The following is a 57,671-nucleotide window of genomic DNA, read 5'->3' on the forward strand; positions in this document are numbered from 1 at the left end:
TGTGCGGAAGCGCCATAGAATGCCATTGAGTACCATGCGATCATCGACGCGGGGTACACCACGCGGTTTGCATGGCAACAGCGGCGCAATAATCGACCATTCGCGTTCTGTCAGTTCATAGCGGCGACGTGACATCAAAGACCTCCAAATCCGAGACCTTTGAAACACTAATCCATTCAAATAGCTAGACTATTTATGAGTGCACGACCTAGCGTGTCGTATCAAAGTTCGTTAGAAGTCGGCTCTCGAACTGGCGCCTTTGAGATGTCAGCTTGCGATAGCGGTGCATATTGCTTTGTGATAAGCAAAGGGTGCGAGATGGTTGATTTTTCAAATATCGATCAGCGAAGAGACGCATCCCAAGCGATACCTCCGTCTTCGTGACCTACAAAGATCGCATTCTTGCGATTATGCAAATTTTGCCTAATTGCAAAAGTAGGCTTTTTGCGAAAATCCCAGGGGTAGAAGGACGTAGGCGCCGGCTCTTCACGTCGATTCAAACCGACAAGATTAAAGAGATCGTTCTACTGTCGCGGCTGAGGCAGGGGATCAGACGCATCGCCGAACGTCGACCTGCTAGCGATCTGGATGTACTGCCGCCCTGAATCTTCAAGAATTAACGGCCTTAAGACACCCGAGGTGGCCAGTTTTTGGCAGATATTTCCATAAGATTTTGTGGTGGAAAACGGGCCCCGTCCGAATGACCAGTCAATAGATCGGCAGCGTATTATAACTCAGCTGGCGCTGCCCAGGTGAAGCAGAATTGCAAAATACAACCATATTTTATCAAAGCTTAGGCCTGTCAAAATTCTTACTAATTGCATAATATAGGAGGAGCACCAGAGGTAGTATCCTATGGATTGTTATAAAGGATTTTTATTCACATGCATCATATTAAATATTGAAGGAGGAATACATTGAATATTATTATAGCTCTGGCGATTTATAATTAAAAAAGAATGAAGAAATTGATATGGGCGAATATTACTTAAATCAAGCAGTGAAAGCGATAGAGGAGAAGCGAGTTTTCTTAGGTGTCCAAACCGCGCATGCAATCTCTGACCCCACAAACGTGCTTTACGCAGAATGTCTGTCTCGCTTGAGGGATGAGCGAGGAAATCAGATAGCGGCTATGCAATTTGTTCCGGCCTTAGAAAAAGCTGGAAGAATTTTTTCACTGGATCTCATAGTGCTTTCCAAAGTTTTGGAATTTTTAGATTGTCATGAATCTGCAGTATTGGGCTGCAATATATCTACATTTACTATGAATAGCAGAGCTAGCTGGGATATGATCCTTTACCAGCTTAAAAAGCGGGAACACGTCTTATCAAGATTAGTGTTAGAGATAACGGAAACTATCTCAATAAACGATTTAGCGCTTTTCAACACGTTTTTAAATGATGCTCGTAAATTGGGTTGCCGAGTAGCCTTGGATGACTTCGGGAGCGGTTTGCTTCAACCAGTACACCTTTACTCTATCAAAGTTGATATCATAAAGATTGATGCGGGCATCCTTCACGGTAGCAGGGATAAAAAATACTCCGAAAGCTTACGCCACTTCATTCGATTCACAGAAAGTTTCGTTTCAACTATCGTTATCGAAGGAGTTGAGACAGAGGAGGATTACTGGCGACTAAATGAGTTCAAAAACGTTTATTTACAAGGGAGGTTTATGTCTGATGTAGTTCCGATAAATACATACAAGGCTTAAAGATCGGCTTTTCGGGATTTTTGTATAATTATAAATAACACATTTTTGATGAAGAATAATATAATCATTTTTGGTTTTCATTTTGTTGAAAATTTATTCGGGATGTAGATATCAGGTAAAATTAATACGGCCTCATTGCAAAATGTTCGACTGTAGCGACCCATTGTGTCTTGTTGACATAGAGGATTCCCAGATCAGCTATAGCGTGATTCAAGACTGCTTTTTAGGAGGCAGGTTATGGCGCGCGGCGATCTAAGCGGACAGAAATGTATTCTGATTGAGAGTTTGTTGACTGCTGGGCAGGGAGGAAAGTCCCGGTCTTCTTTGTATAACCGCCAGTACCTTAACGGTATGCTTCATGTTCTACGGGTTGACTGTCCGTGGTGCGACATGCATGAACGCTGCGGCAAATGGAAGTTGATTGATGTGCGGTTTCGACGCTGGGCAGAACAAGGCATATGGTATGCGCTTTAGGAAACCCTTGTCGGACTCGGCTTAACTGACAACTGGCACATATGATCGATGGTACGACTGCTCGCGGTCATTCTCAGGTAGCCGGCGCGGAAGGGCGGGGGCTTATAAGGAGGCTTTTGGTCGATCACGCTGCGGCTTTACGACAAAAGTCCACGCCCTTACAGACGGTCAGGAACACCCTCTTGGCTTCGTCTTCACAGGTACGGAGGCTTGGGATTACAATGCGGTTGAAGACTTGATGTCCATTCGCGTGAAAAAGCCCAGACTGTTGCTCGCTGATAAGTGTTATGATGGCGACAACGTTCGGGACGCTCTTTTGTGCAGTGGCATAAAGCCCGTTATTGCGCCCAAAGAAAACCGAAAAAACCTCCAGCCTGCAACTCCAAGCCCTACAAGGGTCGAAACTGCATCGAGCGGATGTTAAATAGTTTAAAGCAATTGCGTCGCATTGCCACTCGATATGACAAAGCCAGAAATCTTTCAAGACATTCCTAGCCATCGCTGCCGTCAAAATACGACTGTCGCATTTTGTCATTATTGCCTAGTATTTTTTGGTTGTGGAATCTCATTGTTGATGTATTCGTTTACAATTACATTCTCAGCAGCATGCGCAGCCAAGGCTAACATACTAATAATCATTGATCTTGCTAAATATTTCATCTCTGGATATATAAGTAATTCTTTTCCTCCTGGTTGTATATTCTTGAGAAATCTCGCTTCTTCTGCACTCTTAAAAAGCTTTTGCACGTGCGATCGCGACACCATGACATCTTTTGCAATGCGGGAGAATGGGTAGAATATAATTTCTTCTTCATCTGAATAAGGGAAATTAGTCTTAGTAAGAACATGTAGCAAAATTTCGAATCCTCCGTCTCTCCGTGAAAACAAGTCTGATCCTTTTATTTCATCTACAAATCTAAAATTATTAACGTAGTATTAGACACCGATCTCCGCCATTTTTCCTATTATATATAGGTCATCATCGCCCAAATTTTCAAATTTATCGGGATAAATAAGGGTAAGAGGTTCTTTGTAATACTTAAAAGAATTACGAACTAGTTTTATAGCTTTCTCTGTGGGTGATATAATATATTCTCTTCTATCATTAATGTTAACCTTTTTAGTTATTATTCCCAGAAGGCAGCAAATATTTATTATAGTGCCGACCCTGGTTCCGCTTGCTAATGCATACTGTTTGGCAAAATCCTTAATTTTGCCGACTGTTACGCAAGAATCTTGCCCCCATGCCAAACTCGTTAGCTTTAACATAATTAAGTATCTAGACTCATCAGAAAGTATTTTTGAGAAAAATGGCGTTTCGTTGAATACTTCTAAGTATAGATTAACGAACATATCTAATGCGTCGTCGACCTGACTATGGTTAGCAATCCCATTTCTTTTCATTAAAACCATAACTTACCCCATGTCATGAGTTTTAAATGTTAGGGAATATTAACTTAGGATTGTTGATAAAAATTGGTTGCATCGCGAATCATATCTGATGCCCGCCCAAGTCCCTCCCGTTCAGTTGTAGTTGGTTCGAGTATGGAATTTGGCTTCTCCTGAGGCGCCGGAGAAAACTATGCACTGGGATCTTTGCACGGTAACGCTGTGCTCAAAGCGCATAATACTGAATGTCTGTCACTGTAAGGACTTAACACATTCAACGGCGGCATATCATACGCGCAGAAACCAAAAATGGCTCCGCAGATTCGTAGGCTTAGGATGATCCCGGCCTCTCAATTAAGGTTCTAATTGCCTCATTAGTCTTTCGGGATGATCAGGGCGGAGTTTGTCTATGAATACCACATTGGGCATTTTACCAATTGGTGGCGGAAGCTGCGCGAACCGAAAATGGCTAGATGAGGTGAAGACATGAATAGTTTCAGATACGTTGCTGCTTGGCGCTTCGGTGAATTCTGTTCAACGTTGGTACGGTTTGCTTTCAAGTCATTTATGGAAATGAGGGACTCTTGCGAGAAAGTGGTAGCTTGTCTTCTCCGCTCCAGAGAATCCGTTGGAGTTTGCAGCGTCATTCCTTTGAAAAAAAATATATAATACGACCAATTTTTATCAGTTTCCGCAGCTTGATAAGTGCATCTTTTTCGTTTTACCTCGTATTTATTCTTAACGCGCGAGGTTTTCCGTGTATAATTCAACCTTTAGCTTTGATATTTTCTGCTCAAAGCGACGTTTTTTCTTGGCTACTGCATCGGCCGCCGCGATTATTCTGGCATCTGCCATAAGTGCTTCAGCCAATGAATGGACAGGCGCTGCAGGAAATGACGATTTCTTTAATCCGTTGAATTGGAGTGATGGCAACGGCCCCCAAGGTCAAGATTCTACCGTAAGTAGCGGTGCGCCGGTCGGTGTGATCGATCTTGGCAGTGGCAGCAGTGGTAGTAATGCAGCGGCGAACATCGGAACTGCGGTCGGTGCTGACGCATCTGTTAGAATCAACATTCTAACGATACCGGATTATGAGTATAATAGTACCTATCTCACATTCGGCGAAGACGTTCGTGTGGGTAGTGGGGGTGGAAACGGATCACTTACAATTTCAACTGATGGCAATGTCAATTCTTCTCTGTATTTACAGCGGCTACTGATTGGCGATGGCGCAGATTCTGTTGGTACAGTAAATCTCTTGGGCACGGGAAAAGACATCGCTGTATCGCCTGAGGGGCCTTATTTCCTGGACTCTCAGTGTTACGCCTGCGCCCCAATTTTTGTTACTCCTGGTATCAGCGGTGGTTTGCATATCGGCACAGGCGGCGGTACCGGCACTCTTAATATTGATGGCTCAGTCTACACCTATCTTTCGCGTGGCGATTTTATTGTTGGCAACGGTATCGGTTCGAGAGGAACGCTAAATGTTCTCGCTGGTGGTAAGCTTGGTGATAGTCAGCCATATGGGTTTAATCCTAATCCACCCACAACTGTCACAGGTGGGCAGATAACCGTCGGACTGAATGGTGGCTCGGGAATTGTAAATATTGATGGATCTCTAGCTTCCACGCGCGATGATGCACCTATTGCGCTGTTGTCTCATGGGCTCGTGGTGGGGCAAGGCCAGAATAGTACCGGTGAATTCAATATTCTATCCAAAGGCAAAGTCCATAGCTATCTCCCTCAAAGCTTTCTTGATGATAGCTCGATCTCTTCACGTGAGGAGTTTGAGACGCGGTTGGGCGTTGACGGCGGCACGGGATTGATTTCCGTTTCTGGGGCTGGATCCGTCTGGTACCAGTCGGGTGTTTTTCAGCAGTGGTATAATGAAGAACTGTTGACTACGGATAGCGGAACCATACGGGTCGGGGAAACCGGGATAGGTGAACTTAATCTATTTGATTCAGGTATTATCCGGGTCGGAAGCGCCACGGTGAGTCACAAAGCCGATCCTGACACCGGTAAAGCGCCGTATGAATTGATAGACTATGCGGCGGACGGTACGCTCGTACTGGGTGATAAGAGCTCGGGTAAAGGTACTTTAAGCATTGGCGGTAAGGAGGGCTCAGAGGCTGCTTCTCCAGGTCGCTTAATGGCAAAAATAATAGAGTTTGGTGAAGGTGAAGGAAAAATTCTATTTAATCACACTCAGAATGGCTATGTTTTTGATAAATTTGAAGACCAGTTCATGTCTGGACCTACACGATCCGGCGGCATCCAGTTCGAGGGAACCGGGGCTATTGAAGCGATTTCAGGTCGAACTTTACTTGTGAATGATCACCTAGATTTTCAGGGAGAACTCATCGCGCGTGGCGAGGGAATTCTGCAAGTTAATGGCGACATGCACTCAACCACAGCTACGGTTTTTCCAGGTGGCACTCTGGAAGGTTCTGGTATTGTTGGTTCGACAATAAATTCCGGTATAATTGCACCGGGTGAGACGCCGGAGGGCAATCAGGGTAAGCTGAGCTCAATTGGTACACTTACAATCTCTGGAAATTATGTCGGGCAGAATGGTTTACTATCACTCGATACACAGCTTGGCGATGATACATCTTTGACGGATAAGCTTGTTATTTCAGGCGATACTTCAGGTAAGACGAGCGTCGTTGTTACGAATATCGGTGGCGCGGGCGCACAGACAGTTGAGGGTATTCGGGTGGTAGAGGTGGGTGGAACATCCGCTGGCACGTTCGACCTCTTGGGTAATTATGTGCATGATGGGCAGCAGGCTGTTGTTGCTGGTGCCTATGCTTACAAGCTTTATCAAGGCGGCGTAAGTACACCGACAGATGGCGATTGGTATTTGCGGTCTCAACTAAAGTCAGTCGTTCCTATTGATCCAATTGATCCGGTTGATCCGGTTGATCCAATTGATCCGGTTGATCCGAACCCTCTTTATCAGGCAGGCGTTCCGCTTTACGAGGCCTATCCGCAGGCGTTACTTGGTCTCAACGGAGTTTCAACGCTTCAGCAGCGTGTCGGTAATCGGTACTGGACGGGTAATGGTAATCGTGTGATTGCACAAGGAGCTGATCCCATCGGTTCTGCTTATGCACCGACGCAGGAAGCGGGAGGCGCTGTTGATGGCAATGGCGTCTGGGGTCGTATAGAGGGTTCACACAACCGTATGGAGCCAGGCGTTTCCACATCTGGCACTGATTACAATCAGAATGTTTTTAAAATGCAGGCTGGCCTTGATGGCGTACTGAGTGAAAGCGGAGCCGGTAAGTTGATTGGCGGTGTTACGGTGCACTACGCTCATGGCAAAACAAATGTCGGTTCGGCGCATGGTGACGGCAACATCAGCACAGATGGCTATGGTTTTGGTAGTACTTTGACGTGGTATGGTGAGAACGGCCTCTATCTGGATGGTCAGGGTCAGCTAACTTGGTATCGCAGTGATCTCTATTCGGACACTGCACGAAGAGGCATGACCGACAATAACCATGGCTTTGGCTATGCGCTATCGCTCGAAGGTGGCAAGCGAATTGGGATCAATGATGGGTGGGCAATCACACCACAAGCACAGCTCGTATATTCTAATGTCGACTTTGATAGTTTCTTGGATGTGTTTGGAAGTGACATAAGTCTTGACCGAGGTCGAAGCTTGCAAGGACGCCTTGGTGTGACACTTGAACACGAGAACTCCTGGCAGAATGCCAATGGCATGCTTGATCGCGCTCGTGTTTATGGAATAGCGAACATCTATCACGAGTTTCTCAATGGCACACGCATCAATGTTGTCGAAACCCATTTTACGAGCCGCAATGACAGAACATGGGGTGGCTTGGGGTTCGGTGGGACCTATAGCTGGAACGATGACAAATACTCAATCTACGGAGAAGGCCTCGTGAAGACGAGCCTGAACAGCTTCGCAGATAGTTACTCGGTGAACGGGAATGTCGGCTTTCGGGTGAAGTGGTAAAATTATTCATAGAATAAACATGGAAAATTTCAGTTTCATGCCTGTTAATACAGGCATGAAACGAATATAATAAAGTAAGTTCCGTTATATACTGTTTAAGATAACAGAGAGCGTTTGCCTTTGGAGGTATGTAGTATTTGCAATATAGAGATGGATCATCAACTCCGCGTTCTTTGACTGCGCTATGTGCTGAAACACATAGACATTATGGAATAATACCGGACTTATCACTTGCAGAGAGACAATTGCCAACTTACGTCCCTATTTCTCTTTCCGAGTTCGCAGTAGTCGGTAGGAAATATCCAATTCTTTTTCTAAGGGACGAGGTTACATATCCCGTTGCCGTTACAGGATCAATTAGTCTGGGTGGTGCGGCTTTCAACGTTAGCAGAGACCTTAGTGCTTCCGATCTACCCGGAGTTCTTCAAATGGACCCATTTATGTTCGAAAAACTATCCGATCAGGATAATGGGATATTAATATTTGATGAAAATAATGGAAGAGTCGTACCTTTATCGGATAGTTCACAAGCCAAGCCGATATTTGATAAGTCTGGCAACCCTACCGAACTTCTAAAACGGATCGCTTTGTTGGGAGCGCAGCTTTATGAAGGACGACAGAGTGCCATTGAATTATCCTGTGATCTACTAAGATACAATCTACTGATCCAGAGCCCAGTCGAGATCAACGATTATGGACCGCACGGACAAAGGCGGCGCCGTTTGTACGCAATTGATGAGCGCGCATACAGGGCGCTGCCAAGTAACGTTATATACGATTGGTTTATTAAAGGGTGGATTGAAATGATTTCTATCATCACTCTTACTCAACGGCATTGGATGAGTTACGGCAGGATTGTGAATATAAATCAAGAACATATCAATTCATGACATATAGTTTACATTAGAAGATTTTGTTTCTCACGCGAACGGGAGCTATAAGATAGGCTATGGCTGTAGTTAAAATTCCACCAAGGCCGGTCTTGGTGTCCCTCACTCCGCGCGATGAACCCGTTTTTCAGCATCCTCATAGATCAGATTTGGTGTTTGTCGAGAGTGGTAATTATATTGTTAGAACACTCATTGGGGCAGACGTGACTGATGAAATGGTTTCATGGTTTAATCGTGATGATATGTTGCGAGGCCTTAATATAGGTCGCCTAAATTTTAGTTTAGATAGCCTAAAAAGATTTGTTTCTGGATTTGATAACTTCAACAATTACATACTTGGCATATTCGAAAAAGGCGTGGATTCGCCTGTCGGATTTTATACGATTGATGTCAACCGAATGCATAAGACTGGCAGCTTTACAGCAGGTATTGGTGAAGCGAGCCAAAAAGGAAAAAAGACATTATGGGCGACCATCGATGCTGTTCTCGATCATTTCTATGCAGAGCGTGATATTGATAAATTCACGGCAAAAATTCTATCGAGAAATTTTGCAATGCTTTTCAATTTCAGGAACAACGGCAGGTTTTTTCTCGAAGCACATCTGAAAAAGGAATGCCTCGCTCCTAACGGAAAGCGTGTAGATTTACTTGTGTTTGCTTCATACAAGCCTGCTCATCTATCATAACTAGCGACTTGAAAGATTTGGAAGTCACTGCGATATGCCTGAAAAGAATTTACCTTCGACGAAAATTGACGATGCAATGCTGCAAGCCAAGAATATACTTGCTGGATGCCTCTTTATTCCCGTCAACAAAATTTCTGATACAGCAGATATAGCATCTCTAGGTGAGCTTGATAGTCTTACATTTGAATTAATTGTGATGGAAGTTGAAAATCAGATTGGTCGCGAAGTCGATCCAATAGCCTTGCTTGAGATGCAGTCCGTGAAGGATTTGGCTGAATTGTTGGGCAAAGAGAGCGCATGACGCTTTCATCGAACGTTTGTGATCAACTCTATGAAATCGCTCGTAATCACAACGGAGCGAATGTTCGTGTCTGTTTTAACGGTGTTGAAACACTGATTGTACAACGTATTGAAGATGCCGATTATATTTTACGGCTGAACGCGTCTAACTACCGTAAAAATATGAATTGGTTTCAGCAAACTCTTGGTCGGTCCCGATTTTCTGAAGATGGGAGAGATTGGGAGATACGGCGAAACCTCACACAAACTTATTTCAATCGCTTCGACCGAGAAAAGGCTTTCCAGTTGGCTACCAACTACGGCGAAATCGGAGTTGAACGCTTGATCACGCACAGCTTAGATGCGTCGGTTATTGACGATAATATTTTGCGCGATATGACCGCCAGCGTCGTTATCGATAATTTCTTTGGTGTGCAGTTGGGCGATACCAAAATCGATCTGGCTTCTCTTGCGGAATTAATGGCAATATCGTCTGACTATTCGTTTGTTCCTAAAGGTAAGACCAATGCACTATACAGGAACAGGTTGGCTATTATACCAAATTTGAGACGGCGTATTCTTGATCAGCTTTCTTATTTCCGGATGCCAGAGATTACTCGAACCCCTCTTTTAAAAGATTTGCTTCAAGCGGATGCACGAGAGGAAGATCGTGTTATTTTCGAGCATGAGATGCTCACTTTCATCGCTGCGGGATCTGAAACAACGGCGGCGACAATGAGTTGGGTATGCTATTTGTTGGCACTATATCCTGAAATTCAGGACCGACTTCGTGTAGATGTAATACAATATTGGAATGAACATTCAAAGAATTGGAACAGCCTTTCCCAGTTAAAGGCTTTGGCGCGCTTTATCTCCGAGGCTTTGCGCCTTTTTCCTCCAACACCTATTGTTGCGCGCTATGCAATTGATGATGATTTGATTGGAGATATGGTTGTAAGTCCGGGTCAAAACATTATGGTTTCGTTCATCGGGATTCATCATGATGCGCGCTTCAGGAGGGATCCTTGGCGTCTTAATATTGACGACAGAGCTGAAACCAAGCCTTCCGGCGACACTATGGCTTTCAGTATTGGTCCACGTGTTTGCGGTGGGAAGCAGTTTGCACTACTAGAGATGGTCACTTTTTTAAGTGTCTTTTTAAGGAAAGCACATTTTACGCTGACCTCTGCTGAGCCGCCAACTTTTTTTTGGAAGTCGCAAATGCTGCGTGAAGGCGGGCAGCCTGTACGCGTGGAGGCATTGCTTTGACTGGAAGCGCCAGCGCCCCAGGCGATCAAATATGGCTTGTTGCAAGTGCAAGATCCGGTACCTGCTTTGATCACACTAATTGAGCCAAGAGGTGTCCAAACCGATTTTGACAAGAATACGATCATTGTAAGTCCAACAATTATGGATTGTCGAAGAACAGGATGGATCACTATTTCCAGATATTGTCGATCGGACAATTTCTGACGATTGGAGATGCCGGAAAAGTTACTAAATCTTTTCTCGCGTTGCTGGCATGTCGGCTCGACGTTAAGGCTAATATTATGGAGCCGTGCCTTTAGAAAAGTAGGCCCTGGAATTTAACGGTGGTTGAAAGAACTCCCTGCTCAGAAAAATAGCATTTCTCGCACGGATATTTGATGATTGCTTTTGTGAAAAGAGCGTGAATTCAGACAAGCAAACGACCTGAATAATTCGAAAAATGCAACTTGACGCTGCGGCTTAAGAAGGGCGAAAATCGGTCTTCAAGAAATCATAATGAAGGAAGTCTCCTTGATGCCAATCCCTTCGGTTAATCGAAAAATTTCACAAAAAATCGGAGGATTTTGCACCATTGCGGAGGCTTTAGACTATGCAGCGGAAGGCGAAACCGGACTGTGTTTCCATGATCACCTAGGTAGACTCACAGATTCAGTCACTTATCGAGAATTGCGCGTCAGAGCTCTTAAAATGGCCGGGCATTTACACTCCTTTCGCTTTAATCGCGGGCATGCTGTTGCGATTGTTGCGGAAACGAGCGTGGATTTTTTAAGTGTTTTTTACGGTTGCCAATATGCAGGAGTGGTCGCCTGTCCTTTGCCGTTCGCAGTTTATCCAGGTGGAAAAACGAGTTATATAGACAGGCTTGCAGCGTTCGTGAAAGCAGCCAATGCCCGTCTTCTAATTCTGCCTGATGCACTTTCGAACTTCACAGAAGAGCTCGAAAAGAAAACCCGGATTATAGTCACATCTGTTTGCGCTCTAGAGCGAATGGATTTTACGCCCTCCTTCACGCCACTTATGGAGAATGAGTTAGCCTACATCCAGTTTTCATCAGGGTCGACGTTTGAGCCCAAGGGAATCCAGATTCCTCAATTTGCCGTCGCAGCCAATGTCAACGGTATCTTGCGTGAATGCATATCAATAGGCCCAGAGGATCGAGCTTTCTCGTGGCTTCCATTCTATCATGATATGGGGCTGGTTGGGTTCTCCATCGCTCCTCTGTTCTCCCAAACAACCGTAGACTATATCTCTCCAACTACTTTCGCGCGCCGTCCGATTTTATGGCTAGAACTGATTTCTAAAAAGCGATGCACAATCACTTATGCACCAGTATTCGGCTATCGGCTGGCTGCAAAAAGATTGAAAATAGCTACTGGAGATCTCGATTTGTCCTGTCTCCGTTTGGCGGGTGTAGGCGGCGATATGATTGATATCGACCAGCTTCAGGAGTTTCAAAACGCTGCATCTCTTTACGGCTTTGATGCGAACGCGTTTACACCAAGCTATGGTCTCGCCGAATCTACTCTTCTGGTTGCTTTCAAAAAAGGACTGACTGTAGAAAGACTGAATCGCCGTAAGCTTGGAGAGGGAATAGCCGAGCACTTAGGCGAAAACGGGAGCGGCGGTCGTTCATTCGTGGTTTGCGGTCGTCCATTAGATGGCCACAAGTTCGCCGTTTTGGGCACAGACGGTAGTGAACTTGGCGAAAGAAGGGTGGGCCGAATCTGCATCAAGGGTCCGAGCTTGATGTTAGGCTATTGTAATCCGAAGATGCAGTTGGATTGGGCAACCGACGATGGTCATCTTGATACTGGTGATATGGGCTATCTTAGTGATGGTGAACTGGTCATCACGGGACGATACAAAGAGATGATGATTATTAATGGCCGTAATATCTGGCCTCAGGATATTGAAAATGTTGTAGCTTCCGCAATCCCAGAACGCCCGTCAACACGTATGGCTGCTTTCTCTTACAAAACGGGAAATTCCGACGAGGTTATCGTATTGTTGGAGTTCGTGTCACTCAATAATGATGAACTGGAGGCTTACAGAACGGAGATTGCTCGTGCGTTAAGCGCTAGCATGGGGCTAGGGGCGAAAGTGATTTTTGTCCGACCTGGTACCATTCCGTTGACTTCCTCTGGAAAAATTAGTCGGCTGGGGGCAAAGAACACATATTTATCCGAGCAGTGTTAATTTGGAAAAAATCTGAACTGGAATTGTTCCGCTTTTGTTGATTGCCGCTGAGAAGTGACCCGGTGGGGGTGCGGATAAAAACCTGGACTGGTTTTACGTCACAGTTCCAAGAGTGTTTCGATATTCGATATTCGATATTCGATATTCGATATTCGATTGGGCTGCGTGCGCTAGGTGGTATCTTGATCCGCTTCTCGTTGTACCACCGAATCTAGCCGTCAACTTCATTGATAAACTGCTCGAGTGTGGTGCTCTTCCAATCGCTGGGATAAAAGAACTCTGTTTTCAGTCTTCCGAAGAAGCCTTCGCATGTAGCGTTATCTGGGGAACATGTGACGGTGCCCCCAAGTTTTATCCAGTTCTGAGTTCGCTCCAGCGGTTTTGGGTTGCTGTCTTCGGGGCGGCAACAGATTTTCGATTGAATCAAATCAGGCAACATCAACAGCCATGGCGCAAAGATTGTTGCGGGCTTTTGTGAAAAAGGTCTGCTTACTGGTAGTGCTGTTGATAACAGTCTGCAACCGGGCAAAAGACACACAAGGCGATTTGCCTTTTTCACAGACTCGGTCCGAGCATTGCGACGCTGCAGGGGTGATCGCGCTAAGTTCTTGATTTGGAAACATATGGCAAAAGTGGGGTTTTGCCATATGTTGCTTCGATTGCGGAATGTCGGCTTTGCGCGCAAAAACGGTCGTTCACACCGCACGATTGAGTTCTCTAAAGCTGTCGGTCTGCTCCGGAGGTCGCTGGGTGCCGAACGCGCCACCCCCCACTATATTCTGAGAGTCTGGGCGTTCTCGACCCTGTTTGGACGGAACTGAGGCAATTCTTTCAGGAGAGTAGGGATAACGTAAAATGCAGGCCTACAGGAGACCGGTGCCCAGTCTTTACTGCCTAGCTAATTTCATCAGTTGATTAAAGGAGAAACCAGGTGATTTCTGGTTGCAAAGTCGAGGGCGACCTACCACTTTGTTAGCGAAGACTTAACTATACGATGGGCTGCGCATGGCAACGTTTTTCAATGAGTTCTTCGGTGTCACCACCGATCAACTGGACGCTCACGGCGCTTTCAACATCTCAGTCATCAACGATATGCCACTCTTCATTGATCCCTTTCTGCTCTTTAACAGTAAGAAACCCGAGTATCGACAGCTGCACGACGATATCCTCAGGTACATGATGTTTCTTCGAGACGCTGTGATGGCCGGGAGGATCACGCCCGATCTTGAGAAGGCATGGTTTCTCTTCCCCGAGGTAAAGCAGAACTGGCTTGGTTTCTCGCTGCACGGCAACGGCGGTAGCGGACTGGGTCACAACTTCGCTTCTGTATTAAAGCAGAACCTTGAGAAGTTGTTTTCGGACTTCGGCGCGGAGAAGGTGACGAAAGGCAGCCACCTGGAGAAGGTATGCCTCGTGCAGAGCGGCGTCGGCCGAGACATGATCAGCGACTTCACGACCAATCTCATCAAGCACTGGCTTTGCAAATACACCGAGCAGTTTGCGCTTGCTCATATCGAGCCGGCAGTTCGAAAGAAGGTCTGGATCGCAAAGTCCCGTTTCAACTACGAACTCGAGGTGTGGGAGCGGGAGCAGTTCGAGCTTCCTTACCTCGATGGCGACTTTGTTCTGCTCACGCCGAAGGATCTGCTGACCAAGGACGAGAACTGGATCAACAAGCCGGACTTGATCCACGACTTCGAGAGCATTCCCGCAAGCATTCCCGATGCCGAGCTTCGCGGACAGGTCTTCAACTACTTTGAGCGGGTGCTCGCGCGCAAGGACGACAAAAAGCCTACGGCCCGTGATCGTGCGGAGGCGGCCGTGAAGACAATCATCAACTTCCCGCAGCTTATCGACTACTATATCCGTCTCAAGGAGCAGACCGGCGACAAGGCGACCGACATCAGCACACAGAAGGTTCTCGAGACGAAGGAGTTCTTTGAAACGCAGGTGCGCACCCTGCAGGCCGCGCTTCTCGGCGACACGGAGTTCTACGACGTTAAAGGACTAACATACGCGGAGGCGCATCGTCGGCTCGCCTACCTGAAGGACGTCATCGAGAACAAGGGTGGCCACAAGCTCTTCTACCACAAGGGAGTCGCCATCCAGAGGGAGAGCGACCTTCAGATCCTGTTTCGGTTCGTATGGTTCGGATCACCGCTCGATGTCGGAGCCGAGGTCAACGACGGCCGCGGGCCGGTCGACTACAAGATTTCCTTCGGTGCGAAAGACAAGACATTAGTGGAGATGAAGCTTGCCAAGAACACGGCTCTTGAGCGGAATCTCGAAAAGCAGCTTCCGATCTATCAGGCGGCCAGCGACGCCAAGCACGGGATCAAGGCGATCATGTTTTTCTCCGCGCAGGAGAAGCAGCGTCTCGATGGCATCTTGAACAAGCTTGGTATCCTCGGACACAAGGATGTCGTAATGATCGACGCTAGGAACGACAACAAACCGTCCGGCTCGAAGGCGGCATAGGAGTGACCGAGAAGAGCTATCCGACTGCGCTAGTCCGAGATCTTCGACAGGAGCTCGCATCGGCCATTTCCGACTTCAGCGCCAATGACGTCCCATCGCTGTGCGGCCGCCTCGGCCTTGCTGAAGGCGACCGCGAGGAGTCCTTCAAGAGCAAGTTCAAGTATGCCCACCGACGTCTTCTAGACGTGCCGGCTTCCGATTTGATCGGGATTGCCGAAAGGCTTCTCGAAGAGGTAGATTCCTTCGCCCTATCGGAAACTACCGGCCGCCTTCGTGACACCGTGGCCTCTGCCATCACCGAACTGACGCGGCGACGAATCCTGGCACTGTTTGATAGCGGGCCCCTCGCGACAGAACTCGAGCATATGGAATTTCTGAACCGTGTGTTCCCACTGAAGCAGATGCGCTCGTTGCATGGCTTCGCCGATCGCTCGCTAGAGGACGACGTCTTCCAGGCCACCGTTCGGAACGATGACTGGACGAACCGGGAGCTGTTAACCAATGTCGGACTACTTGCCTGCTCCCAGTCACGCTTTTTTCGATTTATCGAGGAGGTAACAAGCCCACTCGCCCAGACCTCCGGAGTGCAAGCCCGACTGGTCAAGGAAATCAACGAGCAGCTTCGTCATGACGGCTACAGGCTCGATGTCGTTCGTCTTCTCTCGGGTAGTCCGGTGTACTTGGTGCGGGCATCGGGGATCGGATCGCCGTCCGATGTCGGCATCAATGCAGCGCTGGCCCAATTCGATCCAGAAACTATCCAACCCCGATGGGCGCAGGCTCTGGAACGCAGAGATACGGATGCTGAGGGGGCGATCACACTCTCCCGCACCCTACTGGAAGACGTTTGCAAATGGATATTGCACGAGGCGCAAGAGACCTGGCAAGAGAAGGACGATCTTCCGGTACTCTATCGAAAGCTTGCGAAGGTTTTGAAGCTGGCCCCCGATGATCACACTGAAGCGGTCTTTAAGGCTATCCTTGGGAGCTGTCAAAACATCGTCGAGTCCCTCGGTTCTCTGAGGAACAGGATCTCCGATGCTCACAGCCCAGGGCCGAAGCGCGTTAAACCTGCTGCTCGACATGCCCAGTTCGCTGTCAATCTTTCAGGGACGATGGCGACCTTCCTGGTTTCGACTTGGCAGGCTCGCAAAGAAAACGTCGAGTGAACTGCTGTCGTCATTTCGTTGAGGTACTATGCCGAAGTTCCTTTTGCCGCTCACTGAGTACAATCGAATCCATCAAGTCGCCCATGGCGTGCTCAAAGGCGTCCCCAATGCGACGCCGGAGAAGGCGTGCCTGTTCTTCGCTTCCTTCGGCGGCTTCGTCCTGAATCAGAAGTACAAAATCAAGGCGCGTGTCGTAGGGGGCGCATTCAGTTTCTGCGTTGGTGAGAACGACATCGCGGTGTTCGGCAGGCTCGAGGACTATCAACTGATGTCCCGGCACGACGCCTTCCATATGTGGCTGCAGACCGAAACGCATATAATCGACTTCATGGCGCCCATCTATCGAGAAGCTTTCTCGGGGCATCCAAGTGCGGCCATACTACCGCGCAAGATGATGCAGCGCCCGCTAACGGACGAAGCCGAAAGTCCGGATGCATTGAAACAGCCCGGCGATTTTCGCTATTATCCTGACGCTGAGTTGACCGATCAACTGCTCGACAGCTTCCTTGGCAAGCGGGCCAACGCCGACCTGCTTCAGATCGCTATAGCGTGGTATGGAAATCGTTGCGGCAAACAGTTGCCGTCATTCGCGATGACCGACGAAAAGGGACGCACGACGCGGCTATCACTAGCAGATACGGTCGCTACTGGTTCTTGGTAGGCTGGCCGCTCAAATGGGGAGGGCTCAACGGCCATTCTGATGTCGATTTGTTGGATTCGACGATCTTCGTTTAAGGCCGCCGCGGATGGTGACGAAATTGTGTAACAGCTTACGGACCGGACGGTTCGCTTCCGGCCTCGAGACGGAAATAATTTCCTCTTTGCGCTTCATTCCAGACGTGAGCAGCATGCGGGCCAATCTCCCAAAGTGGCCGTTGCATAGCCGCGAGCGCTGTCCACCCGATCTGGCGAAGATTTGTATGCAAATCGTACGGCACTTCAAATATTATGCTGTATCGTTGGCGCAACGACTGTCGGGAATCAGTGATGCGACGGGATGGGGGACTATAAAATGGAATATTCCGATGCCTATCTGCGTGAATACCTGCCGCGCGCGAACCCACCGATGGAGTTGGTCCCCGGCGATGTCATCGACGAAGTCAAGCGCTGGGGTGATTTTATCAGCGAGGATCGCGAACTGATCGCGCGGTCGACCTTCTGGACCTATGCGATCTTCTCAGAACTGGGCCTCGGTCGCTATCGATCCGAGCGTTTCTATGGCCGCTTCTGGCGGGACAGGCCGTGGTTCATGCTCGCCGGGCTGGACTTCAATATCAAACAGATTTCCTTCGGCCTTTTCGATAAGGACCGAGAAGAGGCTGCGATCGGGTTCACCATCGACGTTCCCCAGTGGGACGGGCCAGAATTTACGATCATCGACAGGCTCAGCTTTCCGCTCCTCGGCGGTGTAACCTTCCCCTTCGCGATCCGACAGACTGAGATTGAGCATCATGTGGCGAATCCCTACGGCGCGACCAGCGCCTGCTGGGCACAGTGCAGAACGACATCGCTTTGGGGCGTGCTCACTGCAGGCCATGCGATTAACGGCAACCGGCCGGGCCGGGCCGTGCCGATGGCGTCGGGTAACACCGCGTCGCTCGGCCGCTCCTACTTCCAGCCAGTCGATGCAGCCTTCGTACTGACGCCAGCACCGGACCACAAGCCGACTCCGCTTTCAGTCCTGAGCTTTGCCTCGATGGGACTGCCGGTCACCGTCGACTGTCAGTCTGGTTCTGTCCCGCGCACGGTCGTCGACGTGCAGAACAATTGCGGAGTCCTCAACACACGCGAGGTCGGCGTCACCCTCTGCATCGACCAACCAGTCTCCAAGGGCGATTCCGGGGCGCTTATTCGCGTCGCGAATGGCGACGCTGTCGGCCTCTATCGCGGCTCGATGAAAGCACCGAACTCGCCGACCGGCTTTCGCGGCCTCGCCCAGAATTTCGAGCAGGCGATCCTCGCCCTCGATGTCCTTCCCTATCTGTAAAGGAGTACCCCATGACCGAGCCTGTGCAGGATGAATTTGAGATCTCGATCTTCGTTCCCGAGGGCGACACAGTCGTGCCGCTGCCGCCCGATCCATCGGTCGAGCATCATTCGATGCGCGACTGGGTGCCGGGTCTCGGTCGGGTAGCCAAGGTCGCCGCAGGGCAAGTTCAGGAGCAATGGACCCGCACCGTCGACACACTCATGAATTTGAGCTCGACTGCCGCCGCCTGCTCGAAGGAATGGTCGATCGAGGAGATCGAGGTCGGCCTTACTTTGAGCGCCAAGGGCGAGTTGTTGTTCATCGCCGAGGCGGGCGCGGAGGCGAGCATCAAGTTTAAGCTGACCCGCAAGGGCGAGTCCGCACCCGAGGTGCCAACGCTCTTGCCGTCATGAAATTGACGCCGATGACAACGATGACCGATCCGGGCAATGCGCTAGCGCTTTACCAGCAGGCGTTCGCGGCGGGCGCGATCCCGCTGCAACCCTGCCGGCTCGACCCGAGCCTGTTCTTGGCGGTCGATCACCCCAACGGTAAGACGCGCTTCTCCTATATGCGGGTCGCGGGGGCGAAGATAATCGCGCTGGTCATGTTCGCGCAGCAGGACGGCCCGATCTTTAACATCGGTTATGCCGTCGACGATGGCGCGCGCGGGCGCGGTCTTGCCCGATCGACGCTGGTTACAGCCCTTGCCGAATTCGAAGAGGGGCTTAAAGGTGCGAACGTGCCGGTGATTCATGTTGAGGCCGTGATCGACGTCGATCACACCATCTCGCAGCGCGTCGCCGCAGCGATCTTCCCCAATGCACCCAAGCCCATAACCGACAGCGGATCGGGCCTGCCAGCGCTCCATTATTACCGAACGATTCTTCTCAACGCGCCGCGCACGTGAGGAAGGCTGTCAGTTGCACGCTCAGCCCGAAGGCTAAGGCGCGGCGATAGAGAACCATGAGGCATAGCTAGCAAGACATCTTCGCCAGTCACAGCGGCGCTACTGTCCTGAAAGTGCTAGGACGGCAGTTGATCACATATCCGGGCATTCACGTCTGGGCCGGCGAGTGTCATGATCTGGTCGAAAGCTTCCGCACTGCTCACCCGGACAAGCAAGTATCGGATAATAGTGTAAAAACGGTAGTTCGCGATACAGCATGGTGGTGTGCGGTGGTCGGCGGCAATATCGGGTCATAGAGGGATATCGGCGGGGTTACCCCTTCTGGCTCAAAGCATCGGAAGTTGCGGATAGTCAGCTGCTCAATATTACTTCACATAGGTGTGGATACGCTTAGTGAGCGGCTATGCGCAATCTCGGTCATTCGGACGGTAGAAACCTTCTACCGAAAGCGGACATGCGAAAGAAGGGAGCTTGGTTTCTCTTCCTGCCACCCAATTTCGCCGGATTTAATCCCATCGAGATGGCGTTCTCAAAACTCAAGGTGCTTCTGCGAAAGCGAACGGCCAGAAACTTCGAAGCAATTACCAAAGCCCTCGGCGACATCATAAGCCTCTTCTCTGCGGCCGAATGCCGAAACTTCTTCAAAGCCGATTGACGGGATGCACATCAATGTGGGCTTTTTGATCCTAGACGGAACGATAGCTTGGAAGCAGGAGCTTGGCCTATTCTTGAGAGTCCTCATCTCGTTCTATCGTAGCTGAATCCCGCCGACGCGTGATGGGGTTGACCTTTCGAAGCTCCGCTAAGCCCTCTACAGCGATTTCCTCAAGCATCGCCAAAAGCTCTCGATACCCGGTTTCACTTTTGATTACGTCGGGGACAAGGTAGCCTTCAGCCTCAAGCTTCTCCACTGGGATAGGTAAAGGAGGAGGAACTAGCTCATGTCCTGCTATACCCATCCATGGTGAGAAATACGTCATCAGGACGCCCGCAAACGCGTAGACATTCCATACCTCGACGTAGGCATCTCTTTCTTCATCTGTCTCGAGAAGATGGAAACCAGGACGCCCAAGAGGTTCGTAATAGGCGTTGAAGTTGCGGATCTTGCTCTCAATCTGCCAAAGCCGAGCTTTGTACCATTTGGTGAAATACAGCTCTTGGAATTCATTGAAGGTGACCAAATTGATGTTCGTCGCCTCGGCTGCTTCGTAAGCCCCGACCTGAAACCCAACCCGCGAGATAATGTAACCTCGGTTGGCCCCGATTTCCTGCATCACCGTTCGAAAAGCATGGACGATCTCACGCGGAATGTTGGTCTTCCAGTTCTTGCATTCGCAGATGATCAGATTCTGGATGCCATCGTTGGTTTCTTTTGCGACGACATCAATATTGACCGATCCGCGGGGCAGTTTCAGGTTGACCGTCCGTGTGGAGTCCATACCTGTTTCTCGCAGGATATCATCAACGATCTCCTCCAGCTCTTCCCAGCTATCCGGCATTTTGCTCGTAATCAGCGGCATCAATTCCCCAGTGTTGAGGGTCAGTTCACGGTGAAAATCAATAGAGTGGTATGTCGGGCCAATCGTCTGGCACCAATGCAGGCGGCTTCGTCCAAGGTTCTTCAACCAGTGCGTTCTGGAACCAGCCATCTCGCAGATTGGCATGCTCGGTTACGATCAACTGAAATCCCGGTACATCCTCGGTCGCATATTTGTAAAGCACCTCAAAAAGGCGACGCACAGCGTTGAGGTCTGCATCCTGCTGCTGCTCGGTCTGTTCAATAGAGCCGCCCGCTTCCTTGTATGCCGTTTCGGACGGGAAGTAGACCTGTGTTGGTTGGTCAATCACCAAAAACCGAGGTAGCGGTTGTTTATAGTCGGCGGCAAACCGATGAAGCGAAAGCAAAGCGGCCAAATGATACGCAAGGTGGCTGGCGCCGCCGCCGGACTTATTCATGTAGACAGGTCGTCCAGGTCGGTCGATCACCACAGTCAAGTTATGGAGGTCCAGCCTAGCGGGGAACTCGTTGAATTCGCCATTCAAGTCCTTGATGTAGGATGACATATGCATGGCGATGTTGGACAGCGTCGCGACGAGACGCGACTCGCTATCATCAGCCCCGAGACGGCCTTCAAGATCAGCGATAACCGCTTTTAGTCGACGCTCTTCAGCCATTAGACGATTGAGCTCCTCATCAGTCAGAAGGTTCTCAAGAAAAAGGCTGATACGCCCGACAACGCGGGCAGCGGCATTGTTTCGGCTGCCCATCTGGGCAATAGTTTCGTTGCTGGCGATTGCTGAGGATAGCTCGAGCTCTTTGCCGCGAATCTGCTCCGAAAGCGCAATGACTTCCTTTTGCTGCGCCGACAGATAGGCTTGAAGGGCTGGTCTTTCTCCGGTAACAGCCTCCAATTCACGATCGAGATTCTCGAGTTCGCCCAGCATCGCCGTGGCGATGGGGGTTTCAAGCGCAAGGTTGGAGGGCGCGAATGGCCATTGCCAATCGCCGGTAGCTTTGTTGAACGGCAGGGCTTTTATCGAAGCTAAGCGATCGCGTTGTTCGATAACCTCCCCCTCGAACCCGCTTGCTTGTCGGGTGAAGAGCTGAGCGCTTTCGATCTGTCGCTGCACCTCGCGACGGCGTTCTCGAATATCCGATAGCTCGCTCTCAATGATTGAGACGCGAATGCCGTCTTCGTCAGGAACCGACTGCGGCTGCCAATCCATGGCCTGCCGCAACAGGTCAACAACATCCACCCCACTGTCGGCTCGGATTGATATGCCAACTGCACGGGCTTCAGATAATAAACCGATTGCTCTCTGTTCGGAAATGTCGATAGCGTCTTGCGCTTGCGTCAAGAGCTTAGAGTTGAGGCGCAGATCGCGATTCGCCGTGCGCAATCTACTTTGCAGGGTGAACTTGTCGCGACCAGACACACCGAGAAGGATAGGCAAGGTGTCCTTTATGGCTTGTGGCTGGTGATCCTCGTTCTGACGGTAGAACAACTGATCCTTGTTTGCGACGATGGTCTGCTTTTGAAACAGGTAATAATAGGTATGCTTGATGTTTGCGTTGTAGCTAATGCGGCTGCTTTCGAGAGGGACGTCGGTTGCGTTCTCGGGAATACCAAGAAGTGACGATAGCAGCGCGACAACGCCATCATCGTTGTCATTGACGATGAGCTCGGCGAAAACGGGCGGGTTCACTTTGGCGCCACGCCATACCATGACCGAGCTAGAAGACAGCGCCCCGGGCGCGGGCGCGGGCTTGGCGATTAGAATTTCCTCACCGAGGAAGCGATAAATCACGGCGTACCACCGCACTCTGTCCCTAATCACGCCCTCAGGGACATTGAAAGTGGATCTCCCCATGCAGAACTCGATGATTTCCGACAGGGCAGACTTGCCGGTAGAAGAACGTCCTGTCACGATGTTTAGCCCATCATGAAAGGTGACATCGCGCCGACGGCCATCTTCGCTGTAAATATGAAGCGACTTTATCTTCAAGGACGTATCCCCATCGTTGTGTAAACTGTACTGCTGCGGCCTATGCTTGCGAATTCCTTGCCGATGAAGGCGGCAACACGCTGGGCTTGCTTGGATTCTTCTGTGCCACTCACCGTTTTTCTGACACCTTCCGGTGTGGTGGTCAGTCTACCGTCATCTGACACGTTCAAAGTGCCAACGCTGTGTAAGAAACCAAGTGCTTCAAGCGTAAAGGGCAGCATCTCGGTGCATCGTTGGGCGAAACCAACTTGAAGCTCGGGGTGATCCGCTATCACGCGAAGCAAATAATTTCGGTTGCCGCGCTGGAGCACTTCACGGGAATGGCGTTGTAGTGCCAGCGGCAAGATCAGCAGCGACATCGAGAAGGGCATCCCCCGGGCGTCGGCGTTTTGAAAAGCCAGCAGTGCCCGGTACAAGATCAATCCACAGAACGCGGGGTTGAAGAGGTTTCGGACCTCAATTGGTCTGGTTCCCCAATCCTTCATGCTGCCGTTCCCAAAATTCCAGCGAGCCTTTCGAGGAACCGCGGGTGCCAGTAAACCCGGGGCGAGGGCCGATCATTGGCCAGAATCTGGAAAGCGCCACGCACAACATACGGCTCGGTCACCCGCTCACGAATGCGCAAGTGGCCAGTATTATCCAGCGCCCAGCGATAGAGTGCTTCGCCGGCGGTAATGCAGGCATCATCGTGGCTGGCATCGCTTATCTTCTCACACAGTATGGCTTTGTGCCTGTCCCATTCCTCTATGAGCAAATCCTCGTATTGTTCTAGTTCACTGGCGATTACCAACCGCTCGCGGGCCCACAAAGACCTTTGTTCATAGGCTCTATAGTAATCTATGATGGCGTGCTGGATACGCTGCTCTGACAGCCTTAAGGCCCGGAGTTGGGCGACGAACAGTCGAGGGTCTTTTGAGGTGTCGATCTCCTCGGGTTTCTTCCCACGAAAGTCGATCGGCAAGTTGTCAGCTTTGAATTGATCACTGAGGAGTGCCAGCTTGTCGCTGACGTCCTGGACCTTAATGGCGGGTCCCGCTTTGCCGGTTAGGACACGGATTACTAGATCCGTCCACCAACCTTCGAGTCGATTGAATAAAGCCTCACGATCCTCTTTTCTCGTAGTCCTGAGCCGTTGATCGATCAGGTTGGGGATATCATCAATGCGAGAGGTTTGGGCCGAAATCGTGATCCGGGAATAGAAATCCTGGGTCTCGGTTTCGGTCAAGTCAGCCAAATCAGCTTTAACCTTGCCGATTTCCTTAGATGTACTGTTTGCAAGGGCGTCTGCAGCCTTACTCATACGTTGTTCTGCTGAACCGCCAGCACCAACGAAAAGCTCAAGGAAAGAGCCAGAGGACACACTTGCGGTGGTGAAAAGGATGAATCTTGCGGTTGAGCTTACCCGATCCGAACCTTTGTAGTGAGCAACCCAAATTCGGACGGACTTCCAGAAATCCACCGAAAGATCTGACAGGCGGTCGCCAGCAGCTTTGTGCTTTAACGATGCCAGTGTGATGCTGCCGTCCAACTGCACAAACTCAACATCGTCGTTTCGTTCGATGAAGACCTCTCCGTCCTCCGGCAAGTCAAACATGCGCAGCAAAGCGTACCTAGCTTGGAAAATATAGCCTAGTCCCGGCTCGGCAGCGGAAAACAAAGATGCACCTTTGGTCATGCTTCGACAGCAGGGCTATTTTGCGCAAAGAATTTATTTAACTTCATCAGCCTCCCCCCCCCATTATCCCTTTATCATGGCTGTGTTGGATCGGAATATCAATAGTAGGTCATTCGCCCCCACTGCTAAACGCTGCCTTGCTTAGCTAGTACCGCCTTGTCTCAATTTGTTCCTGACGTCTGCTATCCAATACCTGCATCAAAAAGCTGTCTTTCTCCTAGCGGCCCAATTGCGGCCGTTCAAAATGATTAGTCATTGCGTTTTCAGATAATAGAATCTGCTTCACTTCTGACTAGTGTTTTCTCTCTTTTGTAAATCAATAAAAGCTAATAGATCGCCGTATTTATAACGGATAGCTTTGCCCACTTTTCGATAAGGTAAGTTCTCAATGCCCTGGACCCGCCAGTTAGCAAGAGTCTTTGGACTTAAACCTAAAACACCAGCGGCTTGCTCAGACGTCAGCAGATGGTCAAGCTCATAGTTTGTTGAGGGCAGGGGATGCTCTCTAACGCTGTCAGTCTGCGTCGTGAGAAAGCTTAATGACATATTGTATTTTCGAACAAGGTGCTCGGTGAGGCTGAGATAAAGCTGCTCAAGGCTGGGCTGCTCATTTTTGTTATCAGGCTTTTTCGCCATTTATATGAGCTCACCTAACATGGATGGTGTCCGATTACGAAACGCGATGAAAGTTGTTGTTAACATAACAACAAGAATAGTCGAGTTCGACAATACAGAAATTGAGAAGCTTTAATTTTGACGACGTGCGGCTCAGGCGTGGTCTGCATGTTCCCGAACGTTTTTCCACAGGGATTTTATGCTGCTTCAAAAGGCACTTTTGCAGTGGAAATTACAAGTAACGAAGGTGATTGCTATTTGATTGCTAGCACCAATATGGTGAAAATGTAAACTAGCTAAGTCATTGATTTTATGGTGCCGCTTAGCAGACTCGAACTGCTGACCCCATCATTACGAATGATGTGCTCTACCAACTGAGCTAAAGCGGCAAGGAACAAGAGTTCCTAACTCCGGCGGGAGTATCGATTGTTTTCAAATCGAACGCTGCGCTGATAACCAAAACCGTAAAGGAAAGCAAGGCCCAAAACGTGCAATCTTGATGTTTGTCTCAGACCTTGCCTTATAACGTTAAAATGAGTGCTATTATCCGTTCGTGCAAATGCGAGCACGCGCTGCAATATATTCATGTTCAAGTTTGTCAACGAGCTTACCTGCAGGCGTAATCTCTTTCACAGCACCAATTCCCTGTCCGCACCCCCAGATATCTTTCCACGCTTTTGCGCCTTCCTGCTGGGCCTTTTCGAAGTCCATTTTCGATGGATCTGCTTCGGGAAGATGATCCGGATCAAGGCCGGAGCCCGCTATGGATGGTTTAAGATAATTGCCTGAAATACCTGTGAAATAGTTCGAATAAACGATGTCTGAAGAGTTTGAATCGACAATCATCTGTTTATAGCCATCAGAAGCGCGGGACTCTGTGGTCGCAATAAAGGGAGAGCCGATATAGGCAAGGTCTGCGCCCATGGCCTGTGCAGCGAGAATTGCGCCACCATTGGCGATTGCGCCGGAAAGCAGCAGCGGTCCGTCAAACCATTCGCGGATTTCCTGGATGAGTGCGAAAGGCGAGAGCGCCCCTGCGTGGCCGCCAGCACCTGCTGCAACAGCTATAAGGCCATCTGCACCCTTGCGGATGGCGGAATTGGCATGACGATTGTTGATAACGTCATGGAGAACGATGCCGCCATAGGAGTGAATTGCATCATTTACTTCCGGCACAGCACCCAGTGATGAAATAACGATGGGGACTTTGTATTTCACGCAGAGGCCAATGTCGTGTTCAAGCCGTTTGTTGGAGCGGTGGACAATTTGGTTAACCGCAAAAGGTGCGGCAGGGCGATGCGGGGTTGCCGCATCATGAGCGGCAAGATTTTCGGTAATCTCGGCCAGCCAATCATCAAGCTGGGCTTCGGGCCGTGCATTGAGCGCGGGAAAAGAACCGACAATGCCTGCCTTGCATTGCGCCAGCACCAAAGCCGGATTTGAGATGATAAACAGTGGCGCTCCGACCACGGGAATGCGCAGCCTGTTTTTCAAAATATCCGGCAATGCCATTTTATCCTCCAAAAATTGACGTTTGCGTAAACGTAATAGTTTTAACATGGCTTTCGCCAACCACAACATGAAAATTTGAATGGATATAAAGGGCTGCATAAGGCGTGAAATGGTGGTTTTTCCACCAAAGGTTGGGGGAAATACGTCTTAAAGTTAAGAATTGGTATCTTTGACAGGTGTTGCGGGTAGCCAAAATGGGTTCAGAACAGGTAAATGCCTTGATTCAGACGTTAATTTCGCTGAGGCTTATCTAATATTACCGTATCTAAGGACTCAGGTAGAATACGCAAACTCGGAATATGAGAACCCAGGAAGAACGGCCCTTTGGAAAGTATCGAACGCGCAATCAGAAATGCATTCGCAAAGTCGGATGCACATAATCCTGCCACCCGTCAGCGTATCTACGAAGCGGCCTGGGGCGCGCATGAGCGCGCGCTGGTGTCCAATTCAGCGCTTAGCGAAGAGCAGAGGCAGCAGCGTCGTCAGAAGGTGAAAAATGCGATCTCGGAAATAGAAGCCGAGTTTAAGTCTTCTCAGGCCGCCAGTGCTATGCGCGAGCCAACGCTGGAATCGCCTTATTCCGCCGACCCTGTGTTGGATGGAGGCGCTTTTGACGCTGGTCCCGCGCTCGATACTGCGGACATTCGTTCGGCATCCAAAAAGAACAAGCGTGCATCGGCCGATCTTGGTTATGAAGCGGGTGTTTCGCGCAAAGACCGCAAGAAAAAGCGGCGTTCGCCGTTTTTGAGTTTCGGTGTTCCAGTGCTGGTCATCGTTGTGCTGGGACTGATCGGCTTTTCGCTCTATAACAGCTTTGCCGATTTCACACGCGGCGGCAGTTCAAGCCCCCTTCTGACAGACAATCGTATGGCTCCGATCAAGGAAGGTGAAGATCCGGAAGGACGCACCTGGATCAATATTTTTACACCCGCCGATGCAACGCGGATGTCAGTGCAGGGCGGTGCCACGGCTGAAATCATGCGCGAAGGCACGAACAGCTTTGTGCGGCTTCAGTCGAAGGGCCCAAATGACAGCGTGACGTTTGATGTGGGCGAGGGCGTGCTCAGCCAGCTAGCAGGCAAGAAGGCAACGTTTGACATTGTTGCCCGCAGTGAAGATGGCAAGCCAACACAAATGTCGGTCAATTGTGATTTCGCGGGTCTCGGCGATTGCGGACGCCGGCGCTATGACGTTCGGGATTCTGTGAGCGACTTTCTGTTCGACCAGGATTTTGCGAAGGCTGAGGCCGGTGGTCGCGCAGGCAAGATTACCATCAATTCCGATCTCAGTGGCGCAGGCAAGCCTGTTGATATTTTTGCTATCCGCGTCACAACGGCTGTTGAGTAATCAGCTTAACAGTTTTTCCAGCGTTTCAAGCCGATCCGCTTCGCGCGGCGGCTTGTCGCAGCGCAGCCGAGAAAAGCGCGGAAAGCGCATTGCGACACCAGACTTGTGACGGCTGGAGCGGTTGAGGCCTTCAAAGGCAACTTCCACCACCAATCCATGATCGGGCTCGGCCCGAACGGACCGCACCGGACCAAAGCGCTCAAGCGTGTTTTCGCGCACAAATTTGTCGAGAAGTTTTAGCTCCTCATCGGTGAAACCGAAATAGGCTTTTCCGACCGGGACGAGAGCGGGATTTTCTTCCGGTCCTGTCCACACGGCGAAGGTGAAATCTGAATAATAGCTTGAGCGCTTGCCATGCCCACGCTGTGCATAGACCACAACAGCATCGACTGTGAATGGATCGCGCTTCCATTTGAACCATGGGCCCTTTGGGCGTCCCGGCACATAGGCGCTGTCATGCCGTTTGAGCATAAGCCCTTCGATCACCGGATGCGGTGGATTAAGACGCAATTTCGCGAGTTCATCAAAGTTCGAAAATTGAAGGACCGGCGACAGATCAAAGCGTCGTTTATCAAGCTTTTCAACGAATTGAGTGAGCCGCGCGCGTCGTTCTGAGAAGGGCAGTGCGCGCAGATCTTCACCAGATTGCTGCGTGCCCTCGTGCAAAAGATCATAGGCACGGATGAAGGCCGGATATTCGCGCAATTGTTTGGCTGTCACCGTTTTGCGATTAAGCCGCTGCTGTAAATCGGAAAATGTCGCAGTTTCTAGACCCGTTTCGCCATGGTGGCCAACAAGCAATTCGCCATCAATAGAGCCTTCGAAATCCATGGCCTCCAGCACATCGGGAAAGGCGGAAGAAATATCGTCGCCGGTGCGCGAATAAAGCCGCCGCACACCGTTTTCTGCAACGGCCTGCACGCGAATTCCATCCCATTTCCATTCGGCGCTATAGGCAGATGGATCAAGCGAGGGAATTTCGACCTCATCCAGCGCCGTTGCCAGCATGACGGGTCGGAATGGTGCGTCGGCAGTGGCGGCAGGCTTTGGGCCATGACCCTCAAGCCATGCAAAAAGTGCCGTGAAGGGCGGCGTCTGTCCGTGCCAGAGTTCTTCGATTTCCACCACATCCACACCGCCAAAATCTGCCAGTGCCTGCTTGGCAAGACGGGCGGAAACGCCGATGCGCAAGCCCCCGGTCACAAGCTTCAAAAGCGCATAACGCTCTGATATGCCAAGCAGATCGAGCCAGCCAGCCACAAGCTGCGGCCCCTCACGGCGTGAGGCGTTTTGCAACTCATGCACGACAACGCTGAGCGGCAGGTTGGCACCCGCAGGCGTTTCTCGCGGACCGGGCCAGATCAGCGAAATCGTTTCGGCAAGATCGCCGACATAATCATAGGAATAAGCAAAAAGCGTAGGGTCCGTGCGCTCGGTAATCAGTGCGCGCAGCATAGCAGGCTTGACGCTTTGCAATTCCAGATCGCGGGTGATGGCTGAAAGTGCAAGGCCACGATCAGGATCAGGTGTGGTGCGGAAATAATCGATCAGCAGTCGCAATTTGCCATTGCGCTGGGGTGTGAGGACAAGGCGGTCGAGAAGTTCAGCGAAAGCACGCATCAATCGCCCTCATCTTCGTAGCCGATAAGATGGAGCGGGCGCGCTGGGATATTTTGCAGCTCGCACCAGCGCACCAGCGCTTCTTCACGCCCATGTGTCACCCAGACTTCCGCAGGTTTTATCTCGCTGATGGTGGCGATCAGCTCGTCCCAATCACAGTGATCAGATATGATGAGTGGCAGTTCGACACCGCGTTGCTTTGCGCGCTGGCGGATACGCATCCAGCCCGATGCAAAGGCGGGTAGTGGATCGGGGAAGCGTCGTGCCCAGCGATCGGCAAATGCGGAGGGTGGGCCGACGACGATCTTGCCAGCAAAATCGGGCGCAGCTTCACCACGTTCGAGCGTTGCAGGTTCCAACCGACCAAGATCGATCTCTTGTGTGCGATAATAATCGCAGAGCTTTTGCAGGCTGCCGTGAATATAGATTGGCTCGTCATAACCCGCATCGCGAATGAGTTTTATAACGCGCTGCGCTTTGCCAAGCGAATATGCCCCCACCAGATGCGCGCGTTCAGGAAATTGTGTGAGTGATTTCAGCAAAGTTGCAATTTCATGCGCCGCTTCGGGATGACGAAATACGGGCAGCGCAAAGGTCGCTTCGGTGATAAAAACATCACAGGCAACAGGCTCAAAGGGCGCGCAGGTTGGATCGGCAGCACGTTTATAATCGCCTGAAGCGACAATGCGCGTGCCATCTTTTTCGACTGCAATTTGTGCGGAGCCAAGCACATGGCCTGCCGGATGAAAGCTGACGGTGACGCCGTTTACATTTAGCACTGCGCCTAAATCGGCCGATTGTGTGCTGCCTGCAAAATCTGCACCATAGCGGATTGCCATGATGTCGAGCGTCTGTTGCGTCGCAAGCACATGAGCATGTCCGGCACGCGCATGATCGGAATGTCCGTGGGTGATCAGCGCGCGATCAACAGGCCGTACCGGATCAATGTAAAAATCGCCGGTCGGGCAATAGAGACCTTTGGGTGTGGAACGCAGCAACTGATCATAGCGCATGATTTATTAGATAGGTCAGTAACTTCCCGCTGAAAAGAGCGCGCAAAACGAACTTCTCACAAAATGAGAACAAAAGTGAACAAATCTCTTGGCGAGACGCCTCGTGAGCACTAGATTGAGTGCGTGACACTGAACCTGACACCCACTTCTAAGGCCGCTGTCTTTCACTTGCCAGACCGTTTTATAAAATGGTTTGCGCAAAAGGGCTGGTCGCCGCGCACGCATCAGCTTGAATTACTATCGCGCGCCGAGCAGGGGCAATCGACACTGCTGATTGCGCCAACGGGGGCGGGCAAGACGCTTGCAGGTTTTCTGCCTGCGCTGGTCGATCTGGAGCGGAGTGGCAGCAAAAGGCCTGGTATGGCAAAGCGCGGTGTGCATACGTTGTATATCTCGCCTCTAAAGGCGCTTGCGGTCGATATTCATCGAAATCTGACCATACCTGTCGAGGAAATGGGACTCGACATCACGATTGAGACCCGGACGGGTGATACACCCGCACATAAGCGTCAGCGTCAGAAACTCGCACCGCCTGATATTTTGCTCACTACGCCGGAGCAACTGGCTTTGCTTATTGCCTCTAAAGGGGCTGAGCAGTTTTTCAAAGGCCTGCGTTATGTGGTGCTGGATGAACTGCACTCGCTGGTTATCTCAAAACGCGGTCATCTGCTTGCGCTGGGGCTTGCGCGTCTGCGCCTTCTGCAACCGCAAATGCAGACAATCGGTTTGTCGGCGACTGTGGCGCAACCTGACGAGTTGCGTCGCTGGCTGGTCGAGCAGGATGATACAGAGCCGAAATCCGGTCTGGTTACGGTTGATGGCGGGGCCAAACCCGAAATTACTATTCTCGATTCAGAGGAACGGGTGCCGTGGGCGGGGCATTCGTCGCGCTATGCGATCCCGGATATTTATGAGGCTGTCCGCACGCATCGCACGACGCTGCTGTTCGTTAACACGCGCAGTCAGGCGGAGATGCTGTTTCAGGAGCTTTGGCGCGTCAACGAGGACACGCTGCCGATTGCCCTACATCACGGCTCACTCGATGCCAGCCAGCGCCGCAAGGTGGAACAGGCGATGGCTGCCAACACATTGCGCGCTGTCGTTGCCACCTCAACGCTCGATCTTGGGATCGACTGGGGCGATGTCGATCTGGTCATTCATGTCGGCGCACCAAAGGGCGCAAGTCGACTTGCGCAGCGGATCGGTCGCGCCAATCACCGTATGGATGAGCCGAGCCGTGCCATTCTGGTGCCTGCCAATCGCTTCGAGGTGCTGGAGTGCCGTGCGGCGCTCGACGCAAATTATCTTGGCGCGCAGGATACGCCGCCGCTGATTGATGGCGCGCTGGATGTTCTGGCGCAGCATGTTCTGGGTATGGCCTGTGCCGAGCCCTTCAACGCCGACCAGCTTTATCGGGAAGTACGAAGTGCAGCACCTTATTCCAGTCTCTCACGCGAAACCTTTGACCAAATTCTCGATTTTGTGGCGACCGGCGGCTATGCGCTCAAGACCTATGAGCGTTTTGCTAAAATCCGCAAGACTGTTGATGGCACATGGCGGGTTTCAAACCCGCGCATCGCGCAGCAATATCGCCTGAATATTGGTACGATTGTCGAAGCGCCGGAGTTGAATGTCCGGCTTACGCGTGGCGGCAAGGGCGCAAATGCGAGAGGCGGTCGTGTGCTGGGCCGCATTGAAGAATATTTCCTCGAAACGCTGACACCGGGCGACACATTCCTGTTTGCGGGCAAAGTGCTGCGATTTGAAGGCATTCGTGAGAACGAATGCATGGCTTCCAACGCTGCCGGACAGGATGCCAAAATTCCCGTCTATGCAGGTGGAAAATTTCCGCTTTCCACTTATCTCGCATCTGAGGTGCGCGCCATGTTGGCGGATCGTTCGCGCTGGCAGTTCCTGCCGGAACAGGTGCGCGAATGGCTGGAAGTGCAGGCGTTTAAATCCGTTCTGCCGCGAGAAGACGAGTTGCTGATCGAAACTTTCCCCAAAGGCGGGCGTTTCTATATGGTCGCCTATCCGTTTGAGGGCAGGCTGGCGCATCAGACGCTTGGCATGTTGCTGACCCGCCGTCTTGAACGCATGGGCGCGCATCCGCTCGGCTTTGTCGCGACCGATTATTCGCTGGGGCTTTGGGGTCTCAAAGACATGGGCGCGATGATTGGTTCTGGCAAATTAAGCCTCAAACAGCTGTTCGATGAAGACATGTTAGGGGACGATCTCGAAGCATGGCTTGATGAAAGCTATCTCCTGAAGCGCACCTTCCGCAATTGTGCCGTGATTTCGGGGCTTATCGAGCGACGACATCCGGGGCAGGAGAAAACGGGCCGTCAGGTGACGGTTTCGACTGATCTGATCTATGATGTGCTGAGAACCCACGAACCGGACCATATTTTGCTACAGGCAACGCGTGCCGATGCGGCAGCCGGGCTTCTCGACATCAAGCGTCTTGGCGACATGCTGGCGCGTGTGAAGGGCCATCTGCTGCATAAGCCGCTGGCGCGTATTTCTCCGCTGGCGCTGCCTGTGATGCTTGAAATCGGGCGCGAGCGCGTGGCCGGTGAGGGCGATGATATGCTGCTTGAAGAAGCAGCCGATGATCTGATTAGAGAAGCAACGCAATGAGTATAGCAGTCTGGGGAAATGGTGAGGCTTATAGTCTGGCGCATGCGGAATTGTGCGGCGTTGCGACGATCTACGATCCTTGCGGCGCACTCTTTCTGCCGGACCTCGATATGCTGGTGGTTTCGGATTTGCATCTTGAAAAGGGCTCGTCTTTTGCCCGGCGTGGACAGCTCATTCCGCCTTATGATACGGCTGCCACACTCGACATGCTGGCTTCGGTCATTGCGCGCTATCAGCCGCGAACCGTTATCAGTCTCGGCGACAGTTTTCACGATGCAAAGGCCAGCGAGCGTCTCCCATCGTTATATGCGATCCGTCTTAAATCGTTGATGGAACGCCGCGACTGGTTCTGGATTACCGGCAATCATGACCCTGATCGCCCAGCCGATTTGCCCGGCGACAGTGTTGAGGAACTTGCAATCGGGCCGCTGAGTTTCCGTCATGAGCCATCGCGCTCAAAGGCAGAAGGCGAGGTGGCAGGCCATCTTCATCCGGCAGCGCGGATCATCCGGCGAGGGCGGTCGGTGCGGCGTCCATGTTTTGCGAGCGACGGCGAAAGGCTGATCATGCCTGCATTTGGTGCTTATACGGGTGCGCTCAATGTGCTGGATCGCGCGTTTCGCGGGCTGTTCGTTGATGCAAGCTTGCGTGCCTATATGCTGGGGCAGGGCAAAATTTACCCGATTGCGCATAGTGCGCTGGTTGGTGGTTAGTCTTTTCTGAAAAGAATTCGTCCGGCCCAACCGGTGAAGACAGCTAAAAACACGGCAAATAAACCGTAATAGAAGCTGTATTTGTGCGCTGCATCATAGATGCTCTGCTCCACACCGGCTTTCACAATTTCAAGGCTGGCATTGGCTTCGCGCAGGAAAACACCGTTGCGAAATAACAGCGCTCGCGCCTTATGACGCCCCACGGGAACATTGGCAGAAAGGTTCAGCGTTGCACGAAACAGGGTGCGGGAGAGAAATTCAACACCGCCGATGCGCTGACTGTAAAGGCCTTGGCGGATTTTCATTTCGCGCAGTTCGTTACCAAAGGTCAGGATATTTCCTGAAAGGCTCGCCGGATCTTCGGGCCTGAGATAAAAATTACGAACGCCGACCGAAAGCTGGCGGTATAGCTTGTCATCTGCGATGTCCTGAAGATTACGCGTCGAAGCGAGCGAATAGGACAGTGGCACGCCAAGAAATGTTTCAGAATCTGCATTGACCCAGACACCGAGATAACGCTCCTTCTTGCGCACGACGAGATCGCGGGATGGGCCTTGTAGCACAACGATAATGTCATAGCGCCCCTGACGCTGGATCACTGGGTCGGCATTGTCGAGTGCGCCGAAAATGGTAAGGTCTGTACCGCCAAAATTAGAAGTGATGGCAATTGTTTCGGTCGAAAGACCGATCTCAATTGTCTCTTCGGCCGGGTTTTGCAATTGCGGCACAGTATTTCCATCGCCGCTTGAATTGATCTGCGCAGATGCCGGAAATGCTGCAAAGCTGAATAACACAACTGATATGAGCGTGAGTCTCCTCATGTCACATATCCGCTATCGATATAGAAAAAAGATTATCAGGCCGAACGAATAGGCCAAAAGCAAGGCGTAGACCCACGGCCAGTACCAGCAAAGCCAGCAGCAAGCGTAACTGTTCGCCACGCAGCTTCTGTCCTGCGCGTGCGCCATATTGCGCGCCGATCACGCCGCCAAGCATTAGCAAAAAAGCCAGAACAATGTCGATTGACTGGTTGGTCGTCGCCTGCATGACGGTTGTGAAAGCTGTTACGAAAGTAATCTGAAACAGCGATGTACCAACGACAACATTGGTTGGCACATGCAGCAAATAGATCAGCGCGGGAACCATGATGAAGCCGCCACCGACACCCATGACGGATGACAGCAAGCCGATGAAGAAACCAATGCCAAGCACCGGAATGATGCTGACATAGATTGTTGAGGCGCGGAACCGCATCTTAAACGGCAGCTTATGGATCCATGTATGTTGTCCGGGACGTCGGATTGCCCCAGCTTGCCCCTTCTTCACACGGCGCAGAGCGCGCACGCTTTCTACCAGCATCAGTCCACCGACTGTGCCTAAGAAGAAGACGTAGAGGATCGAAACGATCAGATCGAGCTGTCCGAGATCACGGAGCCATGAGAAGACAAAAATACCTAAGAGCGATCCCAGTATGCCACCGGCGACGAGAAACAGTCCGAGCTTAATGTCGAGTGTCCGTCGTTTGAAATGCGCGAGCGCGCCGGAAACCGACGAAGCGATGACTTGATTTGCGCCGGTTGCAACGGCAATAGCCGGTGGAATGTTATAAAAAATTAGCAGTGGCGTGATGAGAAATCCGCCGCCCACACCAAACAGGCCCGACAAAAAGCCAACGGCTGCGCCCATGCCGAGCAGAACCAGCATGTTGACCGACAATTCCGCAATGGGAAGGTAAATACCCAATTCCGAACCCGGTTTTCAAAACGCACATCATTCAGCACTTTGCGGTCGCGCTATGCCGCAAGAGCTGTATTAGAGCATGTCCGGTCTGATAAAATCAGATCGGCGCTCTAATCTTTTGTTTTAACGCGCATCTTTTCCTAAAAACCGTTTAACACTTTTCAGGATGCGCTCTAACCTGTTCAATTGTCTTGCTCTTTCACCAAGGGGAAGTCAAACTCCGATTGAGAATAGAGTTACTTTGCTGAATGATGGGTGAAGAAAATGGCACATTGTTGTTTATGAACAACAATGTGGAGTGCCAATCCTATGCATTGGGCCCAAAACTGAGGCCTATTTGTTCTTTTCGAGCAGGAGCTGCACGAGTTGCTGGTTGACTTCGCCGGTCGGCTCCTGCCCATTGGCTTTCTGAATTTCCGCGATCGCGTTGCGGGTTCTGTTCCCCATCACGCCATCGGCTGTGCCAACATCATAGCCGTTTTTTTGCAGGATGAGCTGGATATTGCGAACAGCTTTTTTCATATCCACAGAAGCCGTTGTGACAGGCTTTTCGTCTGACCAACCTTCAGGTATGTCGAGCGAATTGGCGTCCGGATTAAGCGGCTTCGCCTTCCAGAGTTCCACTGTGTCTTTGGCACGCTCAAGCTTCTCAGGCGTCAGTGCGGCGCCAATCTGATCACGCTTGTCGGCTGCGTCCTTGTCTCCAGCTTTTGCCGCAAGTGCAAACCACTTGTAGCTTTCTTCGAGGTTAACCGGCATTCCAAGACCTTTGGCAGCCAGAATTCCCAGATTATACTGGCTGTCCTTGACGCCCCGTTCTGCCGCTTCGGTAAACCAGTGTACAGCCGATGCATTGTCCGGCGAGCCGCTGGCACCCGAAGCATAAAGCACAGCCAGATTGTGCATGGCGCTGGCATTGCCCGCTTGTGCTGACTGCTGATAAAAATCGATGGCTTTGGCGAGATTACGGGAGATGCCAAGCCCCTTTTCATTCATGTTCCCAAGGCGATAAAGCGCAGGGGCAAAGCCTTTTGAAGCCGATTTTTCAAACCAGTTTGCCGCTTGCGTCAGGTCTTTTGTAACGCCCTGACCTTCCGCATAGCTATTGCCGATTTCAAACAAGGCGCGTGGATCGCCTGCAGCTGCTGCTTCACGCAACGCGGCAGGGCCAGCATCCACAGGCACATCTTGTGTTGTTGCTTCAGGTTCCTGAGCTACAGCCGTATCGGGAATAGCCTGTTCCTGTGGTTCGGTCGGTGCCTGCGGCGTTAAAAGATTGCTTTCCTGCTGTGGCTTGGCAATTGTTGTCTCAGGCGCAACCATTTCCGGCATGGGCTGCATGGTTGCTGGCGCAGGCTCAGAAGCAGGGGCGAGGGAAGCTGTGGTCGCTTTATCGATTTCCGGCGCTGCTGTTTTTGCAACAAGCTCGGCCTGCTCTTTGTTTTCAAGAAAAGCAGCACCCACCTGCAAACCAGCGATTGCCATCATCACCGCACCCATTGCCATCAGGATCGGCTTGCGCTGACGGGTGAAGAGACTGCTGATCGATCCCTTCTTTTCTGCTGCTGCTTTTTCGGAGCTTTGTTCAAGCTTGCTCGATTCGTCGGCAGCTTGCTGTGCCGCACGGCGCGCAACGCTGATCAGGTCGGCTTTGCCGCTTGGTTTGGCTTTGGCGTCGTCCTGTTGGTTGCGCTCTTCGCGCACGCGCTTCATGATCGTGTTCAGATCAAGCAGGCTGTCATTATCGGGCTGAACAGAATCAAGTGATGCGCTCAGTTCCGGTTCCTGCCGTGTCTTTGGTGAAAGCGTGTGCGGCGCCAGTGTTTTGGGTGTCAGTTTTGCAAGCTTTTCCTCACCATGCGCTGTATCGGTTGCAGCTTTTTCAGCCGGCTTGGTTTTAAGCGTTGGGAATGCATTTGCTGCCGTAGAATACGGATTTGCAACGGGCTTGGACTTGGGCGACGTGTCGGCGTTGATGACGATCTGCTGCTCAAGGGTAGCCAATCGATCAACAACTTTGACCAGCGTCTCATGTACGATGTCGAATGTCCTGGCATTGCGCTCGTCTGCATTGCGCGCGAGCGCTTCAAGCGACTTCATATCGTTGGCAAGCTGGAGTGCAATCGCGGTGTCGTGCTGCGAACCGTGCTTTAAAACACTGGCAACGGCGGCTTCGGCGGCTTCTCTTGCCGCATCCAGCACCGTTTCGCGGTTGTTCACAATAGCATGTTCGATTGTATCAAGACGCGGCTTTAATTCTTCAAATTCTGCCGATGGTCTGGCAAGCTGGAGGGCAAGATTTGCGATCTGGTTTTCGAGACCGCGAATGGCTTCGCTTTCAGCAAACGAAGATTCGTCGACATGTGGTGTCTGCAGAAGGCTGAGTGAAATCTGCTGCGATATATCGTCGAGCCGTCCTTCAAGCGTATGCAAAACACCGCCATCGGCGTAGTGGCTTGCATATTGCGCATCCAGTCGCTTGGTCAATTCCTTAAAGCGGTTATCGATCTTTTCCAGAAGGCCAGGGTTTGGATCGCGCGTCCATTTCTCAACCACTGCAAGCTTTTCACCGATAGCCTCAAGTCGCGCATCGACGCTGTCATAATCGGACTGATTCAGATTTTCCATAACCTTGCCGACCTGATGGGCAAGGAGATTGATCTGTTGTGCCAATTGCTCAATTGTATTTTCGGGCAGGTGCGCCTCTTGGCTTAAAGCATCAATACGCTGCGAAAGTTCGCCGAGACGACGAAACAGCATATCGGCATTCTGTGCGGCGTCTGAACTGTCAAGCTGCTGGGCCAGCTCCGTAAGGCGGCGTTCAATGCGCTCCAGACGCATTGCTTCTTCGTGATTGGAGTGCTGGTGCTGATTGGCTCCAATGACGCAGCGACTGATATCATCCAAACGCTGGTCAATCTGGCGCAGTGTGTTGCGTTCCAACGATGATGTGCGTGGTTCGTCGCGCAGTTCTGCAAAGCGCGGTGCTGGCTGGCTTGCAAAATGTCCTGCTTCGCTCTTTTCCCTTTCGAGACGCCGCAGATGGTCTGCAATTTCTGCAAGACCTTCAATGCGATTATCAGGGCGTTTATCGGGCACAACGGCGCGTGGGCGAGGGGCCGCTTCTCCAAGGTTGGCCAGGCGTTTTTCAAGTTCAGCCAATGTGTTGCTTAGCTCGTCCAAGGCACTTTGTTTTGGGGCAACGGGTGCTGCATGACGCTCACGCAGGGCGTTGAGTTCATCGATGATGGAACGAGAACCGGATGCCTGATGTGTGTTTGCCATGTGAAATTCACTTTTCAAAAACAGTCGAAATTACGGGCCGAATTCACGAACAGGTCGACATAATGATTTGCTAAGTTCATTTTCTTACAAACGTAGTAAATAAGTCGTTAAGAAATGGTTTGATTTTGATGATTGCGACCCCTTCGTTGGGGCGCGTGCGCGCTTTTAAGCACTGGAAAATATTGATTATTCCGTGATGGCGATCTCATGCTGGCGCAATGAGTGGAGCGCTGAGACCGTATCCCCGACGCAGTATCATGGCAGAGCCGGTGACTGCGGCGCACGAAAAATGACGGTGGAAGGCAGCTCTTGTGTTGTTACAATGATGTTCCAAACGAGCTTTCACAAGAAATGCACTTCGATATTATGCTTTGCTGAAAGGCAATTGTTTAGGTTTCTGTTAACCCCAGCAATGGGCTGCAAGCCCATACACCCAAGGGGTGTCACTCTTTCTGTTCAGAAATGGCTTGCCTTTCGACATTGTGGTGACTGTGCTGAAAACACCAAGCCGACATTGTGCAAGATAATCTGCAAACGGACCGGTTTTCTCGCGCGTATCGACACGGGCAAAGGCTCCTCTGAGATTATGCAGATGGATTGCAGTGAGCTGGATTGCATCCTCATCGTTACGCGCCACGATTGGGCCGATAACTTTGCCCCGACCGAATTCGCGGCAGAAGGAATAGCCGACCAGTTGGCCATTGCGTTTCAAGCCAAAGATTTCTGCTTTGTCAGACAGGTGCTTTAACAAACCGGCGCGATTGACGCCGAAAGCCTGAGCGTCCAAATGCGCCAGCGTTTCAAATTCGCCATCCGAAAGACGAACAATGTCGCCGTCAGCAAAGGGAATTTCGGGAAGCGTGAGCGCTGTTTCACCCTGACACTGATAGACGGTTGCTTCATTCTTAAACCCTAGCGAAATGTAAAGACTATAGGCGGCATGGGTTGCGTTGAGACTGAGATTTCGACCGCTGCAACGTTCAAGCACCTGATCCATAAGCCAGCGTCCGTTTCCCTGGGCCTGCGCGCGCGGCGATGTGATCACCATCCCAATGGTTGCAAAATCGTCCCCGTAGGGAAACCACATCGCACTTCCGAACACGCGTCCGATCCCGTCAACGGCCACGATACCCTGACCCGTTTGCAGAAGTTGCTCCCAGTCATTGGGACGATGCGGCCAGCGGACGCCCATGGAAAGCGCATGCAGCATGCTGACATCGACATTTGCGATGTCTTGCGCCATCAGTTCAAACGATTTCAGCCGCACTGAATTCTGCATATCAGCGTCCTAACCCAATTCCCTAGCCTGCAATAAGTAGTGTTTTTGATCCTGCCAATGAATGCAATCCGTCTGGCAGACGTATTTTGCCGCATCATCACATGGCGCTCGCGGCAGGATTTGCTTCTTGGCAGGGGTAATTCGCAATCTTTGTTTAAAGCTACGCCTTATTCGGCACGGAACACTGGGCGGCGCTCTTATGCTGGTAAAAATCCGAAGAGTAACCTTGCATGTGGTATTCATGAACGTCGAAGAAATTCTTGCCGCATTGATCGGGTTTCCCTCCGTCGTGGGCACCGCCAATGACCCGATTGTCGGTTGGATCAGTGCCTATGCAAAAGCGCATGGAGCGCAGGTTGATATGCTTCCGGGACCGGAAGGTGACAGGGCGAACCTGTTCATGACTGTCGGTCCACGCGATGTGCCGGGCTATATTCTTTCCGGTCATATGGATGTGGTGCCTGCCGGAGAGGCTGAATGGTCAACCGACCCATTCAAGCTCCATAAGGATGGCGAAAAGCTTTATGGTCGTGGCACGACTGACATGAAAGGCTTTCTGGCATGTGCTTTGGCGGCTTTGCCCAAATTGTCGTCCAGTTCCTTGCAGCGGCCGGTTCACCTGGCATTTTCCTATGATGAAGAGGCAGGCTGTCGTGGTGTACCGCATATGCTCGCGGAGCTTCCTAAGCTCTGCGCGAAGCCGCTTGGTGCGATCATCGGAGAGCCAAGCCGGATGCAGGCTGTGCGTGCTCATAAAGGCAAGGCTGCTGCGCGACTTGAAGTCATCGGGCGTTCAGGGCACTCGTCGCGTCCCGATCTGGGGTTGAATGCTGTTCATGCTATGGCCACTGTCATTGCGCAGGCTGCGGTCTATGGTCAATCACTGCAAAACGGACCGTTCGATCATAATTTCGAGCCGTCTTATTCCTCTTTGCAGTTTGGTGTGGTTTCCGGCGGGCAGGCTGTCAATATCATCCCGGATCGCTGCACCGCAGATATCGAGGTGCGCGCAATTTCCGGTGTATCGCCTTTGTCTTTGCTTGAGCCGGTGAGAAAGCAATTGCTCGCTTTGCGCGACGATGGATTTGAAGTGCATTGGCATGAGCTGAGTTCTTATCCTGCCTTGTCGCTGTCTGACGAAAGCGCACTTTCACAATTGATGGTGGAACTAACGGGGCGGGAAGCAATGGCTGCGATAAGCTATGGCACAGAAGCCGGGCTTTTTCAGCAAGCGGGTATTGATGCGATTATCTGCGGTCCTGGTGATATTGGCCGCGCGCATCGCCCCAACGAATATATCGAAATCAATGAACTTCATGCGTGTCAGAAAATGATCGACGATCTTGGCGCGCGCTTGATCATATAACCCAAGTTGGCGGCAGAATCGTATGGCGTTTCTCTTTAATTCGGATGCCGCGCGCGGCGCTGTTTTTCGCGACGCTTTTGTTCAGGCGCTGCCGGATATCGCGTTTTATCAGGCGGGAGAAGATGTCGATCCTGACAAAATCCGCTATCTTATCAGTTGGGTAGCGCCAGATGACATAGCGCGCTACCGCAATCTGGAAATTCTTTTTTCAATTGGTGCTGGTGTCGATCAGTTCAAGCCGGGAACTGTTCCCGCGCATGTCAAGCTTGTGCGCATGGTTGAGGACGGCATTGTTCGCATGATGCAGGAATATGTGACGCTTGGCGTGCTGACCTTGCATCGTGAAGCCATCGCCTATCGTCAACAGCAGAAAAATGAAGACTGGCGCGCACTTCCGATCGTGCAGGCCAGTGAGCGCCGCATAGGCTTTCTGGGGCTTGGCATGCTTGCACAGGCAGCTATTGAACGGCTGCTACCGTTTCAGTTTCCGATTTCAGGCTGGAGCCGTAGCAAAAAAGACATTGAAGGTGTTGCGTGTTTTTATGGTGAAGAACAGTTTGCACCCTTTCTGGGGCAAACAGATATTCTCATATGCCTGCTGCCGCTGACCGATGAAACACGCGGTATCCTGAATGCTGATCTGTTTGCGTTTCTGCCAAAGGGGGCGCGCTTGCTGCATACAGGACGAGGTCCGCAGCTCGATCAAAATGCACTGATCCAAGCCTTGGATAGCGGACATCTTGCAGCGGCAATGTGTGACGTAACCGATCCTGAGCCGCTTCCTGTGGGGCATCCGCTTTGGTCCCATCCGAAAGTGCTCATTACGCCACATATCGCTTCCGTCACGCAGCCGCACACGGCTGCAAAATCCGTCATTGAGAACATCCAGCGTTATCTCGCCGGGGAAAAACTGATCGGCCTGATCGATCGCACACTTGGTTATTAATCTAAAAGGGGAATTCCATGTCGCTTCTGATTACCATTGATCCAAATCCCGACTTTGTACCGAAAGAAGCGTTGCCAACGCCGGATCGTCTTATTTCTGGTTCTCCTGAATTCAAGACATGGGCACAGGATGCTTCCAAAAATGATAAGGTTCTGACGGGGGTCTGGGAAGCAACGCCGGGCGAAACGCATTCCATCAAGGGGACGACACTGGAGTTCTGCCACATCCTTTCCGGTCTCGTCGAGATTGAGGAAAAGGGTGGTGAAACCAAGACATATCGCGCAGGCGACAGCTTTGTCATGAAGCCGGGTTTTGTCGGTGTCTGGCGCACGATTGAAACGGTGCGCAAAATTTACCTCTGCGTTTACGAGTAAGCCAGAATAATCCGCCGCATAAAACCCGCCTGACGCGCATAAAAGCCGTCGGGCGGGCATTTCTTGATCGAAAATGCGGCGTCAGCGGCACTAAGGTCTTAAGCAAAGAAAGTGCGAGGTGCGCGATGACTTTAAGCTTTAATCCCGAAGCGCTTGAACTCCCGTTTTACCATTATATCGGCGGAGAGCGTATCGATGCTTCCGGCGGGATGGAAATGCGCCGGCCTTCTGACGGTAGAGCTTACGGGGATTGTCCTATCGCCGATGAAGGGGTGGTTGATCGGGCAGTTCAGGCCGCCAAAGCTGCATTGAAAACGAGTGGTTGGGCCGATGCTCGCCCACGCGAGCGCCTTAATGCGATGCATCGCTGGGCTGAGCTTATTGAACAGGAAGCACTGACGCTTGCACGTCTGGAAGCCGTTTCTTCAACACGCCCGATTGCACAGCTTATTGAAGGCGATATTGCTGTCACGGCTGAGCAAATCCGTTTCTTTGCTGAATTTGCCGACAAGGAGGGCAGCGCTGTTGTGCCGACAAGCGCGAGCACATTCGGCATGACGCTGAGCGAGCCTTATGGTGTGATCGGCGCAATCACGCCATGGAATTTTCCGATCTCTATGGCGGGCTGGAAGCTTGGACCGGCACTTGCCGCAGGCAATGCCGTTGTTCTGAAACCGTCTGAAATGACGCCGTTTTCCACCCTTTATATGGCTGAACTTGCGGTCAAAGCGGGAATTCCGGCAGGGCTTATCAATATCGTGCTGGGTGATGGACCAACCACTGGCAATGCCATGACCGGCCATTCTGATATTTCAAAGGTCAGCTTCACCGGATCGACGGCTGCGGGTGCTGCGATTATGGAGAATATTGCGCGCACCGGCATCAAGCCGATGACGCTGGAGCTTGGCGGAAAAAGTCCGCAGGTGGTGTTTGCCGATGCAGATCTGGAACTGGCTGCAACTGTCATCACGCGTGGAATTCTCAGCAATGCCGGACAAGCCTGTGTGGCCGGTTCGCGCCTGATTGTTGCAGAGGAAATTGCCGACGCATTGAGTGAAGCGATTGCGCGGCATATGGCCAATATCAAGCCGGGCGTGACCTGGGATGAGAACACGCAATATTCGCCCATTATTTCCGAACGCCAGATTTGTCGTATTGACGAGATTGTGCAGAAGGCTGTCAGGCTTGGCGCACAAAGTGTTGTCGGTGGAAAACGGATGGACCGCGAAGGCTATTTTTATGAGCCGACGCTTTTGCGTGGTGTCACTGAAAGCTCACCAGCCGTTACCGAAGAAATTTTTGGTCCTGTTCTGACGATCCAGACATTTGGCGAAGAAGACGAAGCTTTAGCACTTGCGGATCATCCGACTTATGGGCTGGCAGCAGGTCTTTTCACGCGTGATCTGTCACGCGCAATCCGCGTAACAAAAGCATTGCAGGCAGGCACCATCTGGGTCAACCGCTATGGGCGATCGCGCGATCATATCCTGCCAACCGGCGGGTATAAAAGCTCCGGTATTGGCAAGGATCTCGGGCGTGAAGCCTATCTCGCAAATCGTAAATCCAAAAGCGTGCTTATCGATCTATAAGGGAGCGAACAATGACAACCTATTCGATTGCACTTATTCCGGGTGACGGTATCGGTAAGAATGTGACGGATGCGGCGTGGCAGGTTTTGCAAGCGGCTGCAAAACGCACTGGCTTCACGCTGGAAGGCAAAAGCTTCCCGTGGTCTTGCGCCTATTATCATGAAACTGGCGCGATGATGCCTGCTGATGGCATTGAGACATTACGCAAGTTCGACGCGATTTATCTTGGTGCTGTTGGCTGGCCAGCGGAAGTGCCGGATTCTGTCTCTTTGCATGGCTTGCTGCTGCCGATCCGTAAGGCGTTTGTGCAATATGCCAATATTCGCCCACATCGTCTCCTTGCAGGCGTAACAGGGCCGCTGCGCTCTGAAGGCTTTGATATTCTGTGTATCCGCGAAAACACGGAAGGCGAATATTCGGGTGCTGGCGGACGCGTGCATTCGGGTACGAAAGATGAAGTGGCAGTCGAAACTGCGATTTTCACACGCGCGGGCGTTGAGCGGATCATCCGCTTTGGCTTTGAACAAGCACGTTTGCGCCGCAAGAAGCTGGCTTCGGTGACCAAATCCAATGCGCAGAAATACTCGATGGTTTTCTGGGATGAAGTGACAAAAGAAGTCGCCAAAGAATATCCTGATGTCGAGGTCTCGCATTATCACATTGATGCTATGGCAGCACGTATGGTGATGGCACCGGAAAGCCTTGATGTGATCGTGGCCTCCAATCTCTTTGGCGATATTCTGACCGATCTGGGCGCTGCCATTCAGGGCGGTCTTGGTTATGCGGCTTCGGCCAATATCAATCCGGACCGCACGGCACCCTCCATGTTTGAGCCGGTTCATGGTTCAGCACCCGATATTGCGCATCTTGGCATTGCCAATCCAATTGCAGCGATCTGGTCAGGAGCGATGATGCTTGAGCATCTTGGCGAGCATCAGGCCGCCAAAGACGTCATGACGGCGATTGAATTGGCGACGGCGCAAGGTATCGGCACAGTTGCAGGCAAAGATAAGACGGAGGCGATCACGCAGGCCGTGCTTGCAGCTCTCGGATAAAAGGGAACAGAAGAATGTTAAAAGATCAGAGCCTTTTCAGACAACAAGGCCTCATTGGTGGTGTCTGGCAGGATGCGGCGTCAGGTGCCACTGTCGATGTAACCAATCCCGCAAGTCTTGGCACATTGGGTACGATCCCCGATATGGGGGCATCCGAAACACGCGCGGCAATTGACGCCGCGCACGCCGCATTCAAGCCATGGAAAAAGAAAACGCATGCCGAACGTGCAGCTTTGCTGGAACGTTGGTTTGATTTGATGATTGAGCATGAGCAGGATCTTGCGCTGCTTTTGACGCTTGAACAGGGCAAGCCGCTCAATGAGGCTGTTGGCGAAATTCGCTATGGCGCCTCTTTTGTGAAGTGGTTTGCAGAAGAAGCCCGTCGTATTGATGGTGGTAGTATTCCTTCGCCGACGGCAGATCGCCGTATTCTGGTGCTCAAAGAGGCTGTCGGCGTTTGCGCGATCATTACACCTTGGAATTTTCCCAATGCGATGATCACGCGCAAAGTGGCTCCAGCGCTGGCTGCCGGTTGTACAGTCGTCATCAAGCCATCCGAGTTTACGCCGTTTTCAGCGCTCGCGCTCGGTGTGCTGGCGGAACGGGCAGGGATACCGGCAGGTGTCATCAATATTGTCACCGGCATGCCGACTGAGATCGGCAATGAACTGATGGCCAATGAAACCGTGCGCAAGATATCCTTCACTGGTTCGACACGTGTTGGCTCGCTTCTGATGAAGGGGGCTGCTGACAGCATCAAGCGTCTGAGCCTTGAACTGGGCGGCAATGCGCCATTCATTGTGTTTGATGATGCTGATCTTGATCAGGCGGTTGAAGGCGCTATCGCTTCCAAGTTCCGCAATGGTGGCCAAACCTGCGTTTGCTCAAACCGCATTCTGGTACAGGCCAGTGTTTATGATGCTTTTGCGGCCAAACTTTCAAGCCGTGTCGCGCGGATGAAAGTGGGCGTTGGTACACAAAAGGGCGTGGTGATTGGCCCGATGATCAATCAAGCAGCGATTGAAAAAATCGAGCGTCATGTTGCCGATGCACTGGAACGTGGGGCAAAAATTCTTGCGCAAAGCGAGACTATGCCGGAAGGCCGCCAATATGCACGACCGATCGTTTTGGGCGACGCCACGACCGATATGCTGCTTGCTTCTGAAGAGACTTTCGGGCCCGTCGCGCCGCTTTTCCGTTTCGAGACAGAAGAGCAGGCGATTGAAATTGCCAATGGGACGCCTTTCGGCCTAGCAGCGTATTTCTATACCGAAAATCTCAAGCGGTCATGGCGTGTCGCGGAAGCGCTGGAGTTTGGCATGGTTGGCCTCAATACAGGCCTTATTTCGACCGAAGTTGCACCGTTTGGCGGTGTTAAACAGTCTGGGCTTGGTCGCGAGGGATCAAAGCTTGGTATAGAAGAATATTTGGAAATCAAGACGCTGCATGTTGGCGGTTTGTGAAATAAAAAGGGCGGTTTATCCGCCCTTTTCCTATCCTGAACTTATTGGAATTTATCAAGCATCTTATAATAGAAACCAACCATCGGCAGAAACCATGGCTTGCCCGAATATCCCGGAATGGTTGGCCAATCGAGACCGGAAATCGGATTGTTATCGCCCCGGCCAAGGATTGCATCAGCAAGGTAAATACCCATCTGGGTAGACATCTGCGCGCCGTGCCCGGAATAGCCCATTGCATACCACACGCCATCGGCAAAACCTGCACGAGGATAGCGATCCTGTGTCATATCAACCAGCCCGCCCCAGCAATAATCTATTTCAACATTGGCGAGATGCGGGAAAATTTTGACGAGGCTTGCACGCAAAATGGCACCGCTTTTGCCATCGGAGCGCTGGTCGGAAGTGGCTGAAAAGCGCGCGCGGCCACCAAAAATCATGCGATTATCAGGTGCAAGACGGAAATAATTTCCGATATTCATCGACGTCACATAGGTGCGATTGCCGGGCATCGTGGCCGCAATTTCACTTGGCGTGAGTGGCCGGGTCGCAATGATGAAGCTACCAACAGGTATGATGCGCTTGCGGAAATAGGCGAAGCTATCTGTTGTATAGGCACCGGTTGCCACAATGACGTTGTCAGCCGTCACCGTGCCGCGCGATGTTGTAATCTGGTGTTTGCCTTCGATTTTGCGGCGTTCAAGAACAGTGGTATTTTCGAAAATGATCGCGCCGTGACGCGCTGCCGCGCCCGCCAGACCTGTCACATAGCGCCCCATATGCATCATGGCGCTTTTCTTTGAAAGCATAGCGCCATGAAAGTCATTCGAGCCGACTTCACCGATAAGCTGATCGCGGCGCAACAGCGCTGTATCGGGGTCAACTTCCGCGTGAATGGCTTCGAAATTACGCGCAAGGCTATCAAAATGGGCTGGCTTTGAAGCAAGTTTCAATTTTCCTGCGCGCCGGAACGAACAATCGATATTTTCCTCCCGCACGATACGTTCAATCGTGTCGACGGAATCGTCAAACGCCTTATAGAGTGCCTTGGCGCGCTCTGCGCCAAGGTGTTGTTTTGCAGCAATAAAACTGTGCGCGAGACCATTGTTGAGATGCCCCCCATTGCGCCCTGAAGCACCTGAGCCGACAAGGCCTGTTTCAAAGACGGCAACGCGGCTGCCTGCTTTGGCAAGATGCAATGCAGCCGAAATTCCTGTGAAGCCGCCACCAATAATGGCTACATCATAATGCCCTTCCGGTGGGGTGTTTTCCGCAAGAGTGAAAGGCGGAGTCGTGTCGTGCCAATAGGGCTTGAATTGCATCTTGCTAAGCCTTGTTTATAATCCGATTACGTCGGCCAAGCTGGAAATACCCTTGATTTCGGTATAGCCGTAATAAGGATTTGCTGGCTCATGACCGCGATTGACCCAGACCTTGTTTTTGATACCAAGATCATGTGCCGACATCAGATCGTAACGGAATGACGACGAGACGTGCAAAATGTCTTCCGGATTGGCATTGAGCTGGTCGAGCATATATTCGAATGCCTTGAAGCGGGGCTTATAGGCCTGTGCCTGCTGCGCCGTATAAACCGCGTGGAACGGGGCGCCCAGCTTTTCGACATTGTGGTGGATCTGCTCATTCATGGCGTTTGAAAGGATGACGAGCGGGATTTCCTTGGCGACCTTGGAAAGACCGGCTGGCACGTCGGGATGTGGACCCCAGGTTGGAACGCGTTCATAGACTGTGCGCGCATCTTCCTCCTTGAACGTCACATTGTTCTTCTTGCAGGTCCGCTCAATCGCATTGTGCACAACTTCATTATAAGGCTTCCAGTCGCCCAGGATTTCATCAAGGCGATAGGCTGCAAAGTTCTTGATGAACTCTTGCATGTGCTCTTCATCAAGTTGTTTGCCGTAAAGATCACGCGCCGCTTCTGCCATCTGGAAGTTGGTTAGTGTGCCGTAGCAATCGAAGGTGATGTATTTAGGTCTAAACTGGGCCATGATTTGATCCTTCCAAGCCTTGCAGGCACCGCGGTGCCGTTCTCATACATCATAATGAGCGGCGCATGGACTAATCACTGCATTCACACTGTTGCAAAGCAGATTGTTTCGTATGTGGCGTGCGCTTTGGCAGAGAGTTTTGTCTGTACGATCTTCAGGTGGCGCAGAAGGCGGCTTGTTGCTGTGGTTCTGTGTCTGTCGCGGCATAAGATGCGGCGCGGGCATCCAAGGAAAGTCGAAATACATGGCATTTCGACGCTGGTCGGGATGAACTGCTGCAAGCGCTATTCTAATTTGGACCTAAGAAGAACGCTACTCGGAAATAACCATGACTGCATCGCAAATCACTCTTGAAACGATGACGCCGGATCACCTTGATGGGGCCGTTGGCTTGTCGCAGCAGGCAGGCTGGCCGCATCGTCGTGAAGATTGGGCATTTGTGCTGGCACTGAGCAATGGCGTGGTTGCGCTTGAAGACGGACGTGTTGTCGGTACGGCAATGTCCACGCCTCTGGGGGAGGCTGTTGCAACGGTTAATATGGTTATAGTTGATGAAGCCATGCGCGGACGCGGGCTTGGCCGCAAGCTGATGCAGGCAGCACTCGATGCCGCCACAGGGCGCACGTGTCTGCTTGTTGCCACACACGAGGGCCTCCCGCTTTATGAAAAGCTTGGCTTTGTGGCAAATGGCGAGATCGTTCAGCATCAGGGTCTGGCTCTCAAGGTTGCTGCACCGAGTAACATTTCATGGGCTGCAAGCGATGATTTTGCGCGTTTGGCTGCGCTTGATCATTTGGCAACCGGCCACAATCGCACAAATATCATGCAGCTTTTGAAAGAAAACGCGAAATTCGCGGTTCTTCGTAAAGAAGATCATGTCGATGCATTTGCCGGAATTCGCCCTTTTGGGCGTGGGCTTGTTATTGGTCCGGTTGTTGCAAAGACCGGCGATGAGGCACGTTCGCTGATTGATTTTCTGCTCGCGCAGCATGCAGGTGAATTTGTTCGCATTGATACAAACATTGCAACACATCTCGGTCCTTGGCTCACCGGGCGCGGACTTGCGCATGTCGGCGGCGGGATACCGATGTGCCGTGCAGTTGAGCAGAGCGAAGACAATAGCGGCAGTGAATACCGCACATATGCGCTTGTAAATCAGGCATTAGGTTGATTTGGAGAATATTATGCTGAGTAATTCGTTGATCGAACTTGATCGCGCCCACTTGGTGCATCCGGTCTCATCATTCCGCAGTCATGAAGCCGCTGGCGTGCGTGTTCTGAAGTCCGGCAAGGGGGCAACAGTCACGGATGCATCCGGGCACACGCTGCTTGACGGCTTCGCGGGTCTTTGGTGTGTGAATGTTGGCTATGGGCAGGATAGTATTGTTGAAGCTGCGACTAAGCAGTTACAAGAGCTTCCCTATGCAACCGGCTATTTTGGCCTGGGGTCAGAGCCTGCCATTCGCCTTGCGGCTGAACTGGCTGATCGTGCGCCGGGTGATCTCAATCATGTCTATTTCACGCTGGGCGGTTCTGATGCGATCGACAGTACGATCCGCTACATTCGTTATTATTATCACGCCAAAGGGACGCCACAGAAAGACCAGTTCATCCCGGTGGAATATGGTTATCACGGCTCGTCCACTGCCGGGGCTGGTTTGACAGCACTGCCGGCATTCCATGCGGGGTTTGGCGTGCCATATGACTGGCAGCATAAAATTCCATCGCATTATGCTTATCGCAACCCGGTCGGCACCGATCCGCAGGCAATCATTGATGCCTCTGTTGCAGCATTGCGTGCCAAGATCGAAGAACTGGGTGCGGAGCGTGTCGCAGCATTTTATGTTGAACCTATTCAGGGTTCGGGCGGTGTGCTGGTGCCGCCGGCAGGCTGGCTCAAAGCTATGCATGCTGTTTGTAAACAATATGATGTTCTGTTGATTGCCGATGAAGTGATCACCGGCTTTGGCCGCACGGGCCCACTTTTTGCGTGTTCCGAAGACGATGTGGTGCCCGATTTCATCACCACGGCGAAGGGACTGACATCGGGTTATGTGCCGATGGGCGCGCTCTTTATGTCTGAGCATGTCTATAACACCATTGCCGATGGCGCCGGTAAGGCCGCTGTCGGTCACGGTTATACCTATTCCGCACATCCGGTCAGTGCAGCGGTCGGGCTTGAATGCCTGCGCCTTTATGAAAATGGCTTGCTTGAAAATGGCCGCAAGGCGGGCCAGCGCCTTATGGCAGGTTTGCAGTCGCTTTCCGATCATCCGCTGGTCGGCGATGTGCGTGGTCGCGGGATGCTGGCAGCCATTGAACTTGTGACTGACAAGGAAAACAAGACGCCGCTTCCGGCAGCAGCCGATCCGGCTCGCCGAATTTTTGACCGCGCATGGGACAATGGTCTTGTCATCCGCGCTTTCGCCAATGGTGTTCTTGGTTATGCGCCGCCGCTTTGCTGCACAGATGACGACATTGATGCGATTATCGAACGCACGCGCAAAACGCTGGACCAGACGCTTGCTGACGAAGATGTTCGTGCCGCGATGAAGGGATAGGTTTGCGGACAGCAGCAAGAGGTTGCGAACCGGAATTTCGTCAGCGCACAAGATTCGCAATATTATGCTGCGGTCCTTCATCAATTCAGCGCAATTAATGCGCTTGTTCATAACAAACTAATAAGGCTGCAAAAGGTGAAGACGAAAGGCAATCTGCTGGATTGAGTTTGGATGACCGAATAATGCGCATTAGATGCATGGTCGCTCTCTCACTCAAATGCTTTTCCGATCGACGTGAGCATGAGGTGCTTGAAACAACGGATCTTTAAAAAATGCGGTGAAACCGGTGGCAATAAACCGGAGCACCAGATGCAATTGTTAAACAAGGGGAACTGCTATGAGCGAGAAGATTACCAACTGGACTTCTTCCGACGACCGTATGATTGAAAATGCAATTCGACGCGGGGCAACCCGGCGTGAATTGTTGCAGATGATGTTAATGGGTGGGGTTGCGGCTGCAGCGGGCACAACAATCCTGGGCCGCGCGACCTCCGCATATGCTGCGACGCCGGTCAAAGGCGGTTTTATCAAAGCTGCGGGCTTTAGCTCTTCCACTGCCGATACGCTTGATCCTGCCAAAGCTTCAAATGCTACTGACTATGTGCGCTGCTGTGCGGTTTATAACCGCCTGACCTTCCTTGACGGGCATGGCGAAACGCAGATGGAACTGGCCGAAAGCGTCGAAAGCGCGGATGCAAAGGTCTGGACTGTCAAACTGCGCAAGGGGGTGACATTCCATGATGGCAAGTCGCTGAGCGCAGATGATGTGGTGTTTTCTCTTCAGCGTCACCTTGATCCGGCTGTTGGCTCCAAGGTCAATGCGATTGCCAAGCAGATCACAGGCGTCAAAAAGATTGACGACACCACAGTCGAGATCACGCTTGAAAGTGCAAATGCCGATCTTCCAACCATTCTCGCGCTGCATCATTTCATGATTGTTGCCGATGGCACGACGGATTTTTCTAAGGGCAACGGGACGGGTCCATTTGTCTTAAAAGAGTTCCAGCCGGGAGTTCGTTCGATTGCTGCGCGCAACGAGAATTACTGGAGGAATAACGGACCGCACCTTGATTCCTTCGAATTCTTTGCGATCTCTGATGAGAGTGCCCGTATGAATGCGGTTCTTTCCGGCGATATTCAGCTTGGTGCGAACCTCAATCCGCGTTCGTTGCGCGTGCTTGAAAACAACCCTGCTGCGAACCTTTTTATCTCGAAGCTTGGCACTTATACCAATCTTAATGCCCGCCTTGATATGGCACCGGGCGACAAGGCTGGCGTGGCCGAAGCGCTGAAATATCTCACCAATCGTGAAGTCATTCAGAAGTCTGTGTTGCGCGGTCTTGCAGAAATCGCAAACGATCATCCGGTGCCTGCAACCAGCAAATACTTCAATGCCGAACTCAAACAGCGCGAGTTTGATCCAGAGCGTGCAAAGTCCCTGCTTGGAAAAGCCGGTGTGCTTGGTCAGGAAATCCGCATCACTGCCGCAGAAGCTGCATCGTCATCGCTGGACTATGCAATGGTTCTTCAACAGGCCGCATCAACCATCGGTCAGAAGATCGCCATTGATCGCGTACCATCGGACGGCTACTGGTCAAATCATTGGCTGAAGGATGCTGTTCATTACGGCAATATCAACGCTCGTCCAACGCCGGATATTCTGTTCTCGCTGCTCTATAAGTCCGATGCGCCGTGGAACGAAAGCCGGTATAAGTCCGAGAAATTCGACTCGATGCTGCTTGAAGCACGCGGTCTGCTCGATGAAAACAAACGTAAAGAAATCTACGGCGAAATGCAGGCCATGATTTCCAATGAAGCGGGAACGGTCATTCCGGCCTTCATGTCGAATGTCGATGCAACTTCGCCGAAGCTTAAAGGTCTCGAGCCAAATCCGCTGGGTGGCATGATGGGCTATACATTTGCCGAACACGCCTGGCTGGAAGCCTGATTGTTCATCCGGTAAATTCGTTCTTCGAGTTCGGGCAAGGCATGGATTTTGCCCGAACTGATCGTTTCCCCAAAATATTGGGCCGCGCATGACCATGAAATCGCCTTTGCTGATTCTCGTCGCCAAACGCCTTGTTGTTGCATTCGTTACGCTGCTGATTGTTGCATTTACGATTTTCTTTGCAACAGCGATGCTGCCCGGTGACGTCGCCGAAATTCTTCTCGGACAGGCCGCAACGCCGGAGGCTGTTGCAGGACTTCGTCACGCGATGAATCTCGACCAGCCTGCCTTCCTGCGCTTCATATTCTGGCTGGGCCATCTGCTTACCGGCGATCTTGGCGTGTCCTATGCCAACAATCTGCCCATTGCCGATCTCATCGGCAGCAGGCTTGTGAACTCGCTCAAACTTGCCGGCGTGACGGCCGTAATATCGGTGCCGATCGCTCTGTTTCTCGGCATCACTGCGGCCATCATGCGCGGTACGATTTATGATCGGGTTGTTTCCATCATCACGATCTCGGTGATTTCCGTCCCTGAGTTCATGGTCGCGACCATCGCCGTGATTGTGTTTGCAGTTTATCTTGGCTGGTTGCCAGCCCTCTCAATGGCCAATGAAGTCACGTCTTTCATAGGGCTTCTCAAAGTCTTTGCCATGCCGGTGATCACGCTGAGCTTTGTGATTTCAGCGCAAATGATCCGCATGACGCGCGCCGCCGTTCTTGAAACGCTTAACACACCCTATGTTGAAATGGCGCTTCTTAAAGGTGCTTCGCGCCGCCGTATGGTCATGGTTCATGCGTTGCCAAATGCGCTCGGGCCGATCGTTAATGCGGTTGCGTTGTCGCTGTCTTATCTGCTGGGCGGCGTCATTATTGTCGAAACCATCTTCAATTATCCCGGCATAGCCAAGCTGATGCTCGATGCTGTCGCAACGCGTGATCTGCCGTTGATCCAGACCTGCGCGATGATTTTCTGCTTTGGCTATCTTCTGCTCATTACGATGGCGGATATCATTGCTATCGTTTCCAACCCGAGGCTGCGATAATCATGACCGCTTCCGTTTCAAGTCAGCGAAAGACTAAGTCTCAACGCTTTGGTTATCGGGTTAATCTGGTCGGCACAGTTTCGTTCCTGATTATTCTCTGCTGGGCACTGGTTGCCATTTTTGCGCCGTGGATCGCGCCCCATCCGGTGGGTGAAATCATCGATTTCGACTTTTTCGGACCGATGAGTGCACAGTTTCCGCTTGGCACCGATTATCTTGGCCGCGATATGCTTTCCCGCATTATCTATGGCGCGCGCTTTACGGTTGGCATTTCGCTGGCAGCGGTGTTTCTGGCGTGTTTTTTTGGCGTGACACTTGGCATGATGGCCGCAGTTATCGGCGGCTGGTTTGATTCAGCATTGAGCCGCTTTCTTGATGCGCTCACATCCATCCCAAGCAAGATATTGGCGCTGGTGATTGTTGCGGGTATCGGCTCGTCCATTCCGGTCCTCATTGTCATCATGGCGGTGATCTATACGCCGGGCAGCTATCGCTTTGCGCGCGCATTGGCGATCAATATCAACACCAGGGACTATGTGACCGTCGCCCGCGCACGCGGCGAAAAGATCGGCTATCTTATCCGTTCAGAGATTTTGCCGGGTATCATCGGACCAGTCCTTGCTGATTTTGGCCTACGCTTTGTCTTTATCGTCCTGCTTTTGTCGAGCATGTCCTTTCTGGGGCTTGGTGTGCAGCCGCCATTTGCCGATTGGGGGGCTTTGGTAAAGGAAAATATTGGTGGTCTTTCCTTTGCGGCCCCTGCCGTTGTGTTTCCGTCCGTCGCGATTGCGAGCCTCACCATCAGCGTCAATCTGCTGATCGACAATCTCCCGCAAAAAATCCGCGACAGGAGCGAGTGAATGAGCAATCTGGTTGAGATCAAAAACCTGCGCGTGGATGCAAAAACCGATTCAGGTCGCACCGTCGAAATTATCCGTGACGTGAGCTTTGAAATTGCCAAAGGTGAAATTGTGGCTCTCATTGGCGAGAGCGGCTCTGGCAAGACAACCATTGCGCTTACACTTATGGGCTATACGCGTCCGGGGTGCCGGATCGTGAGCGGCAGTATCGACGTTTCAAAACAGAATCTTGTCTCGCTCTCAGAGCGTAAACGCGCGAAGAAACGGGGCACAGAAGTGTCCTATGTGCCGCAAAGTGCGGCTGCCTCTTTCAATCCTGCCCATCGCATTATGGATCAGGTCATTGAAGTGACCAAAATTCACAAACTGATGTCGAAGGAAGAGGCACGCAAAAAGGCAATAGATCTGTTCAAGGCGCTTGCCTTGCCAAACCCCGAAACAATTGGTGACCGCTATCCGCATCAGGTATCGGGCGGGCAATTGCAGCGCCTTTCGGCAGCTATGGCGCTCATCGGTGACCCCAAGCTTGTGATTTTCGATGAGCCGACGACGGCGCTTGATGTGACGACGCAAATTGAAGTTCTGCGCGCTTTCAAGTCGGTGATGAAAAAGAACCATATTGCTGGGGTTTATGTTTCGCATGATCTCGCTGTCGTAGCCCAGATTGCAGACCGCATCGTGGTACTCAAAAGCGGTGAAGTTCAGGAGGTAGGCTCCACACAGGATATTCTGCATCATCCGCAGCACCCTTATACGCAGGAATTGCTTGCAGCTTTTGAGCCGGTTTTGCATGCGCGGCCAGAAATTGCCGAAGCTGAAAAGCCATCGCCGCTTCTCGTCGTTGAGAATGTTCTTGCCGGTTATGGTATTGTCGGAAAATCCGGCGATCCGGCGATGATTGCGGTCAACAATGTCAGTCTTGAGCTATCGCGCGGGCAGAATCTGGGCATCGTCGGAGAATCCGGTTGCGGCAAGTCTACGCTTGCACGCGTAATTGCCGGTATCCTGCCAGCCGCGCGCGGAAAGATTATCTTTGAAGGTAAGGAAATGCAGAGCGCTCTGCGTCATCGCACGCGCGAGCAATTGCGCGAATTGCAGATTGTCTTTCAGTTTGCGGATACCGCGCTCAATCCTGCCAAGTCGATTGCCGATATTCTTGCGCGCCCTTTGTCATTCTATCACGGCATGCATGGCAAAAGCCGCGATGCCCGCATTGATCAGCTGCTTGATATGGTGCGGATCCCGCGCAATTTGCGGTACCGCAGGCCGGGTGAGCTTTCCGGCGGGCAGAAGCAGCGCATCAATCTTGCGCGTGCACTTGCTGCTGATCCCAAGATGATCATCTGCGATGAAATCACCTCCGCACTGGATACGGTTGTGGCTGCGGCCATTATTGATCTCTTGAAGGAGTTGCAGCGCGATCTGTCGCTGTCATATCTCTTTATCAGTCATGACCTCTCTACAGTGCGTGCGATCTGCGACGAAGTTGTGGTCATGTATGCCGGTAAAAAGGTTGAGCAGCTAAGTCCGGCCCTGATGAGCAATGCCGCCAGCCATCCTTATTCGCGGCTTTTGTTCTCATCCGTGCCCAAGCTCGACACCGGCTGGCTCGACGGACTGCAGCAGGACCCGGAACTGGTGCGTGAGTTTACCAGAAGCTGAGATTGGCGTGCTATTCTGTGAACATCACGTCTAGCGGCAGATGTGCTTTCACAATGGGTGACTTGAGCACGACGAAGCTGAAATATTTATCGATGCCGACATCCATATCGATCAGGCGCTCCATGATCGTCTGATATTCGACAATTCCGGCGGTCACGAATTTCATAAGATAATCGTAACCGCCCGAAACCAGATGGCACTCAATAACAGAATCGATCTTTTCAACTGTTGCCAGAAAACGTGCAAAATCGATCTGGCGGTGGTTCTTGAGCGTGATCTCGGTGAAGACTGTCAGTGTCTGGCCCAGTTTCGAAACATTGATCTGTGCCGAATATCCGGTGATATAACCTTCCGATTGCAGCTTTTTTACCCGCATCAGGCATGGGCTGGGCGAAAGATTGACCAGTTCTGCGAGTTCGACATTGGTTATCCGCCCATTTTTCTG

Annotated in this window: 48 protein-coding genes, 1 tRNA gene and 2 pseudogenes (1 of these 51 running past the window's edge); 31 read left to right on the forward strand and 20 right to left on the reverse strand. The window is 51.6% G+C overall.

The features are described 5' to 3' along the window. On the reverse strand, positions 1-135 hold a 135-nt coding region (locus ABE527_RS11635; protein ID WP_499697109.1), incomplete at its 3' end, for a transposase. 838 nt (positions 136-973) lie between these two features. Here ABE527_RS11635 and ABE527_RS11640 point away from each other — a divergent pair. Beyond that, on the forward strand, positions 974-1,711 hold the full coding sequence (locus ABE527_RS11640) for an EAL domain-containing protein (protein WP_499697002.1): 738 nt from the start codon (positions 974-976) through the stop codon (positions 1,709-1,711). A gap of 237 nt (positions 1,712-1,948) precedes the next feature. After that, a pseudogene (locus ABE527_RS11645) lies at positions 1,949-2,730 on the forward strand (IS5 family transposase). On the opposite strand, the gene ABE527_RS11650 reads toward ABE527_RS11645, so the two are convergent. Then, positions 2,720-3,040, reverse strand: a complete 321-nt coding sequence (locus ABE527_RS11650; protein ID WP_499697003.1) for a hypothetical protein — start codon at positions 3,038-3,040, stop codon at positions 2,720-2,722. The pseudogene ABE527_RS11645 and the gene ABE527_RS11650 sit on opposite strands and share 11 nt — an antisense overlap. Positions 3,041-3,121: 81 nt before the next feature. Then, entirely contained in the window at positions 3,122-3,598 is a 477-nt protein-coding gene (locus tag ABE527_RS11655; RefSeq protein ID WP_499697004.1) for a hypothetical protein, read from the reverse strand. A gap of 733 nt (positions 3,599-4,331) precedes the next feature. Between ABE527_RS11655 and ABE527_RS11660 the strand changes: the two genes are divergently transcribed. The 6 genes from ABE527_RS11660 (at position 4,332) to ABE527_RS11685 (ending at position 12,882) form a co-directional block, all read left to right on the forward strand. Next, positions 4,332-7,562, forward strand: coding sequence for an autotransporter family protein (locus ABE527_RS11660; RefSeq protein ID WP_499697005.1), 3,231 nt, complete (start codon positions 4,332-4,334; stop codon positions 7,560-7,562). Positions 7,563-7,735: 173 nt separating this feature from the next. Next, positions 7,736-8,452, forward strand: coding sequence for a SapC family protein (locus ABE527_RS11665; protein WP_499697110.1), 717 nt, complete (start codon positions 7,736-7,738; stop codon positions 8,450-8,452). Positions 8,453-8,511: 59 nt separating this feature from the next. Further along, positions 8,512-9,138 (forward strand): GNAT family N-acetyltransferase, encoded by a 627-nt coding sequence (locus ABE527_RS11670; RefSeq protein WP_499697006.1) that lies wholly within the window; start codon positions 8,512-8,514, stop codon positions 9,136-9,138. 34 nt (positions 9,139-9,172) lie between these two features. Beyond that, positions 9,173-9,439, forward strand: coding sequence for an acyl carrier protein (locus ABE527_RS11675; protein WP_499697007.1), 267 nt, complete (start codon positions 9,173-9,175; stop codon positions 9,437-9,439). Beyond that, positions 9,436-10,686 carry a cytochrome P450 gene (locus ABE527_RS11680; protein ID WP_499697008.1) on the forward strand — a complete coding sequence of 417 codons (1,251 nt, stop codon included), beginning with the start codon at positions 9,436-9,438 and terminating at the stop codon, positions 10,684-10,686. The genes ABE527_RS11675 and ABE527_RS11680 overlap by 4 nt, the downstream gene beginning before the upstream one ends. 495 nt (positions 10,687-11,181) lie before the next feature. Continuing rightward, positions 11,182-12,882: an AMP-binding protein gene (locus ABE527_RS11685; RefSeq protein WP_499697009.1), complete on the forward strand. Its 1,701-nt coding sequence runs from the start codon at positions 11,182-11,184 to the stop codon at positions 12,880-12,882. Between the two features lie 139 nt (positions 12,883-13,021). Here the strand turns inward: ABE527_RS11685 and ABE527_RS11690 are convergent. Then, positions 13,022-13,213 (reverse strand): annotated as a pseudogene (locus ABE527_RS11690) (IS3 family transposase); the annotation flags it as partial. 674 nt (positions 13,214-13,887) lie between these two features. Here ABE527_RS11690 and ABE527_RS11695 point away from each other — a divergent pair. The 8 genes from ABE527_RS11695 (at position 13,888) to ABE527_RS11730 (ending at position 20,063) form a co-directional block, all read left to right on the forward strand. After that, positions 13,888-15,360 carry a DUF8370 family protein gene (locus tag ABE527_RS11695; RefSeq protein WP_499697010.1) on the forward strand — a complete coding sequence of 491 codons (1,473 nt, stop codon included), beginning with the start codon at positions 13,888-13,890 and terminating at the stop codon, positions 15,358-15,360. A gap of 2 nt (positions 15,361-15,362) precedes the next feature. After that, positions 15,363-16,529 carry an abortive infection family protein gene (locus tag ABE527_RS11700; RefSeq protein WP_499697011.1) on the forward strand — a complete coding sequence of 389 codons (1,167 nt, stop codon included), beginning with the start codon at positions 15,363-15,365 and terminating at the stop codon, positions 16,527-16,529. 28 nt (positions 16,530-16,557) lie between these two features. Further along, the gene (locus ABE527_RS11705; protein ID WP_499697012.1) at positions 16,558-17,190 is read left to right on the forward strand and encodes a DUF2026 family protein; all 633 of its coding nucleotides are present in this window, start codon (positions 16,558-16,560) and stop codon (positions 17,188-17,190) included. A 351-nt stretch (positions 17,191-17,541) separates the two neighbouring features. Further along, complete coding sequence (locus ABE527_RS11710) at positions 17,542-18,516, forward strand: hypothetical protein (protein WP_499697013.1); 975 nt, start codon at positions 17,542-17,544, stop codon at positions 18,514-18,516. 11 nt (positions 18,517-18,527) lie between these two features. Continuing rightward, positions 18,528-18,911, forward strand: coding sequence for a Pepco domain-containing protein (locus tag ABE527_RS11715; RefSeq protein ID WP_499697014.1), 384 nt, complete (start codon positions 18,528-18,530; stop codon positions 18,909-18,911). A gap of 11 nt (positions 18,912-18,922) precedes the next feature. Next, on the forward strand, positions 18,923-19,408 hold the full coding sequence (locus ABE527_RS11720; RefSeq protein WP_499697015.1) for a GNAT family protein: 486 nt from the start codon (positions 18,923-18,925) through the stop codon (positions 19,406-19,408). A gap of 128 nt (positions 19,409-19,536) precedes the next feature. Beyond that, complete coding sequence (locus tag ABE527_RS11725; protein ID WP_499697016.1) at positions 19,537-19,704, forward strand: hypothetical protein; 168 nt, start codon at positions 19,537-19,539, stop codon at positions 19,702-19,704. Positions 19,705-19,811: 107 nt separating this feature from the next. After that, positions 19,812-20,063, forward strand: coding sequence for a hypothetical protein (locus tag ABE527_RS11730; protein ID WP_499697017.1), 252 nt, complete (start codon positions 19,812-19,814; stop codon positions 20,061-20,063). Positions 20,064-20,130: 67 nt separating this feature from the next. On the opposite strand, the gene ABE527_RS11735 is transcribed toward ABE527_RS11730, so the two are convergent. The 7 genes from ABE527_RS11735 to ABE527_RS11765 all read right to left on the reverse strand — a co-directional run bounded on the left by ABE527_RS11735 (position 20,131) and on the right by ABE527_RS11765 (position 26,717). Then, positions 20,131-20,928: a restriction endonuclease gene (locus ABE527_RS11735; protein ID WP_499697018.1), complete on the reverse strand. Its 798-nt coding sequence runs from the start codon at positions 20,926-20,928 to the stop codon at positions 20,131-20,133. Positions 20,929-20,965: 37 nt separating this feature from the next. Further along, entirely contained in the window at positions 20,966-22,915 is a 1,950-nt protein-coding gene (locus ABE527_RS11740; protein WP_499697019.1) for a DUF3732 domain-containing protein, read from the reverse strand. After that, positions 22,912-23,400 carry a three component ABC system middle component gene (locus ABE527_RS11745; RefSeq protein ID WP_499697020.1) on the reverse strand — a complete coding sequence of 163 codons (489 nt, stop codon included), beginning with the start codon at positions 23,398-23,400 and terminating at the stop codon, positions 22,912-22,914. The genes ABE527_RS11740 and ABE527_RS11745 overlap by 4 nt, the downstream gene beginning before the upstream one ends. Further along, positions 23,397-24,590 (reverse strand): ABC-three component system protein, encoded by a 1,194-nt coding sequence (locus ABE527_RS11750; RefSeq protein WP_499697021.1) that lies wholly within the window; start codon positions 24,588-24,590, stop codon positions 23,397-23,399. The genes ABE527_RS11745 and ABE527_RS11750 overlap by 4 nt, the downstream gene beginning before the upstream one ends. A 282-nt stretch (positions 24,591-24,872) precedes the next feature. Further along, entirely contained in the window at positions 24,873-25,226 is a 354-nt protein-coding gene (locus ABE527_RS11755; RefSeq protein ID WP_499697022.1) for a helix-turn-helix domain-containing protein, read from the reverse strand. Between the two features lie 292 nt (positions 25,227-25,518). Further along, a tRNA-Thr gene (locus tag ABE527_RS11760) sits at positions 25,519-25,594 on the reverse strand. 154 nt (positions 25,595-25,748) lie between these two features. After that, entirely contained in the window at positions 25,749-26,717 is a 969-nt protein-coding gene (locus ABE527_RS11765; RefSeq protein ID WP_265985780.1) for an NAD(P)H-dependent flavin oxidoreductase, read from the reverse strand. Between the two features lie 324 nt (positions 26,718-27,041). Between ABE527_RS11765 and ABE527_RS11770 the strand changes: the two genes are divergently transcribed. Beyond that, positions 27,042-28,064, forward strand: a complete 1,023-nt coding sequence (locus ABE527_RS11770; RefSeq protein ID WP_499697023.1) for a hypothetical protein — start codon at positions 27,042-27,044, stop codon at positions 28,062-28,064. On the opposite strand, the gene ABE527_RS11775 is transcribed toward ABE527_RS11770, so the two are convergent. Further along, positions 28,065-29,684 carry a cisplatin damage response ATP-dependent DNA ligase gene (locus ABE527_RS11775; RefSeq protein ID WP_499697024.1) on the reverse strand — a complete coding sequence of 540 codons (1,620 nt, stop codon included), beginning with the start codon at positions 29,682-29,684 and terminating at the stop codon, positions 28,065-28,067. Then, the gene (locus tag ABE527_RS11780) at positions 29,684-30,697 is read right to left on the reverse strand and encodes a ligase-associated DNA damage response exonuclease (protein ID WP_499697025.1); all 1,014 of its coding nucleotides are present in this window, start codon (positions 30,695-30,697) and stop codon (positions 29,684-29,686) included. Before ABE527_RS11780 ends, ABE527_RS11775 begins: the two co-directional genes overlap by 1 nt. A gap of 123 nt (positions 30,698-30,820) precedes the next feature. Here ABE527_RS11780 and ABE527_RS11785 point away from each other — a divergent pair, with 123 nt between their 5' ends. Both ABE527_RS11785 and pdeM read left to right on the forward strand, forming a co-directional pair. Further along, a complete protein-coding gene (locus tag ABE527_RS11785; RefSeq protein ID WP_499697026.1) occupies positions 30,821-33,337 on the forward strand; it encodes a ligase-associated DNA damage response DEXH box helicase in 2,517 nt (838 codons plus the stop codon). Beyond that, complete coding sequence (gene pdeM, locus ABE527_RS11790; RefSeq protein WP_499697027.1) at positions 33,334-34,050, forward strand: ligase-associated DNA damage response endonuclease PdeM; 717 nt, start codon at positions 33,334-33,336, stop codon at positions 34,048-34,050. The genes ABE527_RS11785 and pdeM overlap by 4 nt, the downstream gene beginning before the upstream one ends. On the opposite strand, the gene ABE527_RS11795 is transcribed toward pdeM, so the two are convergent. From ABE527_RS11795 to ABE527_RS11810, 4 genes are all read right to left on the reverse strand, one after another. Next, a complete protein-coding gene (locus tag ABE527_RS11795; RefSeq protein ID WP_499697028.1) occupies positions 34,047-34,871 on the reverse strand; it encodes a TIGR02186 family protein in 825 nt (274 codons plus the stop codon). The two genes, pdeM and ABE527_RS11795, sit on opposite strands and share 4 nt — an antisense overlap. Position 34,872: 1 nt before the next feature. After that, entirely contained in the window at positions 34,873-35,754 is an 882-nt protein-coding gene (locus ABE527_RS11800; protein WP_396998447.1) for a sulfite exporter TauE/SafE family protein, read from the reverse strand. A gap of 369 nt (positions 35,755-36,123) precedes the next feature. Next, complete coding sequence (locus ABE527_RS11805; protein ID WP_499697029.1) at positions 36,124-39,075, reverse strand: peptidoglycan-binding protein; 2,952 nt, start codon at positions 39,073-39,075, stop codon at positions 36,124-36,126. 400 nt (positions 39,076-39,475) lie between these two features. Further along, positions 39,476-40,354 carry a GNAT family N-acetyltransferase gene (locus ABE527_RS11810; RefSeq protein WP_499697030.1) on the reverse strand — a complete coding sequence of 293 codons (879 nt, stop codon included), beginning with the start codon at positions 40,352-40,354 and terminating at the stop codon, positions 39,476-39,478. Positions 40,355-40,595: 241 nt separating this feature from the next. Between ABE527_RS11810 and argE the strand changes: the two genes are divergently transcribed. From argE to ABE527_RS11840, 6 genes are all read left to right on the forward strand, one after another. Beyond that, positions 40,596-41,720: an acetylornithine deacetylase gene (gene argE, locus ABE527_RS11815; RefSeq protein WP_499697031.1), complete on the forward strand. Its 1,125-nt coding sequence runs from the start codon at positions 40,596-40,598 to the stop codon at positions 41,718-41,720. A 22-nt stretch (positions 41,721-41,742) separates the two neighbouring features. Next, entirely contained in the window at positions 41,743-42,666 is a 924-nt protein-coding gene (locus ABE527_RS11820; RefSeq protein WP_499697032.1) for a 2-hydroxyacid dehydrogenase, read from the forward strand. A gap of 17 nt (positions 42,667-42,683) precedes the next feature. Next, a complete protein-coding gene (locus tag ABE527_RS11825) occupies positions 42,684-43,040 on the forward strand; it encodes a cupin domain-containing protein (protein WP_265985767.1) in 357 nt (118 codons plus the stop codon). Between the two features lie 125 nt (positions 43,041-43,165). Further along, a complete protein-coding gene (locus tag ABE527_RS11830) occupies positions 43,166-44,629 on the forward strand; it encodes an aldehyde dehydrogenase family protein (protein WP_499693707.1) in 1,464 nt (487 codons plus the stop codon). Between the two features lie 11 nt (positions 44,630-44,640). Beyond that, positions 44,641-45,684: a tartrate dehydrogenase gene (locus ABE527_RS11835; RefSeq protein ID WP_499697033.1), complete on the forward strand. Its 1,044-nt coding sequence runs from the start codon at positions 44,641-44,643 to the stop codon at positions 45,682-45,684. Between the two features lie 14 nt (positions 45,685-45,698). Beyond that, a complete protein-coding gene (locus tag ABE527_RS11840) occupies positions 45,699-47,147 on the forward strand; it encodes an NAD-dependent succinate-semialdehyde dehydrogenase (protein ID WP_265985764.1) in 1,449 nt (482 codons plus the stop codon). Between the two features lie 41 nt (positions 47,148-47,188). Here the strand turns inward: ABE527_RS11840 and ABE527_RS11845 are convergent, their stop codons facing one another. Continuing rightward, positions 47,189-48,466, reverse strand: coding sequence for an NAD(P)/FAD-dependent oxidoreductase (locus ABE527_RS11845; RefSeq protein ID WP_265985763.1), 1,278 nt, complete (start codon positions 48,464-48,466; stop codon positions 47,189-47,191). Positions 48,467-48,481: 15 nt separating this feature from the next. After that, entirely contained in the window at positions 48,482-49,150 is a 669-nt protein-coding gene (locus ABE527_RS11850) for a haloacid dehalogenase type II (RefSeq protein WP_265985762.1), read from the reverse strand. A gap of 328 nt (positions 49,151-49,478) precedes the next feature. On the opposite strand from ABE527_RS11850, the gene ABE527_RS11855 reads away from it, so the two are divergent. The 6 genes from ABE527_RS11855 to ABE527_RS11880 all read left to right on the forward strand — a co-directional run bounded on the left by ABE527_RS11855 (position 49,479) and on the right by ABE527_RS11880 (position 57,226). Next, positions 49,479-50,321 (forward strand): GNAT family N-acetyltransferase, encoded by an 843-nt coding sequence (locus ABE527_RS11855; RefSeq protein ID WP_499697034.1) that lies wholly within the window; start codon positions 49,479-49,481, stop codon positions 50,319-50,321. A gap of 13 nt (positions 50,322-50,334) precedes the next feature. Further along, positions 50,335-51,711: an aspartate aminotransferase family protein gene (locus ABE527_RS11860; RefSeq protein WP_499697035.1), complete on the forward strand. Its 1,377-nt coding sequence runs from the start codon at positions 50,335-50,337 to the stop codon at positions 51,709-51,711. 337 nt (positions 51,712-52,048) lie between these two features. After that, complete coding sequence (locus tag ABE527_RS11865; protein ID WP_499697036.1) at positions 52,049-53,659, forward strand: ABC transporter substrate-binding protein; 1,611 nt, start codon at positions 52,049-52,051, stop codon at positions 53,657-53,659. Between the two features lie 94 nt (positions 53,660-53,753). Then, positions 53,754-54,704, forward strand: a complete 951-nt coding sequence (locus ABE527_RS11870; protein ID WP_499693906.1) for an ABC transporter permease — start codon at positions 53,754-53,756, stop codon at positions 54,702-54,704. Between the two features lie 2 nt (positions 54,705-54,706). Then, positions 54,707-55,564, forward strand: coding sequence for an ABC transporter permease (locus ABE527_RS11875; RefSeq protein ID WP_499697037.1), 858 nt, complete (start codon positions 54,707-54,709; stop codon positions 55,562-55,564). Next, entirely contained in the window at positions 55,565-57,226 is a 1,662-nt protein-coding gene (locus tag ABE527_RS11880) for an ABC transporter ATP-binding protein (protein WP_499697038.1), read from the forward strand. Between the two features lie 10 nt (positions 57,227-57,236). Here ABE527_RS11880 and ABE527_RS11885 read toward each other — a convergent pair whose 3' ends face one another. Then, a protein-coding gene (locus ABE527_RS11885; protein WP_094508510.1) for an Lrp/AsnC family transcriptional regulator crosses the window boundary here: on the reverse strand, positions 57,237-57,671 show its 3' portion. 42 nt of this gene lie beyond the right edge of the window; the window shows 435 of its 477 coding nt (coding positions 43-477); the start codon falls outside the window, past its right edge; the stop codon is at positions 57,237-57,239.

The sequence above is a fragment of the Brucella sp. TWI432 genome, from assembly GCF_039674445.1.
GTDB lineage: Bacteria > Pseudomonadota > Alphaproteobacteria > Rhizobiales > Rhizobiaceae > Brucella > Brucella chromiisoli.

Bases quoted from the DNA above. Each gene is read 5' to 3' on its own strand.
- ABE527_RS11870 (WP_499693906.1), top strand. From the start codon at position 53,754: ATGAAATCGCCTTTGCTGATTCTCGTCGCCAAACGCCTTGTTGTTGCA.
- ABE527_RS11880 (WP_499697038.1), top strand. From the start codon at position 55,565: ATGAGCAATCTGGTTGAGATCAAAAACCTGCGCGTGGATGCAAAAACC.
- ABE527_RS11675 (WP_499697007.1), top strand. From the start codon at position 9,173: ATGCCTGAAAAGAATTTACCTTCGACGAAAATTGACGATGCAATGCTG.
- ABE527_RS11750 (WP_499697021.1), bottom strand. From the start codon at position 24,590: ATGACCAAAGGTGCATCTTTGTTTTCCGCTGCCGAGCCGGGACTAGGC.
- ABE527_RS11840 (WP_265985764.1), top strand. From the start codon at position 45,699: ATGTTAAAAGATCAGAGCCTTTTCAGACAACAAGGCCTCATTGGTGGT.
- ABE527_RS11695 (WP_499697010.1), top strand. From the start codon at position 13,888: ATGGCAACGTTTTTCAATGAGTTCTTCGGTGTCACCACCGATCAACTG.
- ABE527_RS11715 (WP_499697014.1), top strand. From the start codon at position 18,528: ATGACCGAGCCTGTGCAGGATGAATTTGAGATCTCGATCTTCGTTCCC.
- ABE527_RS11745 (WP_499697020.1), bottom strand. From the start codon at position 23,400: ATGAAGGATTGGGGAACCAGACCAATTGAGGTCCGAAACCTCTTCAAC.
- ABE527_RS11765 (WP_265985780.1), bottom strand. From the start codon at position 26,717: ATGGCATTGCCGGATATTTTGAAAAACAGGCTGCGCATTCCCGTGGTC.
- ABE527_RS11845 (WP_265985763.1), bottom strand. From the start codon at position 48,466: ATGCAATTCAAGCCCTATTGGCACGACACGACTCCGCCTTTCACTCTT.
- ABE527_RS11805 (WP_499697029.1), bottom strand. From the start codon at position 39,075: ATGGCAAACACACATCAGGCATCCGGTTCTCGTTCCATCATCGATGAA.
- ABE527_RS11780 (WP_499697025.1), bottom strand. From the start codon at position 30,697: ATGCGCTATGATCAGTTGCTGCGTTCCACACCCAAAGGTCTCTATTGC.
- argE (WP_499697031.1), top strand. From the start codon at position 40,596: ATGAACGTCGAAGAAATTCTTGCCGCATTGATCGGGTTTCCCTCCGTC.
- ABE527_RS11730 (WP_499697017.1), top strand. From the start codon at position 19,812: ATGCGCAATCTCGGTCATTCGGACGGTAGAAACCTTCTACCGAAAGCG.
- ABE527_RS11825 (WP_265985767.1), top strand. From the start codon at position 42,684: ATGTCGCTTCTGATTACCATTGATCCAAATCCCGACTTTGTACCGAAA.
- ABE527_RS11860 (WP_499697035.1), top strand. From the start codon at position 50,335: ATGCTGAGTAATTCGTTGATCGAACTTGATCGCGCCCACTTGGTGCAT.
- ABE527_RS11855 (WP_499697034.1), top strand. From the start codon at position 49,479: ATGACTGCATCGCAAATCACTCTTGAAACGATGACGCCGGATCACCTT.
- ABE527_RS11655 (WP_499697004.1), bottom strand. From the start codon at position 3,598: ATGGTTTTAATGAAAAGAAATGGGATTGCTAACCATAGTCAGGTCGAC.
- ABE527_RS11810 (WP_499697030.1), bottom strand. From the start codon at position 40,354: ATGCAGAATTCAGTGCGGCTGAAATCGTTTGAACTGATGGCGCAAGAC.
- ABE527_RS11875 (WP_499697037.1), top strand. From the start codon at position 54,707: ATGACCGCTTCCGTTTCAAGTCAGCGAAAGACTAAGTCTCAACGCTTT.
- ABE527_RS11640 (WP_499697002.1), top strand. From the start codon at position 974: ATGGGCGAATATTACTTAAATCAAGCAGTGAAAGCGATAGAGGAGAAG.
- pdeM (WP_499697027.1), top strand. From the start codon at position 33,334: ATGAGTATAGCAGTCTGGGGAAATGGTGAGGCTTATAGTCTGGCGCAT.
- ABE527_RS11800 (WP_396998447.1), bottom strand. From the start codon at position 35,754: ATGCTGGTTCTGCTCGGCATGGGCGCAGCCGTTGGCTTTTTGTCGGGC.
- ABE527_RS11795 (WP_499697028.1), bottom strand. From the start codon at position 34,871: ATGAGGAGACTCACGCTCATATCAGTTGTGTTATTCAGCTTTGCAGCA.
- ABE527_RS11705 (WP_499697012.1), top strand. From the start codon at position 16,558: ATGCCGAAGTTCCTTTTGCCGCTCACTGAGTACAATCGAATCCATCAA.
- ABE527_RS11820 (WP_499697032.1), top strand. From the start codon at position 41,743: ATGGCGTTTCTCTTTAATTCGGATGCCGCGCGCGGCGCTGTTTTTCGC.
- ABE527_RS11735 (WP_499697018.1), bottom strand. From the start codon at position 20,928: ATGCCGCTGATTACGAGCAAAATGCCGGATAGCTGGGAAGAGCTGGAG.
- ABE527_RS11720 (WP_499697015.1), top strand. From the start codon at position 18,923: ATGACAACGATGACCGATCCGGGCAATGCGCTAGCGCTTTACCAGCAG.
- ABE527_RS11835 (WP_499697033.1), top strand. From the start codon at position 44,641: ATGACAACCTATTCGATTGCACTTATTCCGGGTGACGGTATCGGTAAG.
- ABE527_RS11670 (WP_499697006.1), top strand. From the start codon at position 8,512: ATGGCTGTAGTTAAAATTCCACCAAGGCCGGTCTTGGTGTCCCTCACT.
- ABE527_RS11865 (WP_499697036.1), top strand. From the start codon at position 52,049: ATGAGCGAGAAGATTACCAACTGGACTTCTTCCGACGACCGTATGATT.
- ABE527_RS11710 (WP_499697013.1), top strand. From the start codon at position 17,542: ATGGAATATTCCGATGCCTATCTGCGTGAATACCTGCCGCGCGCGAAC.
- ABE527_RS11850 (WP_265985762.1), bottom strand. From the start codon at position 49,150: ATGGCCCAGTTTAGACCTAAATACATCACCTTCGATTGCTACGGCACA.
- ABE527_RS11755 (WP_499697022.1), bottom strand. From the start codon at position 25,226: ATGGCGAAAAAGCCTGATAACAAAAATGAGCAGCCCAGCCTTGAGCAG.
- ABE527_RS11680 (WP_499697008.1), top strand. From the start codon at position 9,436: ATGACGCTTTCATCGAACGTTTGTGATCAACTCTATGAAATCGCTCGT.
- ABE527_RS11775 (WP_499697024.1), bottom strand. From the start codon at position 29,684: ATGCGTGCTTTCGCTGAACTTCTCGACCGCCTTGTCCTCACACCCCAG.
- ABE527_RS11830 (WP_499693707.1), top strand. From the start codon at position 43,166: ATGACTTTAAGCTTTAATCCCGAAGCGCTTGAACTCCCGTTTTACCAT.
- ABE527_RS11685 (WP_499697009.1), top strand. From the start codon at position 11,182: ATGAAGGAAGTCTCCTTGATGCCAATCCCTTCGGTTAATCGAAAAATT.